Origin of the sequence: Chlorogloeopsis fritschii PCC 6912 (genome assembly GCF_000317285.1) — a bacterium.
Classification (GTDB): domain Bacteria; phylum Cyanobacteriota; class Cyanobacteriia; order Cyanobacteriales; family Nostocaceae; genus Chlorogloeopsis; species Chlorogloeopsis fritschii.
Window position 1 is genome coordinate 1 of record NZ_AJLN01000062.1, and the last position, 57,671, is coordinate 57,671.

55 protein-coding genes and 2 pseudogenes are annotated in these 57,671 nt (G+C 41.1%); 31 read left to right on the forward strand and 26 right to left on the reverse strand.

The genetic code is table 11. The features are described from left to right. Positions 1-816: 816 nt before the first annotated feature. Positions 817-1,959: a precorrin-8X methylmutase gene (locus tag UYC_RS0110060; RefSeq protein ID WP_016877066.1), complete on the forward strand. Its 1,143-nt coding sequence runs from the start codon at positions 817-819 to the stop codon at positions 1,957-1,959. Between the two features lie 18 nt (positions 1,960-1,977). Here UYC_RS0110060 and UYC_RS0110065 read toward each other — a convergent pair whose 3' ends face one another. Next, positions 1,978-2,637 carry a SanA/YdcF family protein gene (locus UYC_RS0110065; RefSeq protein WP_016877065.1) on the reverse strand — a complete coding sequence of 220 codons (660 nt, stop codon included), beginning with the start codon at positions 2,635-2,637 and terminating at the stop codon, positions 1,978-1,980. Positions 2,638-3,302: 665 nt separating this feature from the next. Between UYC_RS0110065 and tnpA the strand changes: the two genes are divergently transcribed. After that, the gene (gene tnpA, locus UYC_RS0110070) at positions 3,303-3,743 is read left to right on the forward strand and encodes an IS200/IS605 family transposase (protein ID WP_016877064.1); all 441 of its coding nucleotides are present in this window, start codon (positions 3,303-3,305) and stop codon (positions 3,741-3,743) included. A gap of 72 nt (positions 3,744-3,815) precedes the next feature. Here tnpA and UYC_RS0110075 read toward each other — a convergent pair whose 3' ends face one another. Then, the gene (locus tag UYC_RS0110075; protein WP_016877063.1) at positions 3,816-4,637 is read right to left on the reverse strand and encodes a type 1 glutamine amidotransferase; all 822 of its coding nucleotides are present in this window, start codon (positions 4,635-4,637) and stop codon (positions 3,816-3,818) included. 267 nt (positions 4,638-4,904) lie between these two features. Between UYC_RS0110075 and UYC_RS0110080 the strand changes: the two genes are divergently transcribed. After that, positions 4,905-5,306, forward strand: coding sequence for a hypothetical protein (locus tag UYC_RS0110080; RefSeq protein ID WP_016877062.1), 402 nt, complete (start codon positions 4,905-4,907; stop codon positions 5,304-5,306). 73 nt (positions 5,307-5,379) lie between these two features. Here the strand turns inward: UYC_RS0110080 and UYC_RS0110085 are convergent, their stop codons facing one another. After that, on the reverse strand, positions 5,380-6,720 hold the full coding sequence (locus tag UYC_RS0110085; protein WP_016877060.1) for a Mur ligase family protein: 1,341 nt from the start codon (positions 6,718-6,720) through the stop codon (positions 5,380-5,382). 427 nt (positions 6,721-7,147) lie between these two features. Between UYC_RS0110085 and UYC_RS0110090 the strand changes: the two genes are divergently transcribed. Continuing rightward, the gene (locus UYC_RS0110090; RefSeq protein WP_016879505.1) at positions 7,148-8,362 is read left to right on the forward strand and encodes an ABC transporter substrate-binding protein; all 1,215 of its coding nucleotides are present in this window, start codon (positions 7,148-7,150) and stop codon (positions 8,360-8,362) included. 7 nt (positions 8,363-8,369) lie between these two features. Continuing rightward, positions 8,370-9,320 carry a branched-chain amino acid ABC transporter permease gene (locus UYC_RS0110095; RefSeq protein WP_016877058.1) on the forward strand — a complete coding sequence of 317 codons (951 nt, stop codon included), beginning with the start codon at positions 8,370-8,372 and terminating at the stop codon, positions 9,318-9,320. Here the strand turns inward: UYC_RS0110095 and UYC_RS0110100 are convergent. The 3 genes from UYC_RS0110100 to UYC_RS0110110 all read right to left on the reverse strand — a co-directional run bounded on the left by UYC_RS0110100 (position 9,308) and on the right by UYC_RS0110110 (position 12,558). Further along, entirely contained in the window at positions 9,308-10,492 is a 1,185-nt protein-coding gene (locus UYC_RS0110100; protein ID WP_016877057.1) for an ATP-binding response regulator, read from the reverse strand. The two genes, UYC_RS0110095 and UYC_RS0110100, sit on opposite strands and share 13 nt — an antisense overlap. A gap of 611 nt (positions 10,493-11,103) precedes the next feature. Next, positions 11,104-11,955, reverse strand: a complete 852-nt coding sequence (locus tag UYC_RS0110105) for an FAD-binding domain-containing protein (RefSeq protein ID WP_016877056.1) — start codon at positions 11,953-11,955, stop codon at positions 11,104-11,106. A gap of 27 nt (positions 11,956-11,982) precedes the next feature. Further along, a complete protein-coding gene (locus UYC_RS0110110; protein WP_016877055.1) occupies positions 11,983-12,558 on the reverse strand; it encodes a Yip1 family protein in 576 nt (191 codons plus the stop codon). Positions 12,559-12,770: 212 nt separating this feature from the next. Between UYC_RS0110110 and UYC_RS0110115 the strand changes: the two genes are divergently transcribed. The 3 genes from UYC_RS0110115 (at position 12,771) to UYC_RS0110125 (ending at position 14,529) form a co-directional block, all read left to right on the forward strand. After that, entirely contained in the window at positions 12,771-13,781 is a 1,011-nt protein-coding gene (locus tag UYC_RS0110115) for a hypothetical protein (protein ID WP_016877054.1), read from the forward strand. 140 nt (positions 13,782-13,921) lie between these two features. After that, entirely contained in the window at positions 13,922-14,167 is a 246-nt protein-coding gene (locus UYC_RS0110120) for a UPF0175 family protein (RefSeq protein ID WP_016877053.1), read from the forward strand. Then, a complete protein-coding gene (locus tag UYC_RS0110125; RefSeq protein WP_016877052.1) occupies positions 14,164-14,529 on the forward strand; it encodes a PIN domain-containing protein in 366 nt (121 codons plus the stop codon). Before UYC_RS0110120 ends, UYC_RS0110125 begins: the two co-directional genes overlap by 4 nt. On the opposite strand, the gene UYC_RS0110130 is transcribed toward UYC_RS0110125, so the two are convergent. From UYC_RS0110130 to UYC_RS0110145, 4 genes are all read right to left on the reverse strand, one after another. Further along, positions 14,521-14,913 carry a type II toxin-antitoxin system VapC family toxin gene (locus UYC_RS0110130; protein ID WP_016877051.1) on the reverse strand — a complete coding sequence of 131 codons (393 nt, stop codon included), beginning with the start codon at positions 14,911-14,913 and terminating at the stop codon, positions 14,521-14,523. The two genes, UYC_RS0110125 and UYC_RS0110130, sit on opposite strands and share 9 nt — an antisense overlap. Then, complete coding sequence (locus tag UYC_RS0110135; RefSeq protein ID WP_016877050.1) at positions 14,913-15,200, reverse strand: hypothetical protein; 288 nt, start codon at positions 15,198-15,200, stop codon at positions 14,913-14,915. The genes UYC_RS0110130 and UYC_RS0110135 overlap by 1 nt, the downstream gene beginning before the upstream one ends. Before the next feature lie 217 nt (positions 15,201-15,417). Further along, positions 15,418-16,287: a class D beta-lactamase gene (blaOXA, locus tag UYC_RS0110140; RefSeq protein WP_016877049.1), complete on the reverse strand. Its 870-nt coding sequence runs from the start codon at positions 16,285-16,287 to the stop codon at positions 15,418-15,420. A 249-nt stretch (positions 16,288-16,536) separates the two neighbouring features. Continuing rightward, complete coding sequence (locus UYC_RS0110145; RefSeq protein ID WP_016877048.1) at positions 16,537-17,262, reverse strand: HNH endonuclease; 726 nt, start codon at positions 17,260-17,262, stop codon at positions 16,537-16,539. 367 nt (positions 17,263-17,629) lie between these two features. On the opposite strand from UYC_RS0110145, the gene UYC_RS37725 reads away from it, so the two are divergent. Beyond that, positions 17,630-17,947, forward strand: coding sequence for a hypothetical protein (locus UYC_RS37725; protein WP_127011414.1), 318 nt, complete (start codon positions 17,630-17,632; stop codon positions 17,945-17,947). Here UYC_RS37725 and UYC_RS0110150 read toward each other — a convergent pair. The 4 genes from UYC_RS0110150 to UYC_RS0110160 all read right to left on the reverse strand — a co-directional run bounded on the left by UYC_RS0110150 (position 17,916) and on the right by UYC_RS0110160 (position 20,813). Next, a complete protein-coding gene (locus UYC_RS0110150) occupies positions 17,916-19,028 on the reverse strand; it encodes an aldo/keto reductase (RefSeq protein ID WP_016877047.1) in 1,113 nt (370 codons plus the stop codon). The two genes, UYC_RS37725 and UYC_RS0110150, sit on opposite strands and share 32 nt — an antisense overlap. Positions 19,029-19,307: 279 nt before the next feature. Further along, positions 19,308-19,457, reverse strand: a complete 150-nt coding sequence (locus tag UYC_RS40325; RefSeq protein WP_081588159.1) for a helix-turn-helix domain-containing protein — start codon at positions 19,455-19,457, stop codon at positions 19,308-19,310. Further along, positions 19,409-20,149, reverse strand: a complete 741-nt coding sequence (locus UYC_RS37130; RefSeq protein WP_016877046.1) for an AraC family transcriptional regulator — start codon at positions 20,147-20,149, stop codon at positions 19,409-19,411. The genes UYC_RS40325 and UYC_RS37130 overlap by 49 nt, the downstream gene beginning before the upstream one ends. Before the next feature lie 85 nt (positions 20,150-20,234). Further along, on the reverse strand, positions 20,235-20,813 hold the full coding sequence (locus tag UYC_RS0110160) for a DUF3611 family protein (RefSeq protein ID WP_016877045.1): 579 nt from the start codon (positions 20,811-20,813) through the stop codon (positions 20,235-20,237). A 761-nt stretch (positions 20,814-21,574) separates the two neighbouring features. On the opposite strand from UYC_RS0110160, the gene mgtE reads away from it, so the two are divergent. Next, a complete protein-coding gene (gene mgtE / locus UYC_RS0110170) occupies positions 21,575-22,978 on the forward strand; it encodes a magnesium transporter (RefSeq protein WP_016877043.1) in 1,404 nt (467 codons plus the stop codon). A gap of 22 nt (positions 22,979-23,000) precedes the next feature. Next, a complete protein-coding gene (locus UYC_RS0110175) occupies positions 23,001-24,617 on the forward strand; it encodes a N,N-dimethylformamidase beta subunit family domain-containing protein (RefSeq protein WP_016877042.1) in 1,617 nt (538 codons plus the stop codon). A gap of 23 nt (positions 24,618-24,640) precedes the next feature. Here UYC_RS0110175 and UYC_RS0110180 read toward each other — a convergent pair whose 3' ends face one another. Beyond that, positions 24,641-24,898 (reverse strand): hypothetical protein, encoded by a 258-nt coding sequence (locus tag UYC_RS0110180; RefSeq protein WP_016877041.1) that lies wholly within the window; start codon positions 24,896-24,898, stop codon positions 24,641-24,643. A gap of 244 nt (positions 24,899-25,142) precedes the next feature. Next, the gene (locus tag UYC_RS0110185) at positions 25,143-26,003 is read right to left on the reverse strand and encodes an SDR family oxidoreductase (protein WP_016877040.1); all 861 of its coding nucleotides are present in this window, start codon (positions 26,001-26,003) and stop codon (positions 25,143-25,145) included. Positions 26,004-26,862: 859 nt separating this feature from the next. On the opposite strand from UYC_RS0110185, the gene UYC_RS0110195 reads away from it, so the two are divergent. The 4 genes from UYC_RS0110195 (at position 26,863) to UYC_RS0110210 (ending at position 33,157) form a co-directional block, all read left to right on the forward strand. Further along, the gene (locus UYC_RS0110195) at positions 26,863-28,473 is read left to right on the forward strand and encodes a peptide ligase PGM1-related protein (RefSeq protein ID WP_016877038.1); all 1,611 of its coding nucleotides are present in this window, start codon (positions 26,863-26,865) and stop codon (positions 28,471-28,473) included. A 197-nt stretch (positions 28,474-28,670) separates the two neighbouring features. Next, positions 28,671-30,422, forward strand: a complete 1,752-nt coding sequence (locus UYC_RS0110200) for a serine/threonine-protein kinase (RefSeq protein WP_016877037.1) — start codon at positions 28,671-28,673, stop codon at positions 30,420-30,422. A gap of 663 nt (positions 30,423-31,085) precedes the next feature. Beyond that, complete coding sequence (locus tag UYC_RS0110205) at positions 31,086-32,267, forward strand: M20 family metallopeptidase (protein ID WP_016877036.1); 1,182 nt, start codon at positions 31,086-31,088, stop codon at positions 32,265-32,267. Between the two features lie 230 nt (positions 32,268-32,497). Then, the gene (locus UYC_RS0110210) at positions 32,498-33,157 is read left to right on the forward strand and encodes a methyltransferase domain-containing protein (RefSeq protein WP_016877035.1); all 660 of its coding nucleotides are present in this window, start codon (positions 32,498-32,500) and stop codon (positions 33,155-33,157) included. 196 nt (positions 33,158-33,353) lie between these two features. Here UYC_RS0110210 and UYC_RS0110215 read toward each other — a convergent pair whose 3' ends face one another. Next, positions 33,354-34,406: a hemerythrin domain-containing protein gene (locus tag UYC_RS0110215; protein WP_016877034.1), complete on the reverse strand. Its 1,053-nt coding sequence runs from the start codon at positions 34,404-34,406 to the stop codon at positions 33,354-33,356. A 276-nt stretch (positions 34,407-34,682) separates the two neighbouring features. Here UYC_RS0110215 and UYC_RS35480 point away from each other — a divergent pair. Both UYC_RS35480 and UYC_RS0110225 read left to right on the forward strand, forming a co-directional pair. Continuing rightward, a pseudogene (locus tag UYC_RS35480) lies at positions 34,683-35,422 on the forward strand (LmeA family phospholipid-binding protein). Between the two features lie 90 nt (positions 35,423-35,512). Further along, the gene (locus UYC_RS0110225) at positions 35,513-36,055 is read left to right on the forward strand and encodes a DUF2231 domain-containing protein (RefSeq protein ID WP_016877032.1); all 543 of its coding nucleotides are present in this window, start codon (positions 35,513-35,515) and stop codon (positions 36,053-36,055) included. Between the two features lie 155 nt (positions 36,056-36,210). On the opposite strand, the gene UYC_RS38865 is transcribed toward UYC_RS0110225, so the two are convergent. Next, positions 36,211-36,348: a hypothetical protein gene (locus UYC_RS38865; protein WP_016877031.1), complete on the reverse strand. Its 138-nt coding sequence runs from the start codon at positions 36,346-36,348 to the stop codon at positions 36,211-36,213. A gap of 185 nt (positions 36,349-36,533) precedes the next feature. On the opposite strand from UYC_RS38865, the gene UYC_RS0110235 reads away from it, so the two are divergent. Next, on the forward strand, positions 36,534-36,755 hold the full coding sequence (locus UYC_RS0110235; RefSeq protein ID WP_016877030.1) for a DUF167 domain-containing protein: 222 nt from the start codon (positions 36,534-36,536) through the stop codon (positions 36,753-36,755). Positions 36,756-36,949: 194 nt separating this feature from the next. Here the strand turns inward: UYC_RS0110235 and UYC_RS0110240 are convergent, their stop codons facing one another. After that, positions 36,950-37,576, reverse strand: coding sequence for a glutathione S-transferase family protein (locus UYC_RS0110240; RefSeq protein WP_016877029.1), 627 nt, complete (start codon positions 37,574-37,576; stop codon positions 36,950-36,952). Positions 37,577-37,779: 203 nt separating this feature from the next. On the opposite strand from UYC_RS0110240, the gene UYC_RS0110245 reads away from it, so the two are divergent. From UYC_RS0110245 to UYC_RS0110265, 5 genes and pseudogenes are all read left to right on the forward strand, one after another. Then, on the forward strand, positions 37,780-38,481 hold the full coding sequence (locus tag UYC_RS0110245; RefSeq protein WP_016877028.1) for an SOS response-associated peptidase: 702 nt from the start codon (positions 37,780-37,782) through the stop codon (positions 38,479-38,481). 70 nt (positions 38,482-38,551) lie between these two features. Further along, positions 38,552-39,073 carry a photosystem I assembly protein Ycf3 gene (locus UYC_RS0110250; protein WP_016877027.1) on the forward strand — a complete coding sequence of 174 codons (522 nt, stop codon included), beginning with the start codon at positions 38,552-38,554 and terminating at the stop codon, positions 39,071-39,073. Positions 39,074-39,150: 77 nt separating this feature from the next. Continuing rightward, on the forward strand, positions 39,151-39,441 hold the full coding sequence (gatC, locus tag UYC_RS0110255) for an Asp-tRNA(Asn)/Glu-tRNA(Gln) amidotransferase subunit GatC (RefSeq protein WP_016877026.1): 291 nt from the start codon (positions 39,151-39,153) through the stop codon (positions 39,439-39,441). A gap of 310 nt (positions 39,442-39,751) precedes the next feature. Next, positions 39,752-40,723, forward strand: coding sequence for a glutathione S-transferase family protein (locus tag UYC_RS0110260; protein ID WP_016877025.1), 972 nt, complete (start codon positions 39,752-39,754; stop codon positions 40,721-40,723). 160 nt (positions 40,724-40,883) lie between these two features. Beyond that, positions 40,884-41,272: pseudogene (locus UYC_RS0110265) on the forward strand (CapA family protein); the annotation flags it as partial. An 86-nt stretch (positions 41,273-41,358) separates the two neighbouring features. Here the strand turns inward: UYC_RS0110265 and UYC_RS0110270 are convergent. From UYC_RS0110270 to UYC_RS0110285, 4 genes are all read right to left on the reverse strand, one after another. Then, positions 41,359-42,402 carry a glycoside hydrolase family 43 protein gene (locus UYC_RS0110270; RefSeq protein WP_235083024.1) on the reverse strand — a complete coding sequence of 348 codons (1,044 nt, stop codon included), beginning with the start codon at positions 42,400-42,402 and terminating at the stop codon, positions 41,359-41,361. 113 nt (positions 42,403-42,515) lie between these two features. After that, positions 42,516-43,325: a phytanoyl-CoA dioxygenase family protein gene (locus UYC_RS0110275; protein WP_016877022.1), complete on the reverse strand. Its 810-nt coding sequence runs from the start codon at positions 43,323-43,325 to the stop codon at positions 42,516-42,518. A 488-nt stretch (positions 43,326-43,813) separates the two neighbouring features. Then, on the reverse strand, positions 43,814-44,332 hold the full coding sequence (locus UYC_RS0110280) for a hypothetical protein (RefSeq protein WP_016877021.1): 519 nt from the start codon (positions 44,330-44,332) through the stop codon (positions 43,814-43,816). Next, the gene (locus UYC_RS0110285) at positions 44,316-45,278 is read right to left on the reverse strand and encodes a hypothetical protein (protein ID WP_016877020.1); all 963 of its coding nucleotides are present in this window, start codon (positions 45,276-45,278) and stop codon (positions 44,316-44,318) included. The genes UYC_RS0110280 and UYC_RS0110285 overlap by 17 nt, the downstream gene beginning before the upstream one ends. A 622-nt stretch (positions 45,279-45,900) precedes the next feature. On the opposite strand from UYC_RS0110285, the gene UYC_RS0110290 reads away from it, so the two are divergent. The 6 genes from UYC_RS0110290 (at position 45,901) to UYC_RS0110315 (ending at position 51,319) form a co-directional block, all read left to right on the forward strand. Beyond that, positions 45,901-46,215 carry a CTB family bacteriocin gene (locus UYC_RS0110290; RefSeq protein WP_016877019.1) on the forward strand — a complete coding sequence of 105 codons (315 nt, stop codon included), beginning with the start codon at positions 45,901-45,903 and terminating at the stop codon, positions 46,213-46,215. Between the two features lie 175 nt (positions 46,216-46,390). Continuing rightward, the gene (locus UYC_RS0110295) at positions 46,391-46,675 is read left to right on the forward strand and encodes a CTB family bacteriocin (protein WP_235083023.1); all 285 of its coding nucleotides are present in this window, start codon (positions 46,391-46,393) and stop codon (positions 46,673-46,675) included. Between the two features lie 169 nt (positions 46,676-46,844). After that, complete coding sequence (locus tag UYC_RS0110300) at positions 46,845-47,120, forward strand: hypothetical protein (RefSeq protein ID WP_016877017.1); 276 nt, start codon at positions 46,845-46,847, stop codon at positions 47,118-47,120. A 103-nt stretch (positions 47,121-47,223) separates the two neighbouring features. Beyond that, positions 47,224-47,508 carry a CTB family bacteriocin gene (locus tag UYC_RS0110305; protein ID WP_016877016.1) on the forward strand — a complete coding sequence of 95 codons (285 nt, stop codon included), beginning with the start codon at positions 47,224-47,226 and terminating at the stop codon, positions 47,506-47,508. Positions 47,509-47,622: 114 nt separating this feature from the next. Continuing rightward, positions 47,623-49,119: an HlyD family secretion protein gene (locus tag UYC_RS0110310; RefSeq protein ID WP_016877015.1), complete on the forward strand. Its 1,497-nt coding sequence runs from the start codon at positions 47,623-47,625 to the stop codon at positions 49,117-49,119. 31 nt (positions 49,120-49,150) lie between these two features. Next, complete coding sequence (locus tag UYC_RS0110315; RefSeq protein WP_016877014.1) at positions 49,151-51,319, forward strand: peptidase domain-containing ABC transporter; 2,169 nt, start codon at positions 49,151-49,153, stop codon at positions 51,317-51,319. Between the two features lie 64 nt (positions 51,320-51,383). Here the strand turns inward: UYC_RS0110315 and UYC_RS38870 are convergent, their stop codons facing one another. Beyond that, positions 51,384-51,530 carry a hypothetical protein gene (locus UYC_RS38870; protein ID WP_016877013.1) on the reverse strand — a complete coding sequence of 49 codons (147 nt, stop codon included), beginning with the start codon at positions 51,528-51,530 and terminating at the stop codon, positions 51,384-51,386. Between the two features lie 73 nt (positions 51,531-51,603). On the opposite strand from UYC_RS38870, the gene UYC_RS0110320 reads away from it, so the two are divergent. Further along, positions 51,604-52,533: an AraC family transcriptional regulator gene (locus UYC_RS0110320; protein ID WP_235083022.1), complete on the forward strand. Its 930-nt coding sequence runs from the start codon at positions 51,604-51,606 to the stop codon at positions 52,531-52,533. Positions 52,534-52,933: 400 nt separating this feature from the next. Further along, complete coding sequence (locus UYC_RS0110325; RefSeq protein WP_016877010.1) at positions 52,934-54,034, forward strand: aldo/keto reductase; 1,101 nt, start codon at positions 52,934-52,936, stop codon at positions 54,032-54,034. Here the strand turns inward: UYC_RS0110325 and UYC_RS0110330 are convergent. Continuing rightward, positions 54,031-55,536 carry a helix-turn-helix domain-containing protein gene (locus tag UYC_RS0110330; protein ID WP_016877009.1) on the reverse strand — a complete coding sequence of 502 codons (1,506 nt, stop codon included), beginning with the start codon at positions 55,534-55,536 and terminating at the stop codon, positions 54,031-54,033. The genes UYC_RS0110325 and UYC_RS0110330 overlap by 4 nt on opposite strands. Positions 55,537-56,654: 1,118 nt before the next feature. Continuing rightward, on the reverse strand, positions 56,655-57,485 hold the full coding sequence (gene larE / locus UYC_RS0110335; RefSeq protein WP_016877008.1) for an ATP-dependent sacrificial sulfur transferase LarE: 831 nt from the start codon (positions 57,483-57,485) through the stop codon (positions 56,655-56,657). Positions 57,486-57,671: the final 186 nt, after the last annotated feature.

Genomic DNA, 57,671 nt, shown 5'->3' on the forward strand with positions numbered 1-57,671 from the left:
GCATTAGGATAATCAACGTCAAAACAAAAGGTCATAATAATACTTGTCTCCTGAACGAACTGGATGGTCAGTAGGGAGAAAGTCCTGCTAGGAGCTAGTGTAGCCCTAGCTCCCTAGTGGGCTATTGGTGCTTGATACTATGACTCAGACTAAATTTCCTTTGCAATCTTTGGAGTAGAGCTAAGGTTGTTCAAAACTTACCTCACACACGCTGCTCCAGCTTCTAGAAAAACTTTTTCAAGATTGAACCGGAGAGTTATTTTCAGCTTAAACGATGTTATCTGGTTATATGTGTTTGGTTTAACCCCTCTTTCCAATCTAGACATTGTTGTGATTAGCAGTTAAAAAGTGCTCTAGCAAAGGCTTGCACTCAACTTTGCCAGTGCTGGAATTTAATTTTATTAAATTAAAAGGATGTCAAAATTAATTATAGCGGTTCTCGTATACATGAAGTACATATGAACGTAGGATAGAGTCTGTAACTAGAAGTCAGAACGTTTACCTATTTTACGTTCTGTTTTTGGAGTTTCCAGCAAAACCGATTATATTCAATTGAGACTTTCGCTCAAACACAAATGCAACATTTTTTGAGTGCAAAATAGCGACAACACTTTTTTTCATCACTTGATCATAACTTTTTAAGTGACTTTTGTAAAACCAGCAAATACATAAAAAAATTCAATTTTTGAAGAGAAAAATATTTTGTTTCATTTGAGTAACTCATTTAGATCAGTTGATTTGTTCAACGAATTCCCAACTAATTTCGATTGAAAAGTTGTTAATAATACAATTGATTAATCTTATAACTTGAGGAAGATGAAAGCTCGTTGCTTAACTATTAAAGAACTAACTGAGGCGGTTGGAGGTGGAATAACACCCCGGATGGTACGTCATTACCATCAATTAGGATTATTACCTCAACCAATGCGATCGCCTGGCAACTACCGCCTCTACACTCAAACAGATGTAAATCGATTGCAACGGATTGTAGCGCTCAAACAACAAGGCTTCCAACTGAACCATATTCGCCACATTCTAGCTGTGGAGCTAGAAGCAGACACAACTATAGAAACGCGATTAATTGCGTCTTTACAGCAGCAATATCGAGCAGTTATGCAACAAATGTCCCAACTACGGCAAACTGCTTCTGCACTAGAAAGTTTATTGGGGCGCGATCGCAATTGCCAACTTATACAAGCTGAAGTACTAGCACAACTCAAGTTACTGGAAGTAGAAACTAAGGTGGGAGTAGGGCAGTTAGAAAAACTCTGGAGTGGCTTGGATGCTAACGTTCACGCTCATCCAGAAGATTTTCATGAATCACTACAATATTTACTACCGGATCTGTGTGATCGCCCTGTCATCGAACAAGACTTAATATCAAAGCTGGTGTTGGCTTGTGGAGATGTGAGTTTAGCGTCTTTTGTCAGGTTGCATCCTGAGGCGATCGCTGCCAGCCGGGAAGCTTTTAAGTCAGGATGTCCAATTATTGCAGACATTTCTACAGTTGCAGGTGCCTTGGATCAAACACGATTAATTCATCTGGGATGCCGGATTGAAACTTTGATTGACAATCCGCATATCACCACAGCAAAAGAAGCAGAACTTGCTTTTTGGCAGGAGCGGAAATGGCGAGAAAAATTACAGCAACTCGAAAAAGGTTGCGTGCTGATAGTAGGCTATGCGCCTTCAGTGTTGCTGGCAATTTGTGAAGCGATCGCCGAGCAGCAAATTCAACCTGCATTGGTAATTGGTATGCCCATTGGCTTTAGTCATGCTCCCGCAGCCAAACGACAGCTGATGCAAACAAGTATTGCTTGGATTACAATTGAAGGAACTTTGGGAGGAGGTTTGTTAGCAGCTACAGCCTTGAATGCTCTGGTTGAGTCAGTAATTGATAAACCTGAGTGCCATTGTTATCTAAGTAAACTTCCTGGACAGCAAAATAAAGCAAAATAGTCTTTTACCTTCTGCCTTCTATTTAATTCCTTCAAAAGGCCCAAGAAAAGTTGGCAAGGGACGAGTAACATGAACTTCCCACAATGCCTTAAGAGTAGATATCACCTCACGCAGATTATAGTACATGATTGTTTGAGGACGATAACTTTCCCAGTCTGGTGTTCCGAGAGCGATCGCATCTACACCCAACTGACGGCAAGTGTAAACTGCACGAGGTAAATGAAAGCTCTGAGTAACTAAAACTGCTTGTTCAACACCAAAAATTTCTTTAGCGCGATAACAACTTTCATAGGTGCTAAAACCCGCATAATCAAGGGTAACATCTTCAACTGGTACACCTCGTTCTGTGGCGTAACGCTGCATCACCGTCACTTCATCGTAGTCATCGCTGCTATTGTCACCAGTCATCAATAGTTTTTGCACTCGCCCCAACTTGTAAAGTTCAACAGCAGCTGTGATGCGATCGCTTAACATTGGTGATGGCGTACCATCTGGGTAAACTCCTGCACCTAAGACAATAGCAACGCGCTGTACCGGAACTTCTGTTGGGTTTGTGTAGCGATGGCTACTAGTAACTGTCTTGACATAAAAGTTCAGCCCCAGGGTTGTTATGATTGCGCTTAATGGTAGTAACCACAATAGAAGTCGCCAGTGGAGCAAAAACCATTTAGGTAGCATATTTTTGTATTGTTAGGACAATTCTGTTTTAGCAATGGATGTGGTATTGATGGCAATGTTGTGGTGAAGTTTAATCTTTTTACAAAGTCTGTTATTCAAAATTAGTTTGAATCACATATTGCATCTAGGCTATTGTCCGCCAAGAAATAAATTTCTTGGCTAAAAGCTAAAGTCAGTTTTAACTGACTTGAACTATAAGCCTGGAAATTTATTTCCAGGCGTTTTAGGGGTAAGCTGGAAGATTTGATTTGACAAAAAAGAAGTGCAAAATAGTAATCTAAATTTTTGATTTAATATTCAGTACATTTCCCATAGTAGTTTTGACAATAAATCTCTATCTTAGTTTATAGATAGATACTAACTTATCTATAAAATGGTGGAATCAATAAATTTTGCAATCCCGTTATTTTTAAAGCAAGTAAATTTAATTGAAGAGGAAATTAAAGAAAAAGTTTAATATTTAATTTAAATCATATTGTCAATACGCCAGGAACTTTAAGTTCTTGGCTGATAGCTAAAGTCTATTAAAATGGACTAGGATGGTTTTCTATGTATGTTGTAGTCATTCATTTTAAAAGAGCTTTAACTAGAAAATAGATATTGTTAATACCTGATAGATAATATTTACAAAAAGCAAAAATCAATCTTCATTAAATCAAAAATTAATGGCACTTTGGCGAGTATACTATCATCTAGTTTGGGCTACAAAAGAACGTTTACCTTTAATAAAACTTGAATTAGAAGATTCTCTTTACCATTATATTATCGGTAAAGCCGACAGTAATAGTAGTATTGTTCATGCTATAGGTGGCATGGAAGATCATGTTCATCTAGTGGTTTCTATTCCTCCTCGTATATCTATTGCTGGTTTTGTCAAAAATATAAAAGGTAGTAGCTCCCATTATATAAATCACACTTTATTCCCTAATTATCATAAATTTGCATGGCAAGAGGGATATGGTGTATTTTCTTTGGGAAGTAAGCAACTAGATCAAGCGATCGCTTATGTACACAATCAAAAAACACATCACTTACAGCAAACAGCTATTCCATCTTTAGAAATCGTGAAACACCAAGATGATGCCCCGTCAGTTTACCAGAAGTAATTCTTATCATTACAACTAATTAAAATAGGATTTGTAGTCCGTTTTAACGGACTTCAGCTATGAGCCAGGGGTTTAAACCTTAGCCGCAGCAGGTGTTGCCACACTAACTTTCAATCGCTTAAACATTGCTTCCCGTCCTTGCATTGCCAAGGTATCATCTAAAGGTGACAGCGCGATCGCTTGTTGATACTTTAATCGCAATGCAGTTTGAATTAACCAATCTGCTACAAAAGGATTTTTTGGCAACAGCGGCCCGTGAGAATAGGTAGCAATGGCATTCTGATAAAATACCCCTTCTGTGCCATCTTCACCATTGTTGCCCAAGCCGTAAACCACACGTCCTAGTGCTTCTACTTTTCCTAATTTAGTACGTCCGCCGTGATTTTCAAATCCAATCAAGTAAGGTGTCGCACCGCCTAGCATTTTTTTCAAATCCTGCACTAGACGAGAAGCTGTCACTTCCACAACCAAATTCCCAATACAGCGCCGGACATTTTCCCCTGGATGCACTGATACAATATCCAATATTCCCAAGCCTTGAATGCGTTGTCCAAAGCCTGGTTCGTAATAGTGCCCTAGTAATTGGGGTGAGCCGCAAGTAAACACGCCAGGAGTACCATTTTCGATTTTCTCCCGCATTGCTTCTGCTTTTGCACCTTGCAAGTCGCGCATGACGATTTCTTGTTGACGATCTTGTGCGCCACCGCCGACGATTAAATCTACCGAACGTATATCATCTGCTGTCGCATTCCGATCTAGAGGCAGCACCTTAACATTGTACCCACGCCACAAACAACGGCGTTCTAAGACAATGACATTGCCGCGATCGCCATAGGTACTCATCAGGGTTGGATACAACCAACCAATAGTTAATTCAATTTGCTGATTACTCATAATTCCTCACTATTCATAAACTTTTCTAAACTAAAATTTCAAATCTGCTCTCGTTTTACATCATAAATAAAATAAACCTTATTTTTCTTAACTATTTTCTTTTAAATTTGTAATTAATTATCCATAGTTAAGTTTGATCAAAAATAAAGAAACCCTAATATTATAGTTTGTAATTTTGACAAAGTATGTCACTATGAGTAAAACGCTTTCTGTATATCTACAAACTACAGATAGCAGTAGATTGATTTCACGACCAGGGAATTTCACATGGATTGTAAAACTGCAACGTTAGTCTACCAAAGTGAGAATCATCTAGAAAAAATTCGGGAGATTTTTCCAGAAGCTTGGGCATTTTTAGAGGAAGTATCTTGGGCATACGTTCAGAACAAGTCAGATAAATTCGATGCTGCTGTTAAGGAATTAGTTGGTAAAACACCTTTTAAATTTAGAATGGTGCACCGTGACGATAGGGATCAACTTACAAAAGACCTTTCTGATTTATTAGGAGATATTACCTCAAGATTACTGCTAGAAAAATATTTTTCCAAATTAGTCGGTCAATCTGTATTTTTTAGTACAATTTGTTGTAACAGTCATCTCACTTCTGACCACGAATTAACCTTGGAAGAGGTTTTACCATTACAGCGAGCAGCAGTGAAATTGCAATAAGTAATAGCTAATAGTTAATGGTTAATTGTTAATGGTAAAAATAAGATTAGCCATTAGCTATTAGCCATTAGCCCTATCGAATTTTCTTACCTGTTAGTGCTTCTCGCACATCTAGCATGGCTGTGTAAGTAGGCAAGATATGTAAAGTTTCGTTATCTGGTGTATGTTCTAAGGCGATCGCTAGAGCTTGGCGTAAATCTTCTTCGACAATCAAATTGAAATTACTCTCGGCAGTCTTTTGGCTGTAATGCAGACGTAGCGCCATATCATAGACGCGATCGCCACTTACTACTAAAGTTCCTCCCCGTTCAACTAATTTTTCTGTATCTACATCCCAAATCCAGGATACGTCTTCTCCATCTTGAATGCGATCGTTTAATACTAAGAGTGTTGTTTTGTCGCTGCTTTGGGTAACGACTCTAATTGTTTCATTAGTACCCACAGGATTTTTTGATAATAAAATCCGTACCTGCTTACCGTTAATTTTCAACTCTTCAGCACGACCAAAAGCTGGTTGGAAGTTTGGTATAGTTTCACGGATAGTAGCTTCATTAATTCCCAATTCTATGGCAGCAGTAGCAGCTGCTAAAGTATTGTATTTGTTATACAAGCCAATCAGAATTTGCGGCCATGTGGCACTATTAAGAGTTGGTTCGCTTCTAGTAAAGCCACAACTTGGACAGGTATATTCACCCATATGAGATAAATAAACACCTTTGTAGTTTAAGGCGTGTCCGCATTTAGGACAGTAGATAGAATCGACAGCATGGGGAATTGCTTCTAGATAGTGTTCTGGTTCGTTTAAACCAAAAAACGAGACTCGCTGCTGGGATAACTGCTGCCCAAGATGGCAAATTGTCGGATCGTCTGCATTAGCAACGATGATAGTTTCAGGGGGAAGAGTTGCGATCGCACGTGCCCAGCGCTTGCTGATGGTGTCTACTTCTCCATACCTATCTAGTTGATCGCGAAATAAGTTTAAACAGAGAATGAGCTTGGGTTGAATTGGTGCCAACACCCTGGGCAGGATATTTTCATCAACTTCTAAAATGGCGTAATCTACATCCAACTTTCCTACAAGGTTGCTACTTTCCATTAACGCTGTCATCAAGCCATTTTCTAGATTCGCACCTGTGGCATTGTGAGCAACGCAATAGCCTTGGCGTTCCAATATCTCGCGCAAAAACAGCGATGTAGTAGTTTTACCATTAGTACCAGCAACGAGAATGATTCCGTTTTTAACTTGCTGACTCAATAATTGCAACAGACGCGGTTCTATGCGACGCGCGAGCGAACCAGGTAAAACTGACGCCGCACCCAAACGTAGCGATCGCACCATCAAAGTTACGCTTTTAGCTACTGACACAGCCAAGCCAAGCCGCAGTCTATTTATAAAATTAAATTTTTTTTCCACATCCGTATCCTAGTCTTTTGGTGGTTGCTAATTTATAGTTAACAGCTACTAATTTAATTTTGTGAGTTTAGCGAATCCTCACTAAAAAAGCCAGTCACCTACTGGCTATCAACAAAGGGAAAATTGAACAGGGGGTAGGGTGTAGAGATAATTTTTCCCCCACACTGTGCGATGTGTAAAGATGCACTCGTTAATGAACTACTGAGAAACGAATACCTAAAACACTGGTTGCGATCGTCTTGTGAACGGATGTGCCATATAAATTAACAAGTGCGTGCAACAAAACCGCTGCGATCGCTTGCTACACTACTGAGTTAATTCCACTAAAGTAAAACTGAAATATAAAAGATAAGAAAAGTCAAGTTCAGGCTAATGCATCTAATTTTTACCTATATATGGTCAAATAAATATGATTAAAGGAGCGTTTATGAAAAAAATTACTGCTTGCACAACCGCATTATTAGCTGCTTACGCTGTATTGCTATCAGCCTGTGGAGGTACTAATAGTAATACTAATACCAACACATCAACAAGCCAAGGTGTATCTGGCTCGATTCCCATCGGTATTGCCGTCGCACAGACTAGCAATGTAGCATTACTTGGTCAAGAACAAGTGAGTGGGGTAAAAATTGCTGAGAAATATTTCAACGCTCAAGGTGGTGTTAACGGTACACCGATTAAATTAGTGTTCCAAGATGCAGGTGGTGACGAAAACAGTGCCATTAATGCTTTTCAAACATTGATTAACAAAGATAAGGTTGTGGGAATTGTTGGGCCGACCTTATCACAACAAGCCTTTAGTGCCAATCCTATCGCCGATCGCGCTAAAGTACCAGTAGTTGGCCCCTCAAATACAGCTAATGGCGTTCCAGAAATTGGAGATTATGTTGCGCGTGTATCTGCACCCATTTCTGTGGTTGCTCCCAATGCTGTTAAGGCAGCGCTTAAACAGAACCCAAGCATTAAGAAAGTTGCGGTTTTCTATGCCCAAAATGATGCATACAGTAAATCTGAAACAGAGATTTTTCAGAAAACAGTTAAAGATTCAGGGCTGGATTTAGTCACAGTACAAAAGTTTCAAACTACGGATACAGATTTTCAAGCTCAAGCCACCAATGCATTAAATTTAAAACCAGATTTAGTGATTATTTCCGGTTTAGCTGCTGATGGTGGAAATTTAGTGCGGCAATTGCGAGAATTAGGTTATAAAGGCATAATTATTGGTGGTAATGGCTTGAATACTTCCAATGTCTTCAAAGTTTGTAAGAATTTTTGTGATGGCGTGATGATTGCCCAAGCCTATAGCCCCGAACAACCTGGGGAAATTAATAAAGCATTTCGCCAAGCTTATCTACAGCAATATAAAACAGAACCACCACAATTTAGTGCCCAAGCTTTTACAGCGGTGCAGGTGTATGTAGATGCTTTAAAATCTTTAGATAAAAAGACCAAAATTAGCACTATTCCTCTCAATCAAGTGCGCACAGAGTTAAACAAAGAGTTATTAGCAGGAAAATATAATACTCCCTTAGGTGAAATTGCATTTACACCAAAAGGTGAGGTGATTCAAAAAGAGTTTTATATTGCCCAAATTAAAATGCAGCAGAATGGCAATGATGGCAAATTTGCATATTTAAAATAGTTGCAATATGAATATATCTCTAATTTTGCAACAATTTTTAAATGGGTTATCTATTGGTAGCGTCTACGCTATTTTTGCTCTAGGATACACCCTGGTTTACTCAATTTTGGGCATCATTAATTTAGCTCACGGTGCAATTTTCACCTTGGGTGCGTATTTTACCTATGCACTGATGGGTGGTAGGTTTGGATTTAATGGCTTGTTAGCAAATGCTGTACTACCGATACAACTACCATTTCCCTTAGCTTTAATTGTGGGAAGCATCTTAGCAGGAATAGTTGGAGTAGCAGTAGAGCGAATTGCTTTTTTACCTTTGCGCCAGCGTGGTTCCGATCCCTTGCTAACGGTGGTTTCTAGCTTGGGTGTAGCAGTAGTGATTGTGAACTTAATACAGTATTTAGTAGGTGCAGAAAGTTATACCTATCCTGCGGATACTTACGGTAATTTACCACCTGCTATTAACTTTGGTAGTCCAGATAATCCGATTCCCATTCGCACTGTGCAGGTAGTAATTTTTGGTGTTTCAATGGTGTTTGTCGCCATTCTTACCTATTTTATTAGCCGCACTAAATACGGTAAAGCAATGCAGGCGATCGCCGAAGATGCAACTACCGCCAGTTTGTTAGGAATTAACAGCGATCGCTTTATTGTGCTGACATTTTTTATCAGCAGTTTTTTAGCAGGATTGGCAGGTACTTTAGTCGCCTCCAGTGTTAGCATAGCAGGGCCGTATTTCGGTATTGCTTTTGGGCTGCGGGGACTAGCAGTGATTGTCTTGGGTGGTTTAGGCAGCATTCCCGGTGCTGTATTGGGAGGTTTACTAATTGGATTGGTGGAAGCATTTGTTCCAGCCGAATACTCCGGTTACAAAGATGCCGTTGCCTTCGGTATTTTGTTTATTATGCTCTTAGTTAGACCGCAGGGTTTATTGGGAAGACGATTGATTCAGAAGGTGTAATGTAATGGCAGGGTAACTGTTACCGTTGTGCCAATACCTTCTTCACTTTCTACTTGAATGTAACCCCGATGTAGATCAACACACCTTTTTACAATTGCAAGTCCTAACCCTGTACCTGGTATTTTACCTACATTGCTACCACGAAAGAAAGTTTCAAATAGATGGATTTGGTCTTTTTTTGGAATACCTATTCCTTTATCTTTAATTTGAAAAATTGCCTGATTGTCTTGGCAATTTAAATGAAAATGTATGGTACTTCCAGAAGGAGAATATTTAATAGCATTAGAAATTAAGTTGGTTAAAATAGAATCTAATAATTCTTCATCCATCTCCGCTTCAAAACGTTCTCCAGATGAAGTAAATTCAATATTATAATTCTTGCTTTCACGAAATTTTATACTTTCTAAAATTTGGCAGCAGAAAGTCATTAAATTTAAATGCACCAATTGTAATTGAAATTGGCTTACTTCATTTTTACTCAGAAATAACACTTCATCTAAAAGTGTCAGCATTTGTTTTAACGCACTTTCTATGCGTCTAAAAAATTGCTCTCTCCATTCTTGTGTTAGTTTATCGCTAGCTTGAAGTAAATCTAAAGATGTGCAAATAGTGCTCATGGGAGTACGAAACTCGTGAGAAATCATTGCCACAAAATCTGATTTGAGTTTGTTAAGTTCCTGTTCTTTTAATAATGCCTCACGGGTACGCTGCTCACTTTCCCTTAGCTGTTTGAGAATTTCTGCTCGTTCGATGGCATAACGAATCGCACGCGGTAAACTTTGTATCGTAATCTCATCTTTAACAAGATAATCCTGCGCACCTTCTGCCATTGCTTGCAGTGCCATCTTCTCATCATTCAACCCTGTTAGCACCACAACTGCAATATCCGGTACAGCCATCCGAAATTCTTTTAACGTGTCTAGACCCATAGAATCAGGTAAACTCAAATCTAACAATACTACGTCAATACTGTCAGGATCTAACGTCAGTGGAGAAGAATTATCGCAGCTGTAAATAGGTTTTCCAGTACAAGCATCGATCGCCTCACTAAGTTGCTCTACATTTACTATTTCCCATTCTTGTTTGTGGGCGCGAATAAATAATTGTTGTAATAGTTCAGCATCAAAGGGGTTGTCTTCAACGAGAAGAACTTTAATTTTTATCTTTTCCATAGAAAAGAATTGACAGGTTAATCCTGTTATCTGAACAAAAATCTATAACTTTCTGGTATTTTTGCTATAAGTTATAACAATTGTGAGCGTAAGTAGTCTGATCCTATAGACACAGCTATTACTTAAAAATTGTACCTCACTCTATAACCTTGACAATTTTTAAGAATCTACCAATAGGATGTTTTTAAATTAACGCTTAGAGTCTGAATGTATATTATTTTTTACTCTTGGCAGAGTATTTTCATACATAAAAAATATAAATGTAATTGCTAATTTTCTTCAGAAGTATTTGTACAATGTAGGCAAACTAAAACAGGCTCTATGCCTGATACCGTTTCACTTTAGGGTTGATTAGTAGTCGTGCAAAATAAATTATCTATTTAGGCAAGGGAACAGTCAATGAATACAGCGATTTCAGTCGTGTTGCAAAATGGTTAAATATTTATACATAGGTACTTATCTCTCATTTAGTGAAATGGTATGAGATATTGCACCCTTCTCAATAACAGTAAGGTAGGCACTATCCACAACGTCAAAAGAAGGGTTTGAGGAAAGTGAAGCAGTGCCCACCCTACAAGCGATCGCATGGGTTACAGAATTTTAAACTGCCTTTAACGCCGTTTCTTTCCCTTTTGCCAGCTTTGGCTATTGGGCTTTTTAGCAAATTCACCTTTGGGAAATAGCCGCTGTTCTAATTGTTCATAGCTGCCTTCAAAATCACAATCACCGTAGAGAGGGCATTGCTTACAGTAGACACTGGCAGTATAGCGCTCTAAATTCTCGCGGTTGAAGTAATAGGGTTTGTGACTAAAGGTGCTAGCTACCCATTGCCATGAAAGATTATTACTCGCAGGATCGCCATCTAAAAGATGCTCAAGAAACCATTTAGCTCCGGCTTGCCAGCGAATGCGTCGCCAATGGATGATATAAGCTGCCAGCCACATCCGGGCATGGTTGTGAAGATAGCCCGTTTCTTTTAGTTGCTTGCTAAAACTGTCGATGCAAACTCTGCCTGTTATACCTTGTTTGATATCGTCTGATAATTCAGGTGTATATTCGTTGACAGTATAACCTGTTTTATATTCTTCTTGATCTTGCCAAATATCATCTCCCATCTTGGCATATAGCCGTTGCCAGTAATCGCGCCAACCTAACTCGTTAATTAGTTTGGTGGCATCCTCTAGATTTTGGACGCGATCAAGGGCATACTCTCGAATTTCTCGCAAACTGAGAACGCCATAGCGAATGTAAGGGGAAAGCCGGGTTACCGCACCCGTGAAAAAATTACGTGTTTTCCCGTAACGTTCTGGATCTACTTTTTGCAGTGCTTTCTGAGCAGCTTTGCGCCCACCCACAGTTTCGCTAATGCGATCGCTACGTTCAGCAGCTTGGGGAAATTGTTTGCGGAGATAGGCTACCAACTCATCGCGGTTGGCAAACTCGCGTTGCATATCTTTACTCATGTTGCACCGAATAAGTTGGACAAACCTTTAACTTGACAATCTTACCAATTCTTGCTGCAAAATTTGCACAGAACCGATCGCAATTTGAATCAATGGCCAACCCACTAAACAAATAAACATAGCTCGACGAGTGCTAATATCTAATCCTTGACGCACTGCTATAATTACCGCCAAAAGACTCCACACTGCTAATATTAACTCTATAGGTCTTCCCAACAAAGGAATTAAAGTCAAAAAATTTAGTACTTGCGGTGCATAGGCAAAGCCAATCGGACTTAATAAATCGCCGTAGGTTGGATCGATGGGCTTGAGCCACTGTCCGATTTTCCAAATTGTCAACGTCCAAAAATAGTATCCCGCCACAACAGCGATCGCATCAATTAATAGCCCCACCATCAAGATCAAAATACTAGCCCGATTGATTAATAAAATCACACCAGTACCTATGGCATGAGAAACAGCAGCCAAAATTACAATAGTCAAAGCCAATCTACGATTGTGCTCAGTATTGTGAGCATTTTCGTAGAAGTCGGCATTCAGAACTAAAGCGTACTTGAGAGTGCTGCACAACCCTTGCTTTGACTTTTTGTGATTTCCGCTCATTTTTCTAGCTAGACTCCCACGGACAATTGCCCACAACGCTCGTCATGAAAACCTCTCTTCCCTAGCCTCTAGTTCCTAGTCCCTAGCCTAAGCGCCTCTAGCTAAAGAGAGTTGAAGAACTCAAAAAAAGGAAGTTTAATAAGCTACAACAAGCTAACATATACTTCCTTAAAAGTATTTTATTTGTTGAAAATGTAAAAAATTTATTTCAAATGCTAAAGTTCATAGGATGGATACTGCTAAAGCTGCAAGGTGAAACTTTAAAACTGTTGATTTTAGCAGGAGTAATACTTCTAGTTTGGGGAACCTTTGCTCCTGTTGGAACCTTAGTGTGGTGGTTGAGTCAAAGCGCTGAAAGTTTGGGGTTAAAGAGTAGCCAGAACAAGAAATTACTATCAGGCGATCGCTCAAACAGAGTTGCTAAATCTGCAAATATAGATTGTTATATTATTTACTTATCTGGAGTGGGAGATTTTTCTGCCAATCAACTCACTCCGGGTGAGGAAATTTTTCTGAATAGGTTGGTGCAACTTCATCCTAATTGTGTTGCCGTTTCGGATGTGTTTCCCTATTCTGCTGCAAATGAGAGTTTAGGCGGACAAAGGTTACTGGCTCCTTTATGGCGTGCTGCCGAAAATGCTGATGGTTGGCTCGCCAATGCAGATATTATCATTAAAATTCGCAATCTTTGGCGATTTGCGATTTCTGCCGACGATCGCTATGGCGAGGTTTATAACTTGGGAATTGCCAACGCAATTATCGATCGCATGAATGCCGCCCATCCCATCCCCAAATACCCAAAAGAACGCTTGAAGGTAATTTTGATTGGCACTAGCGGTGGAGTACAAGTTGCTCTGGGCGCAGCCTCCTATTTGGATCAATGGCTAAATGCGCGATTGATTGTAGTATCTGTTGGTGGTAGCTTTGATGGCGAAACTGGCTTTGAGTCTGTTGATCATGTTTACCATCTCCAAGGCAGTCGAGACTGGGTTGAGGACATAACCAGTATTGTATTTGCTTCACGCTGGCCTGTAACAGTAGCCTCACCTTTCAACCAAGCTCGTCAGCAGGGACGTTATACTGTTGTAAATACAGGGCCTCATGCTCACGATGGTACTGGAGGTTACTTCGGTACAGCATTGGTAAGGGAAAGTCAAACCAAGTACGTAGAGCTAACTTTAAAAAAAGTGAATCAACTGCCAATTTGGTCTGAGCAAAGTTAAAGATAGTAGTGATAGAAAATTTACTGCTATATTTTAAGAGCTTAAAAAAAGCATATTATCTCTTATTCAGAGCTAGACTTGGCTACAGTACAATTGTCTATTCTGAAATAAAAAAACTTATCATTTCGGACTAATCCCTCATGAGCGTTGTAATCCCTGATGATATCCTTCAAGCCTCTGGACTATCCGAAGAGGAACTACTACAGGAAATCGTGCTCATGCTGTTTGAGAAAAAGAGAATCAGCATTGGCAAAGCTAGCAATTTACTGGGAATGAATCTGATCCAGTTTCAACATCTAATTGCCAGCCGTGATATCCACATTCACTACGATATTGAAGATCTCAAAGCTGATGTTGCCACCCTCAAACGCCTAAAGCGGCTATGACTATTGTTTGTAATACCTCACCCATCAGCAATCTAGCTGCTATCGGTCAACTGTTGGTGCTTCAGCAAGTATATGGCAATATCACTATTCCACAGGCTGTTGCTGATGAGATAGCAAAAGTGGCAACAATCTATGCTCAAGCAGCATTAGTACCCTCTCAACCCTGGATTAATGTTCAATCTGTTGGCGATCCGACAACTGTGCAGCGGCTACGCGGGCGGAAGTTGGATGGTGGCGAATCTGAAGCGATCGCTCTAGCTCTCGAATTAGATCCAGAACTGTTAATTATCGACGAACAATTAGGAAGAGAAATTGCTGTTAATGAAGGATTAAAGAAACCATTGATTTTTGCCCTACACTAGAAGGCGACTAAAACCCTCTTGTTCAAAGTGGCGATCGCTAGTTAGTGCCTCAGTAATTCCCCGCTGGCGCATTAACACAAAGCTAACTGAATCACACAGAGAATAAGTTTTGTCTTGCCTCACTAGAAGTAGCTCTACTGCGGCTCGGTGCAATGGCTCATCAACCCAAACCGTTTCTATATCAGGGTTATCCAACAAGTCAACAATAAAATCAAGGACAAATGAACGCGGAAAACGCCTTGCATTTGCTAGGGCAACATATTCAGCGATGATATAGCTGTGAGTCAGTAGAACTGTAGCTTTCTTGTACACAGCACGAGCCTGAGTATGAAAAGGCTCGGTTTGATAATGCAAACAAAGCAACCCAGAAGTATCGAGGAGCATTAATCCTCCTCGTGCGTATTGGCATACTCTCTAGCTAAATCTGCATCAATGCTCTCGTTATCTACATCTGTCGCATAACCAAGGTTGATTTCCCCGAAATGACGCTCAAATTTTGCTCGTGCTACCTCCTTTTCTGCTTCAGTTAGAAGCAATTTGAAAACTTGATCAAACTGCTGCTCTAGCAAAATTGCAGCTAGGCGTTCTGGAGAGATACCAATCTTTTTAGCTTGTTGTTGAATGGAACTAAAAACTCGATCGCTCAGTTCTAGAGTCAGAATTTGGCTCATAGGGGTATTGCAAAACAGCTAGAGGCTACCGCAATTATAGCTTTGGCTAAAACAGGAGCGTTTTATAGTCCTTCTATTGTGTTCGGCATATATCATGAGTCAATGATATAAAGCTTACAACAGTCCATTGCACCACGGTTATTATGCAGCACTACGGCGTCCTACGACGATTGGTTGGTGAAGTATTCCGTCCAAACGTTGGACATCCGTATTGGACTTATAACAATCTCAGATCCTTAAAACAACGGCGTGTTATCTCCATTCGAGCAGAAGCGTCTTTATCCTTACGAATCTCTATATTTGTGGCAAAAAAGTAAACATTTTTTCCTCTTTCCAAGTACCCAACCAACCACCCGATTTGGGGTTTTACGCCATCGTCAAATCCAACCCAACCTGTTTTTCCTGTAATTGTGTAGTCTGGAGTTTTCTCCAGAATCATAATCTTTTTGACAAGGTCGAGCGATCGCTTAGAGAAAGGTAAATCATTATTGTAAAAACGACGGAGAAACTGAATTTGCTGTTCAGGGGTGATTCGCAACTCTCCTCGCAACCAGAATTTGTCAATATCCTCTTTACTGCCAATTTTTTGATTGCCGTATCCGACTTGAGTCACCCATTTTTGCATCCGCTCGTGTCCGACTCGACGGGCTAAAACTTGATAAAACCAAATGGCAGAAAGATTGATTGCTTCTCTCATGTTCAAGTCCCGATTCCATTCAGGCTGCTTTCTTTGAATGCCGTCCCACGTTAAAACCGCAATTTCATCTGAAATGACTCCCGTTTCCAACGCAATCAGGGAATTCAGAATTTTGAAGGTGGAACCAGGTAAAAAAGCTGTTGCATTCCGGGATGGATTGTGTTGAAAGCTGCGATTGTTGTTTGAGTCGTAAATTAGAATTGAACCTTCAACCCCTAGCTCTCGAAAGTGCTTTGCAAAATCGATGTTTTGAGCTACCTCTAAATGATTTGGAGATTTAATCGCTGAATTAGATGTTGTTGCAACTGATTCGACGCTCTGAGATAGGATAGTGGCAATGCAAGACAACGCAACAAAAATGATCGTAACCAAGCGAACTATTCGATTCATCGACTTTCCCCGGTTAGCGAGATGATGAGCAGCTTTGAACTACACTGACAGATTCTCGAATTTCGGAATCTCAGATGCATTGCTCACTAATATCCTGCATACATACAGACAAACCCCAAACCACTGACTCAACCAATATTTTTGCGGCACAACGTTCCCGTTCACCCGCCGCCGATTACCCTCCCTCCCCCACTGGTCGCCCCTTTCGGTCGGTGTGCAACGGGATTGCTAGACCTCTTCCAACTAAGATTATTCAAATGTCATCAATTTGTCTTTATCTGCGACCCAAATACTAGATACACCCTTATCGATTGCCTCATTAATAGATTTTTGATCTAAATTTTCAATAATCTCTATTCCATCTGAAAGGTCATTGTTCTGCACCTTCTTATTTTTGACGACTCCTAAAGGCATATGAATTTCAGTGAGGTATGGAGCTAGAAAACCCAACAGAAAGTGCCGTTGAAGCTCATACATATCGTGATCAAACCCACCATTCTCATTTCTGTGACCATCTATATCGAGAAAGAGAAATCTTTTCTGATTAGGATGATTATCCTGAGCACTTTTGACCAATCTATAAATATGTTCAATGCTATCCTCAAAACCCTCTTCTTCAAACACTACATGATAGAGCGCAATTCCTTTTGAGTGAAGTACACCCTCCCAGTTTTCATCTGTTGAGATTTCACAGAATTTGTCTAGGTCGAGCGATTCTGTGAGATTCTTGCGTCTTTTTTCGATTACATCCCACCAGTAATCCCTCATCTGTCGAATTGTCTTCCTCTTTTCTGGATTGCCTCCATACAGATCATGGCAAGAAGAACATAAAGGTGCAGCATTATCTAGTTCGTCTGCTCCACCCTCTGCTTGAGGAACTATGTGGTGTATCTCGACAAAAGGCTTATGGCAGAGACAGCATCTAAATGCTGACTTCTGTTTTGCAAGCAGTTTTGTCTTTTCACTAAAAGCCATAAAAACTACGATTTAAAAAACTATTTTGCTGCTAGAGGTCTAACTAGTTATTATACGGAAATTTTCTGTATATCTCTCCATAACAGGATAAAAAGCCGATTTTTTCTAGATAACATCCTATATTCAGTACGACTACCCTTAAAGCTGCACTGGAGTGGAAGTATTTGACAAAATACCGAATATAAAAGCTGCATTAGCGAAGCATTCACACTAAGAAATATGAATGCAATTACCAGTATAATTCCCTACAATAAATTCATGACCATTGAATAGTGTATTTCATCAATTATCGTATAGATAATCTTGTATTCAATAAGCAAGATGATTACAAATTTAGCCAAGATTATAGTTTGGAAGGAGAGCGCTTTTGTCTTCAAGAAAGCAGTCAAAAGGAACTTGTGCTTACTGTAGTAAAGAAATGGCTAAGGGTGGAATCACTAAACACCTTGCTACTTGTCCGCAACGCCAAGAGGCGATCGCAAAGCTGAACAGAAGAAAACGCTCGCGAAACACTTTATCATCTCCGAGTTCAAGATGCTTTTTGCAGCGAGATGATAATTACGGTGAACCAATTCCCCTTGTAAATTCCCCCCGTTTAAGTCTATGTGGCTACGACGGCCCAGCAGAGCCGCCTTACTTTAAATTATTCCGATTTAAGACACTCCTGCACCAGCCGCTCGAATAATTACATCAGGGTAATATCCCTTTGGCTTCAAACCGACTGGCTTACCACCATGAATCATGCCTTGAATCTCTGGCTCGAAGAAACTATAGGGAAATTGAGGCTCAAGACGACTAATTGCCTCAAGGCGATCGCTCAATTCAGCAGGAATTTCAAAATCTAATGCTTTAACATTGTCCTCCAGTTGCGATCGCTTCGTCGCTCCCACAATTACTGAAGCAATACCCGGTTGGTTTGCTGTCCAGTTCACAGCAACCTGAGCCATACTGCGATTTAATTCTTTCGCCACATTTTCCAATTCTGCAACAATTTTCCAGTTCCGCTCCGTGAATTTTTGAAATGCTGGATTTTGGCTATCTTTGAGGGTATCCAGCCGCCCCTCTCCAGTGAATGCACCCTCACTCGGCTTATATTTGCCGCTCAGTAAACCGCTTGCCAGAGGACTCCACACCATTACACCCATGCCAAGTTCCAGCCCTAGCGGAATAAACTCACGTTCAATGTTTCGCTCAACCAGAGAATACTCCAGTTGCAGAGTACTTAGTGGCTCATAACCATGCCACTCGGCAAGCGTTTGTGCCCGTGCTGCATACCAAGCTGGCGTGTCGCTCAACCCTACATGACGTACTTTGCCCGCTCGCACCAAATCATCAAGTGTTCGCATCACCTCTTCGGCGGGTGTAATTTTATCCCATGTGTGCAGAATGTATAGATCTATGTAATCGGTTCCTAGCCGTTTTAGGGAACCTTCCACAGCCCGCAGAATATTCTTGCGTCCGTTACCGCCTGCATTTGGGTTTCCTGGTTCGGCATTGTAGCTAAATTTGGTCGTAATCACAACGCGATCGCGCAATCCCCGCTCTGCCACAAATTTTCCAATCCACAACTCGCTTGTCCCGTTTGTATACAAGTCTGCGGTGTCAATGAAATTTCCACCTGCATCAATATAAGTGTTGAATAATTGCCGCGCCGTTTCCTCATCGGCTCCCCAACCCCATTCAGTCCCAAAAGTCATTGCACCTAATGCTAGCCGACTAACTTTTAGTCCAGAACGTCCTAATGTGTAATATGTATCGAGAGACATGATTGTTGCTCCTCAATAGTTTACATTCACAAGCATAAATTGAAGTAGCTGTTATAGCCTTGAACGATCTGAGCAACTTTTTGTACAAAATGACTCTTTAACTAGGGGTTAGAGGCTAGGGACTAGAGACTAGGAAGAGGACAAGGGGAGGGGGAGAGTGAGGGAGCGAGGGAGCGTGGGAGCGTGGGAATAAGAGTAAATACCCTCGTACCTTCCCTCTTTCATACCCTCACTCCTTCTGGGTGTCCCCATGTCCTCTTATTCCCAATCCCCGATCCCCTACTTTGCAAGAACTGCCTTTGGTGTCACTCCAAAAATCCGCTTAAAATGACGATGCAGGTGACTTTGATTGGCAAAACCAACTTCAGCCGCAACTTCATTTACCGAAAAGCCACGAGTGAGCAGCAGTTCCTTTGCCCGATTAAGTATTGATGGGGAGCCATACCTGTTGCCTGCTTAAACAGCCGACGCAGATGGGATGGACTGAGATTCACTGTTTGAGCCAACACCTCTAGTGAAATATCTTGGCCGAGGTGGGAGTGCATATAATCGATCACACGAGCAATTTGTTGATGAGTTAGGCTACTAGGCGATCGCGCTTCACGAAATTGGGTACTATAGTTTCTCAACAAGTGAACGCTCAACACATTGAGCAGCGAGTCAACGTAAAGCTTACCACCAGCACTACCATTGTTTTGCTCGTCTAAAAGCCACTGACTGATTTGCAGAATTTTGGCATCGTGAGTATGAGCAGTATTAATTAGTTCATAGGAGCTACGAGAGTTGGTGTCTGCCTGCTGTGCAACTTGTTCAATTAATTTAGGCGCTACATCAAGTCGAATAAATGAAATTGCTTCGCTCCATTGGCAAGAAGCCATGCTGCCTGCTGAGTTAATGTTAATACTACCTGCTTGAGCTAGCCCTTTAAATCGCAGGCTATCAGCTCGCTCTATAACTTCGACTGGTTGGGGAGTTGTATGAATAACAATGAGATGACTGGGAAGTGAATCAACTACAAGCTCTTGGGGTGCGACATTGTGAGCTTGGAAAACTTCGAGAGTTTGGCAATTAGACTGTGCATGGGTTAATGATGGTTCAGCGATCGCTTGATTTTGTTGCATTTTCCCTCACAGTACCTTGTGTTTCATCAGAGCAAACAGGCAGTTTCCGCCCTGATGTGCGTTGAACAGATGGAGAATAGCTAACTTAATGATGATGATAGCTAATACGACTAATTAGCCAAGCCGAGGATATAATCCCCACAAATTGAGCCACGATTGTATTAATATTCGCCTGCACCACAAACATATCGAGTGGTTCAATCAACTGACTGGCGTTATAAATAGCTAATCCTTCCACTTGAGTAAGTGATTTTGCGACAAGAGTCCCAACAATTACCTCAACACCAAATAAAGTCAATATCATACCAGCAGCATTTAAAGCCAATCCCCGCCAAAGAAGACTAATCACATCTGCTTTTTTGGGGTGTAATGCCGGATTTGGGTTCTGTAAATCTTTGCCAATACGAGTATAGTTCCAATCCCAATAAACGCTTAATCCAAGTACCAAAAGTCCACCTACTCCACAAAATAAACCCAGTCCAGACATGGCATCTTGAGCCTTGAGGTTGAAATTGGGATCGGCGATCGCAAACAATACAATTAATCCTGAAACTACCAGCAGTCCTAGCTGCACACCAAAGTTAATCCAACCTGCTAGGCGAAAATTCGTAGCGATTTCCTGGATTGTTGGTAAAGAAGAGTGGGAGTCTAACTTGTTTAACATATATTTATCCTCATCCACTATAAATAATTGTCACAGCCACTGCCTGTTGTAGCTACTGTGTAGGCTGTCTTTTTGCAGATAAATTTATACGTAGCGATCGCTATTAGTTTTTGTAGGGTGGGCACTGCCTAAGTTCCTCAAACCCGTATTTTTACGTTGTGGACAGTGCCCACCTTACGATTGAAGCTTGATAAATCAGTATCAGAACTTCGTTAAAGAGTATTTGAGCTTGATTAACGAGTATCAGAACTTCGTTAAAGAGTATTTGAGCTTGATTAACGAGTATCAGAACTTCGTTAAAGAGTATTGGAGCTTGATTAATGAGTATCAGAACCTCGTTGACGAGTATTGGAGCTTGATTAATGAGTATCAGAACCTCGTTGACGAGTATTGGAGCTTGATTGCTGAGTATCAGAACCTCGTTGACGAGTCAATAGACTTCTTCAATCTGAATATATAACTTAAAATTTACAGAAATATTTATGCGTAGCTCAGACATAGGGATTGACGCTAGTTGTCAAACCTGAAAATATTCAAGTTGAATCTACATGAATCTAAAAAAGAGAAAAATTTGATACTAAATGCTAGTACTAGCCTTAAGAAAAAGAATATGCCTATCCTCTCACAACCCTGCTTTCCTTTAGACTAAGGGCAGTAACCTTATTAAACTTCATTCCCTGATCAGCAATAATACAAAATTGCTTTTACCCCAAAATTATTGGGCAAATTATCAACTTTCGCATCATCCTAGTTAGTATGTTATGCAAACGCCAAACAATACAACCTCGACCCTCCAAGATTTTTCACGCAGAGAGTTGCGAGATTTAGTACGAGCGCAACTGCAAAGTTTGCTGGAAGCCGGGGATTTACGGGGAGCAAAAGCCATTTTGGTGCCCGTACAACCTGTGGATATTGCCGAAGCAATAGAAGGTTTGCCAGAGGCAATGCACGCTATCGCTTTTCGCTTGCTTTCTAAGGATGAGGCGATCGAAGTTTATGAATATCTTGACTACAGCATTCAAGAACGACTGATTGAAGAACTTAGAAGTCAGGAAGTTCGCGATATTGTCGATCAAATGTCACCAGACGATCGCGCTAGGTTATTTGATGAATTACCAGCCAAAGTCGTCAATCGTCTCTTAGAACAACTCAGCCCAGCCGAGCGAACAGCCACAGCCCAACTTTTAGGTTACGAAGCTGGCACTGCCGGAAGAATCATGACGCCGGAGTTAATTTCTTTAAAAGAAAATTTTACGGTAGCTGAAACTCTGGAGCGAATTCGCCGCGTGGCTAACGCCAGTGAAATGATTTACTATCTCTACGTTACAGATACAGCTAGGCGCTTAACCGGAATTGTATCGTTGCGTGAATTGGTAACATCTCAACCGGAACAAACAATTGGCGATATCATGACCCGTGATGTAGTGTTTGTTCACACGGATACAGACCAAGAAACAGTAGCTAGATTGATCCAAAGATACGATTTTCTGGCTGTGCCTGTAGTAGATCGAGAACAACGTTTAGTGGGAATTGTTACAGTTGATGATGTAATTGACATCATCCAAGAGGAAACCACTGAGGATATTTATGCTGTAGGTGGTGGTGTGCAATCTGGTGGTGACAGCTATTTTGAGTCAGATTTATTTACAGTTGCCCGCAAGCGGGTTGTCTGGTTACTTGTCTTACTTGTAACCAATACTGTGACAGGAACAATTATTAAGTCACAAGAGGATATTTTAGAAAAAGTGGTGGTGTTGGCGGCGTTTATCCCTCTGCTAGTCGGTACGGGTGGTAATGTTGGCGCTCAATCTTCCACGGTGGTAATTCGTGGCATGAATACTGAAGAAATTCGCGCTCTCGGTGGCCCGTTACACGTAATTGCCAGGGAGGCTGTGGCTGGTGCTTTGTTAGGAGTAATGTTAGGCTTCATCGCAACTGTGTGGGCTTTCTTTCTACAAAAGAATTTAGAAGTAGCATTCGCAGTTGGCAGCAGTCTCGTGGCTATTTCTGTTTTAGCTTCTGTTTCTGGTTCTGCCCTACCATTTTTGTTCCGCTTGCTGCGTTTAGATCCGGCATTAATGTCAGCGCCTTTTATTACTACAGCAGTAGATGTCGTAGGTGTTTTAATTTACTTCAATCTAGCACGAGCAATATTAAGGATATAAGTTCGCAACAGAATTTAGTTCAATGTTATTTAAAAATTTAATCAGCATTATCATAAAAGTGCTATTGCCAGCACTATTAATTCTGATTTTAACTCTGGTTAATTTCGCTAATATTAACCAAGCAGTAGATATCAAAATACCTAAAATTAATCAAAGTAATCCTATAGTCGTTGAAAATATTAAACCCGGTACAACCAATTGGCAGCTAACCAATCCTGCCACTCGAAGAGAAATAGAAGGTTATGCTTCGCTCACCAGTATTAATCGCGGTGAAAAAATAAAGTTTTTTGTCAACACAAAAGAGCCAAGTTACACCATTGAAATTTACCGTATGGGTTGGTATGGCGGTGCTGGAGGACGGCAAATGGCACCCGCGATCGCACGTAAAGCAATCAGACAACCACCACCAATTGTAGACAAAGCAACTGGATTAATAGAATGTAATTGGCTAGATCCATATGTATTAAAAATTCCTGCTTCCCAAACCGATCCTACAATTTGGGCAAGTGGTATTTATTTAGCAAAACTTACTGCCAGCATTAGTGGCAAGCAAAGTTATATTATTTTTGTTGTCCGCGATGACAACCGCCCTTCTGACATCCTCTTTCAATCGAGCGTCACGACTTATCAGGCATATAACAATTGGGGTGGAATGTCTCTTTATCGCTGGAACAGTCGTGGCAAACAAGCATCTAAAGTTTCTTTCAATCGTCCTTATGCCATCAGCCCTAATCGCGCTGCCGCCTATGGAGTAGGTGCTGGGGAGTTTCTCACTAATTTTCAACCAAAACGAAGAACTTATAGTGCAGGGTGGGAATACAATATGTTGCGATGGCTGGAACGAGAGGGCTACGATGTCACCTACAGCACCAACATTGATACCCACGAAAATCATTTAGATCTATACACTGGCAAACCGATGCTGTTACTGCACAAAGCCTTTTTGTCTGTAGGGCATGATGAGTATTGGTCGTGGCAGATGCGGCAAAATGTTGAAGCAGCTAGAGATGCTGGTGTTAGTCTGGGCTTTTTTTCTGCTAATACTTGTTACTGGCAAATTCGCTTTGAACCAAGCCGGATTACAAGAGATAGCAACCGCACAATTGTGGCTTACAAAGAAAATGTTGCTCTAGATCCCTATGCTAGAGACAAAGATCCAACCAACGATTATCTGATTACAACCCTTTGGCGAAGAAAGCCTGTAAATTTTCCAGAAGATGCTTTAATTGGAGTGATGTATGAGACATTTCAGGTAAACGCCGACATAGTTATCAATCAAACAGCACCAGACTGGTTACTTGCGAATACGCCATTAGAACAAAGAGATGCTCAAAGAGAGTCTAAAAAGGAAATACGCTTAGTAGGGCTTTTAGGCTACGAAGTTGATCGGATGTTTGGTAATGCCCCTGTAAATACAATTCGCGTTGCTCATTCGCCCTATCGTTACGGACGTGGTATTCGATATGCAGATATGACAGTTTATACTACAGAATCTGGTGCAACAGTGTTTTCTACTGGCTCGATGCAATGGAGTTGGGGACTAGATGATTACAATGTACCAAAATTACGCCCCTCGGTTTTAAATAGTGATGCCCAAGCGATCGCAGGCAACGTTTTAGCCAAGATGTTAAGAAAGTAATATAGTTGAGTGATTTTTAGTTTTTACAACTCTGAGGCCGTATCTGGAGCAATGATTTCACCAGTACCCAAATTTAAGATCATGTCCTGGTCGGTAATCAATTCGCTGAGTTCTTTTACTTGTAAATTCATTTGCTCACAAGCTTTACGCAGTTCTCGTGCAAAGGTATTCAAATCATCACCATAACCACATTGGTGAGCAGCAGTTTCGATTCCCTGCTTGGCATTTGCTCTTGCACAATCTACTAGTTCTCTACCCTGTAATGGTGTTTGAGATGACATATCCGCATTTATAATTCTTTAGGTTTTCTCTGAATAGATTATCAGGCATTCAATATATGCTCATCCCTCTAATGAAGGGTAAAAAGCAGAAGGAAATCAGCTATTAGGGTAGATTTTTGGGGACAGGGGACAAGGAGATAAGGGGGTAATTGTACAGACGCGAAGAACCGAAGCGTCTCTACCCAATCCCCGATACCCAGTACCCAGTCACCTATCCCTAATACCTAATCCCCTATCTTGGCTTCTAACCGTTAACTACTACACCACCATTCGGATGTAATACTTGTCCGGACATATAAGAAGCATCATCTGATGCTAAAAATACATAACTGGGTGCAATTTCTTCTGGTTGTCCTGCTCGTTGCATTGGCACTTGTTTGCCGAAATTTGCAACTTTATCTTCTGGAAAAGTAGCGGGTATTAAAGGAGTCCAAATTGGCCCAGGAGCTACAGCATTAACGCGAATCCCCTTTTCTACTAAACTTTCTGATAAGGAACGAGTAAAGGCAACGATCGCTCCTTTTGTGGAAGAGTAGTCAAGCAATTGTGGGCTACCTTTATAAGCTGTGACTGAGGTGGTGTTAATGATAGCGCTACCTTCTTTGAGGTGCTTGATTGCTGCTTTTGTCAAGAAAAACATTGAGAAAATATTAGTACGAAAAGTTCGCTCTAGTTGGTCTTTACTAATATCTTCGATACTTTTTTGGGGATGTTGTTCGGCAGCATTATTAACAAGAATGTCGAGTTTACCAAACTCATCGACTGTTTGTTGCACTAGCTGCTGACAAAAGGTTTCATCGCCAATATCACCGGCTACAGTTACCGCACGTCGCCCTTGTGCTTCCACTAAATGTTTAGTTTCTTTAGCATCATCGTGTTCATTTAGGTATGCGATCGCTACATCCGCCCCTTCTTTAGCAAAAGCGATCGCCACAGCACGACCAATACCACTATCTCCACCAGTAATCAATGCTACTTTATTTTTTAACTTGCCACTTCCCTGATACTGTGAATCTTCAGCTTTGGGTTTTGGCGTCATTTCTGATTCAATACCCGGTTGCTGTGCTTGTTGCTGTGGAGGTTGTAGAGTTTGTTCTTCTGGCATATATCATTCCTGATAAATTGACAAAGTAGTTATTAGTTAGTGGTTCGTAGGGGCGGGTTTTACTGACTATCTTTGGGTTGAAACAGACAATTTATCTTTTAAACCCGCCCGACTTGGTGGTTAGTGGGTAGTGGGTAGTGGATAATAGGTAATAAACTACTAACTACTGTACGGGCGGGTTTTGTTGATTATATGAAGGTTCAAACCGACGATTTATCTTCATAAACCCGCTCCTACTAACTACTAACCAATTACACTTTCACAACTAAACCTTGGATCGAAAATTCAATCCAAGGTTTAGATTTTGCGTTCGCACCCGACTGCCGTTTTTGAGTTAGATTTTTAGCCCCAAATATAGGGTTGTGTGTACCAATTGCTTTCAAAGCAAAAGTACTCCCTAACAGAAGTGCTCCCCACACCTAAGCACGTTATTTATATGACAAGGGAACATTACAACACAACTCTACCGCGATGAAGGATTTCTCCTTTCCATCTTTTTACAAATTAACTCCAATTTTGTTGTAATTTATCACTCCAAAGTTGTAATTAAACACAAGTTATGTCAATCTTAAGTAGTAATTTAATTCATTAAATATTTGTTCTACTCAGTATTAACTTAGCAATAAAAATAACTTTAAAACTATGAGTGTTATGATTAAATCGTGTAAATAAAAAGTAATTTTAAAGACATAGTATTTAAGTATAGACAATATGGCATATTTCTTAATGTGGAGTAGTAATTAAAAATTTGCAAAATATTAAGTCAAAGAAGTATTGCATATCGTCAGCATCTAATTATTTATTGAGATATATCTAAGATTAATAAAATTTACTTCAAGAGCAAAGCAGGGGTAGTGTGATGCAAATTGTGAACATTTCTGACGGGAAAGAAACTGACCCATTTCGACTTCTTCAGTCAACTTTGCGCGATCGCTGGCAAAATATTGAAGGCTCTACAAATAGCGATGTCGATATTTTAGTCGTTCCTTCCCTGAGCATCGACCAGCGAGAACTCAGAAAGGTTGAAGGATACGAACACTATGAAGAGCGCTTGTTATTTTCCTTGATCCGTTTGTGGAACCCACGCAATAGGCTGATTTATGTCACTTCTGTACCACTTCATCCCAGCATCATCGATTATTATTTACAACTGTTGCCTGGAATTCCCTTTTCTCATGCTCGCAATCGCCTGCTGCTCCTTTCCACTTATGATTCATCTCTCAAACCTTTGAGCCAAAAAATTTTAGAACGCCCCCGCTTGCTCAATCGTATTCGTCAAGCCTTAAGATTAGACAAATCATTTATGATATGCTATAATACAACATCTTTAGAATCAGAATTATCTTTAAAATTAGGTGTACCCCTGTACGCTGCCGATCCAAAATTGCAAATTTGGGGAACTAAAAGTGGCAGTAGAGAAATCTTTGCAGAAAGTGGGGTACCGCATCCAGATGGTAGCCAGAGAGTTTGGAGTGCAGAGGATTTAGCACAAGCAGCTGCCGAGTTATGGGAACGCCAACCAACCTTAAAAAGGATGGTGGTAAAGCTCAATGAAGGCATTTCGGGAGAAGGAAACGCACTGTTGGATTTAAGACCAATTGCCGAGTTTGCACCTGATGGTAATAGTTCTCATGCCCAAAGGGTAGCAGCAATTAGCGATTGTTTCCCCAAGCTACGTTTTCAAGCCAAACAAGAAACTTGGGAGAACTTTTCAGAACGAATTACCGAATTAGGAGCAATTGTTGAAGCATTTGTGGAAGGAGAAATTAAGCGATCGCCCAGCGTGCAAGGACGGATCACACCCTTAGGAGAAGTAGAAATCCTCTCCACCCACGACCAAATTCTCGGAGGGCCAGACGGACAAATTTATCTTGGCTGTCGTTTTCCTGCTGACAAAGCTTATCGGATACAATTACAACAATTAGGGTTGAAAGTTGGCAGAAAGCTGGCGGAAAAAGGCGCACTAGAAAGATTTGGCGTAGATTTTATTGCCGTTGATCGGGGTAATGGAGAGTGGGATTTTCAGGCAATAGAAATTAATCTGCGCAAAGGCGGCACCACCCATCCCTTTATGACCCTAAAGTTATTAACTAACGGGCGCTATGACCTTTCCACTGGCTTATTTTACTCTCAACAAGGGCGTCCCAAATATTACATTGCTACCGACAACCTGCACAAAGAACGCTATCAAGGGCTTTTACCCAACGACTTAATGGACATTATTGCCCAACATCGATTGCACTTTGACACTGGCACTGAAACAGGCACAGTATTCCACTTGATGGGTTGTCTTTCTCAATTTGGCAAGTTGGGATTAACCAGCATTGGCGACTCCCCCCAACAAGCAGAAGAAATTTATAATAAAGTCGTGAAAGTCCTAGATGAAGAAACCAGCGGCAATAATAGCAGCAATTTTCCCAGTTTCTCAGAATACACTTTTCCCACTATTTGGGATGGATTTAGTTGTTAGTTAGTGGATAGTGGATAGTGGATAGTGGTTAATAACCAACTCTACCTACCAACTACTAACTACTGTACGGGCGGGTTTGGGTAATTATCTTTCGGCTAAAACTGATGATTTATCTTCTAAACCCGCCCCTACTAACTACTAACTACTAACCAATCCCCAATTTCCAATCCCCGATCCTCATTTGTGTATTAGCGGTTGTGTCTAACAAGAGCGCGGTTCACTGCATAAATCCAAACTGTCTACGTCCCTATCCCCAACCTTGGGGAAACAAGTTTTGCAACAGCTGTGGTGCGCCCTTAGAGCTGATAGATCGCTATGTGCCTACGGCGCGTTTAGGATCGGGAGGTTTTGCCCAAATTTATACTGTATGGGATCAAAAAACGCAAACAGAAAAGGTGCTAAAGGTGTTGGTAGAAGATTCACCTAAGGCGTTAGAATTATTTGCCCAAGAAGCAGCGGTTTTAAGCTGTTTGCGACATCCAGGTGTTCCCAAAATAGATCCTGATGGTTATTTTCAACGCTATTGGTCTGATTCTCAAAGACAGCTAAATCTGCCTTGTTTGGTAATGGAAAAAATTAACGGGCAGACGCTGGAAAACATCTTACAAACCTATTATCCTCAAGGATGTCCCCAAGAACTGGTATTTGATTGGTTAACCCAAGCCACAGACATCTTACAGCACTTACACCAGCGCAATATCATTCATCGTGACATCAAACCTTCTAACTTAATGCTGCGTCATTCGGCGTCGGTGGCAGGGGAACAGTTAGTATTAATCGATTTTGGTGGGGCAAAACAATTTGAAAGGGCAAATCTTGGTTCGGAAGCCCGATCTACAAAATTGTTTTCTTCTGGCTACAGTCCACCAGAACAAATTGCTGGTATTAATATTGGACCTGCGGCTGATTTTTATGCCCTCGGCCGGACAATGATTGAATTATTGACGGGCAAACATCCGGCAGATTTAGAAGATCCGCTCACAGGAGAATTTAGTTGGCGCAGGCAAGCCAATGTTCATCCGCTGTTTGCAGACTTGCTGGATGAAATGGTAAAGGAGGATGCGCGATCGCGTCCAGCAAATACGGCTATTGTGCAAAGACGCTTGGCACAAATTTCTGGTGCATTATCCAGCAATGTTGGGCACCCTAGCCGCCAATTTACTCCTTCTGTACGCACAACTGCACCAGCTCCGATTTCAACATTTTTCTTAAAGCTCGAAAAAACTCTTCAACGAGCAGTTAATAATTCTACTAATACAGTAAGAAAAATTATAGTTTTTATATTTCAGGCGATCGTCCAGGTAATCCGAGCCTGTCTAGATACGATTTGGTCAATGCTTGTAACTTGTATTGGTGCTGGCATAGGTACAATTACTGGCTATTTCTTAGCATATAGGACAACATGGGGAGCAGAAGTTGGCGAACTTTTGTCTAAGCAACTAACTGTGTTACTGGCGAATAATCAACCTGTATTGGGTTCAGAAATTCTGGTATTTGCAGGTGCTGGTTTCGGAACTGCATGGGGATTGACAGTAGCGGGAGGTTACGGGCAAAGACGGCGGCTTTTAGTTGCATCACTAATGGGCATAATTAGCTATAGCTTCGGTTGGTTTATTTTGCAATTATTCACACCCAAAGATAGTGGTGAGGGTTTGGTAGGATTAATTTTGGCTGCCGTTTCCCTGTTCACTTTGGGATTAGGTCTTCGTAGCCATCAAATAGTTCACGCTGTTATTGCCGCCTTTGGTACTGCTATTCCATTTGCACTTTTGATGAGTTTGGGGATTTCATCAAGTTTGTTCGACTTGTTTCGCCCTACTGATAATTGGCAAGAGTTGTGGCTAAAGATTGCCTTTTTTGGCTTTATTGGTATTTTTATTAGTTTCTGGCTGGGAGTGAGTTACTACCTAATTGTCCCTGGTTTGCGTTTATTGGGCTGGCGTAAATAAATCAATATGCCAATCAATATCCCCCTCGTCGCTGGTTCACCGACTTGGGGGATATCATAATTAGCTGTCTATATAGTTTCGGTATAATTCGTTCTCGATGACTCTATTTTAAGAACTACTACTAATTTTGACTAGCTAAAATATTGATGTATAAGGTACTTTTACAGTTTCTTTATTGCGACTTCATACTTTATGATTCTAAATCTAAGTAATCCTAAATTATCTTTTGTATGGACTAATTTTGGCAAGATTTTACTTTGAGGAAATGGAATTTATTTATAATTTTTTAATCTTTTTATCATAAAAGCTTTGTGTAATTTTGCCTAGCCTGCAAATTATAATTTACATTATTTTTACTTTTTCTTTAATAATAATTTATACTGACTAATTTTCTAACGAGTCTGATTATGCTATCCAAACGTAATTTACCTTTGAGTGTTCACTGCTTAACTGAGTCTTCTCAAATCACAGAGTTCAGTAAGCTGAAAAACATTTAGGCTTGATGTTGTAATCAGCCTAAACTCTTGTGGGGTAGGCTGTTCAGCCCGCTCATGCTATACCGCTTAAATGTAGAACAGCTTACGCTCTGCTGTAGTGGATTAAGAGCGATCTATTCCTTAACATTTCTTTATCATTAAACAAAGTGCGTCATTGAATTGAAAAATGCTTAACCGTATTAAAGATTTAGCAATAACACTCGCTCCCCGCTTAATAGAAATTCGCCGTCATATCCACTCTCACCCAGAACTCAGCGGGCAGGAGTACCAAACAGCTGCCTTCGTAGCTGGTGTGTTATCTTCTAACGCTCTTCATGTACGGGAGGGAGTAGGTAAAACTGGTGTGATTGGAGAATTGCAAGGTACTGGTAAAGACGATCGCATTTTGGCAATTCGTACTGATATGGATGCTCTACCAATTCAAGAGCGCACTGGTTTGGAGTTTGCTTCTCGTGTCCAAGGTTTGATGCACGCTTGCGGTCATGATGTTCATACCACAGTGGGCTTGGGAACCGCAATGGTACTATCTCAACTTGCAGAGGAGTTGCCTGGGAAAATACGATTTTTATTTCAGCCAGCAGAGGAAATTGCTCAAGGTGCCAACTGGATGGTAACTGATGGAGCAATGGAGGGAGTGAGTGGAGTATTGGGTATTCATGTTTTCCCCTCTATCCCTGCTGGTTCAATTGGCGTGCGTTACGGCGCACTGACAGCCGCAGCTGACGATCTAGAAATTATTATCTTGGGAGAATCGGGACATGGTGCTCGTCCCCATGAGGCAATTGATGCAATTTGGATTGCTGCGCAAGTCATCACTACACTCCAACAAGCAATTAGCCGGACACAGAACCCTTTACGTCCTGTAGTGTTGAGTATAGGGCAGATTAGTGGAGGCAGAGCGCCAAATGTGATTGCCGATCGAGTGCAGTTGTTGGGAACCGTGCGATCGCTCCATCCCGAAACTCGTGCTAATTTACCAAATTGGATTGAAAAAATTGTTGCTAGCGTCTGCAATTCCTACGGTGCCAAATACCAAGTGAATTATCGCCAGGGTGTACCCAGCGTTCAAAATGATTACTTTCTTACCCAATTGTTGCAATCAGGAGCAGAAGAAGCTTGGGGAAGCGATCGCGTGCAAGTCTTACCAGAGCCTTCCCTTGGTGCTGAAGATTTTTCCGTTTATTTAGAAAAAGCTCCCGGTTCTATGTTCCGCCTGGGTGTAGGTTTCACAGATAGAGTCATTAACTACCCATTACATCATCCTCAATTTGAAGTTGATGAATCTGCTATCATCACTGGTGTTGTGACTATGGCATACACAGCTTACAAATATTGGCAGGCAAACTAAACTTTAGTCTGTAAAATTTTAATCTAAAATTTATTCTTTGTTGACTCGTCATTTAAGAGGGAAAAGCACAGTTTTTCCTCTTCTAGCGGGTTTTTAACCATGAGTTAAATTAGGTAAAGTAAGATGAATTTTACCAGTAATTTCTATAACATAGACTACTAGAACTACACTGAAAAAATAAACAAAAGGTTTTTCATATCCAAGACTTTTAAATGATGGAGGATGTGAGCATGAGTGCAACAACCAAATTAAAAGATGTAGTGAAAGGAATTCTTCCAGAACGCATTGTTTGGCAAATACAAAGTCTTCTACATGAGATGGCAACTCGAAAGTTGCGCGGATTAGAGTTTCATTTAAACCATCCGGATCGGTTGGTACTTGAAGATAACATCATTCCTTACTTTGTTGCTCATAGTGAGTTCAATAAAATTCTTTTTGTAGGCTGTGAATGGTTCACAAAACCATACGAAAAATACTTTAAAAATAAAGAGTACTGGACAATAGAAATTGATCCTGGTAAAGCTAAATATGGTTCAAGAAAGCATCATATTATAGACCCACTCCAAAATCTCAGCCATCATGTTGAAGATAATTATTTTGATTTAATCTTTTACAATGGAGTATTTGGATTTGGAATCAATACGAAAGAGGATACAGAAGAATCATTTTGGCAGTGTTTTCAATGTTTGCGTCCCGGTGGAGTTTTAGTGTTTGGTTGGAATGATAAGCCTGAGTATAAACCTTTTCCTGTGATTGAAGAGTGTGAGAATTTAAAAAGGTTTCAACCTTATATCTTCCCTCCTTTTGCAGCTACAGAATATACAGTTGAGGACGATCGCTTTGAATATGGGCACAGATTTAACTTTTACACTAAACCCGTGACAGCGTAGGTACAGATAATAAGTGATGATACAAAAACTCCCAACACTGTGTGTCGGGAGTTACAATACAAACCCAGCAAGTGGCATTCAGCACTAAAATCACATTCGGATATTAAGATTCAGTAAATGAGGAAAAAAGCAAAGTATTTTTACCTTTTTCCTTTTCTAGCTGTGATTGCTTTCCGATGAGGAAAACAAAGCTCTATTACTTAGACGCTGCACCCTGTTTACCCAGTCTCTCTTGAATTTTCTGTTTGGCAGCTTTGAATTGAGTAGCTAGTTGTTCGCTTTGATCACTGCTTAAGTTATTGCGAATAGCAGCGAACATTGTGCTTTCTTCTTGACGAATATGATCGCCTACAGCATCCATTAGCTGTCTAACTTTATCTTTGAATTGAGATGAAGAGGGATCGTTAGCCTTAATTTCCTCTAACATCCGCTTCATTTCAGCTTGCTCGTCATACAATTCTTGAGTGTCACCTTCACCGTAGAAAGGACGTACTCTTGGGTATACGACTTCTTCTTCAGCTTCAGCGTGAGCAGTTAGATCCTTATAAATTTGACCGAAGTATTCTTGGATCTTTTGTGGATCGTTGCTTGCCAACAGCTCGGTGAACAGGGTATTTACCTTGTTGTGATCCAGGCGGATAACATCCTGGACATTCATATCACTTTTATCAGAGGTTTGGGTAACAGCACTACCGAATACACCGCTCAATGCTGCCATTGCATCTTGCACACGTCCCCAGATACCTTGATCTGCTTCTTGTCCTGTTAATTCACGAACACCCAAAACCTCTAAAATACCTTTGAGTTGCTCTTGGTGAGCACGGTTTTCAAAGTTAACAGTATTTAAAGGCCCGATCGCCATCATGACGTCAGCACCGACTTTTTGAGCCGCCTTATGAACTGTTAAGCCGGACATTACTTGTTGGTGCTTCAGCAATTCATGCTGAAATACTTTTTCGTATGTGTTTAATTCAGAGCCTTGCATCAATTGCTGAACTTTTTTAACCATCTCAGAAATGGTTTTGTCAGGCTCGGCTTGAATACCGTACTGCACATTCACAGTTTCCAGAATGCCCATATTTTTATTGTCATCATCGAGCATTTTCTGGATGCGATTGCGAATTTCGTTATCAGAAATCTCTTTCAAAAATTGTTGCTCATTGTTGATAATCAACTTTTGAATTTCTTTCATATCTGCCAACTTTTTGGCAATAGCAGTACGTTTAGTATCGTCTAAAGTTGTTACCATCTTTAGTTCTCCTCTAACAAACTTTAATTGTTTGTATTTTCAACACTTTCAAGGTTGACATATTGTTTCAGAGCACTCCATCTTTCTTTTGAGCGATAACCCCGAAACCAAGGATATAAAAATTTCAATTTTCAGGATAATTTTTACAAGCGAATCGCATTTATACTTTTAGATAGATAACTGCTAAAACGACACTCCACCGTCGGGTAGATAAATTTTTATTTTTGCTTTTCTAGATTGGCTTCAGGATATTTAAAGAGAGGAGATCCGATCATAATGTCAGAAAATCCTGGGCTAGGAGAGCAGGCGCTAAATAAAGCCGCAGAGTAGGCTTATCTAGCCAATTAGATGAAGTAGAAAATTTAGATGTAAATATCCAAGCTGAACCTTTAAATCTAGTTCAGGGGCAGGTAGAGGCAGTTTCTATTGAAGGTGAAGGTTTGGTAATGCAGCAGGATCTGCGCATGGAAGAACTAGATATGGATATTGATAGTGTTGCTATCAATCCTCTCAGTGCAGCTTTTGGCAAAATTGAACTAACCAAACCTACCCAAGGTAAGGCACGGGTAGTTTTAACCGAAGCAGATATCAACCGTGCTTTCAACTCCGAGTATGTCCGTTCTCAACTGCAAACTCAGAAAATTCATGTTAATGGCAAATTAACAACATTTGTCCCTCAAAATGTAGAATTTCGCCTACCTGGAGAAGATAAAGTAGCATTGGACGCTACCTTACTTTTACAAGAAAGCCAAGAAACGCAAAAAGTCGCATTTTCAGCAGTACCGCGTGTTAATGACAGTGGGCAAACAGTGACTTTAGAAAATGTCGAATATGGTGAAAATCAGGAAACATCTCCAGAACTGACAAAAGCTTTGGTAGATGCTACCAGCGAAATTTTGGATTTGAGAAACTTCGATTTAGAAGGCATGACTTTACGGGTTAAAAATTTAGAGGTGGAAGTAGGCAAACTCATACTGCAAGCCGAAGCTTATGTTGAGCAAATCCCTACGGCATAATGTACAGATTTGTTTACTTTGGTGCAATTAGTGACACCAATTTACGGATAAATTTTTGAAGTCCTTTATTACTCGGAGTCTAGAGAAATTATGGAAACTCAAGAAAGAAATACTACACCTTATCCCAATATTCCTGCTTTTTTAGAAAGTGATGATAGAGAATTTCGTGATACTGGTGTACCTAGTACTGTTGCGATCGCAGGGCATCCTATCCACCCCATTCTTGTTCAATTCCCAATAGCATTCCTTGTTGGAGCGCTGTTAAGCGATGTTGCCTTCTGGTTAACTGATGACACTTTCTGGGCACGAGCCTCTTATTGGCTTATACTCGGCGGCTTGGTAGGCGGTATCGCAGCAGCTCTAACTGGTATTCTCGACTTTTTGAGAATAGGAAGAGTTCGCAAACGCACTGCTGGCTGGGCACACTTAATTTTAAACGTAAGTGCCCTAGTGCTGACAATTATTAACTTGGTATTGCGCTGGGATAATCCAGTTATGCCCATCCTACCTTGGGGACTTGTACTCTCAGTTATCGTAGCCTCGCTTCTCGGTGTATCTGGATGGTATGGTGGCGAATTGGTTTATAGGCATAAAATTTCTGTCATTGGCAACGGTAGACCAGATAGTCCTTAAAGACAAGGGGACACGGAGACAAGGAGGCAAGGAGAGAAGACGTGAGTCGCGATCCTTCCCCTTGTCCCCCTATCCTCTTTCTTTGCGTCACCCTCCGGGTACTCTACGAGAAGACGCCCTCTGGGCGTCTACACCAGTCGCCCCAAGTCTAAGTTCTACCCCTTCAGGGAAGGCTTCGCCAGCGGATATGCTTTGCGAACGCCGCAAAGCGGTTCAACCCAAGGTGCTGGTTCACCGCATTTCAATGTCTCCGCGTCTTCCTCTCCTTGTAGTCTGGGTAGTTTATATGCCATCTTGTACCTACTACCTCATCTCTTTTCTATTACCATGCTGGTGTTAAAGAAAACACAAAATGTATTTATATTCTCCTCTCCCTGCTCATCGTTGTCACGATGGGCTTTTTCTTCAGGTACTACAATGGCCCAGCCAATCACTGGTTTAATGATTACGGAGCCGCTGTATTTTACACAAAGAAGTTATGCACAAAAAAGTCAAAGTTAAGCCAAATTCCAGAATTCAAAAAATCGAGGAGGAAGCCGACGGCAGTTTGACTGTACATCTAAAATCTCCCCCTATAGATGGTAAGGCTAATCAAGAGTTAATTAAAGTTTTGGCAGAGAAATTTAATGTGCCAAAAAATAGCATCATAATTAAATCTGGTTTTAATTCCCGGCAAAAGTTAATTGAAATTAATCCATAAATATTGTAACTCTAAAAGATTCATTAGCCAAAATCTCTAGGAGTTAATGGTTAATGACTAATGGTTAATTGTCTTTGACCACTTAATCAAATTCTCCGCTAGAACCTAGAGTATATATTAATTACTATCTCCTACTTCAACAAAAACTCGTTTCCTTACATAATCAGGAAACGAGTTTTTTATATTTATATGTGTTAAATACAATACTTAGATTCTTCAGTAATGCTAATATATTCCGGTTGTGCTTTTACTCTTTCAATCCAAGCTTGAATAGCAGGAAATTGTGTCAAATCAAACCCGCCTTCATCCGCTACATGAGTATACGCAAATAAGGCAATGTCTGCGATTGTATAACGTTCTCCAACAAAAAAATTATGAGTCTGCAAATAGCTTTCCATCAAGCTAAGTGCTGCATAACCAGATTTATGTTTTTGCTCTATTGCTTCTTTATATTGATCGCCTTTACCTAGTATACTGATCAAGAATCTGGATGTAGCAATAAAAGGCTCATGGCTGTTCTGTTCAAAGAATAACCACTGCAGCACTTGTGCTCGTAACAAGCGGTCATAAGGTAAAAATTCTGTCCCTTCACTTAGATAAATTAAGATGGCATTGGATTCTGCCAAGTATTTACCTGGTTCAATTTCTAACAACGGAATTTTTCCAGCTGGATTTTTGCTTAAAAATTCAGGCGTTCTAGACTCGCCTTTTAAGATATTAACCTCTACCCTCTCAAATGGCATACCAATTTGCGATAATAAAAGACGTATCTTGTAGCCATTACCTGAAGGTAAAAAATCGTACAAACGCAGCGTTTCCATGCCTATAAATTTTGAGGTTAAGGTTGAAATTAAACATAATGAATTAACATACAATAGATTTACAAAAAAACAAATAAAGAGAAGAAAAATTTTAGAAATGCTGTTTTTAACTGCACTAATAAAATCTCTAAAAAGTAAATTGATGAAAGTATTATTTTTAGCATTGATAAGTTTAATATCGCAATTGGTAGAGTATAAAAATCATGTGTGGAAGATTTACTTTAAGCGTTATTCCAGAGGTTTTAGCCCAAGCTTTCCAGATTGAACACGTTCCAGACATAGAGCCGCAATATAACATTGCACCTACGCAAATGGTGTGGACAGTTATATATAACTCCCAGAGTCACAAGCGTGAATTTGAGCGATCGCGTTGGGGATTGATTCCTTCATGGGCAAAAGATTCAAGTATGGGAGCTAAACTAATTAACGCCAGAGCAGAAACCGTAGCAGAAAAACCTGCTTTTCGCTCTGCTTTCAAGCGCCGACGTTGTTTGGTGGTGGCAGATGGCTTTTATGAATGGCAAAAGCAAGATGGTAAAAAACAGCCATACTATTTTCGCCTCCGAAATGGACAACCCTTTGGCTTTGCTGGATTATGGGAAGAGTGGGAATCTCCCCAAAAGCAACAGATTAAATCCTGTACAATTTTGACAACACAAGCCAACGATTTACTGCAACCGCTCCACGAGCGTATGCCAGTCATTCTTACCGAGCAGGATTACGATATGTGGCTAAATTGCCAAGTACAAGAACTAGAAGCATTACAGCAGCTATTACAGCCCTACCGATCCGAGGAAATGATTGGCTACCCCGTTAGCACCTTGGTTAACAATCCCAAGCACAACAGTTCGGAATGTATCATTGGGCTTAACACGGAGAATGCTCCTGCAAATCAGTTAAATTAGCTATTGAGCCATAAAGCACTAATCCAACAGCACTTTTAGTCATTAGCCGAACATCTATAGAGAGGCACCTATGCCAAGAACTCAGAAAAACGATAACTTTATCGATAAATCTTTTACAGTCATGGCGGATCTAATCTTGAAGCTCCTGCCAACGAATCAAAAAGCAAAAGAAGCCTTTGCTTATTACCGAGATGGGATGTCAGCGCAGTCAGAAGGTGAATATGCTGAAGCTCTAGACAACTACAGAGAAGCTTTAAAACTAGAGGAAGATTCGCAAGATCGGAGTTTTATTCTTTACAATATGGGTCTAATTCATGCTAGTAATGGCGAGCATGAACAGGCTTTAGAGTTATATCATCAAGCACTTGAATCTAATCCTCGTTTACCTCAAGCCTTGAACAACATCGCCGTCATTTATCACTACATGGGAGAAAAAGCCAAGGAAGCAGGAGACGAAGACGGAGGCGAAGCTTTGTTTGATAAAGCTGCTGATTATTGGATTAGAGCCATTCGCATGGCTCCCAATAACTACATCGAAGCCCAAAACTGGCTGAAAACTACAGGGCGGATGCAAATAGACGTATTCTTTTAGTCATTAGTCATTAGTCATTAGTTTATTCACTAGTGGCTATTGACTATTAGCCATTAACTATTAGCCATTTATAAACTATGATTGACCGTGAACAAGTACGTAAAGTAGCTCATTTGGCTCGTTTAGAGTTGACACCAGAAGAAGAAGAAAAATTCACCACTCAATTGGGAAGCATTCTCGATTATTTTGAGCAGTTGAGCGAACTGGATGTTAGCAATGTGCCACCGACAACACGGGCAATAGATGTCAGCAACGTAACACGCCCTGACAATTTACAACCTTACCCCGATCGCGAAGCTATTCTCCAAAGTTCACCACAACAAGAAGGCGAATTTTTCAAAGTGCCAAAAATCCTCAACGAAGAATAGTTAGTAGTTAGTAGTTAGTAGGGGAGCCAGTGCGATGGGGAGGCAGCGTGGTGGACGGGTTTCCCGGCATAAAGCGACTGCCGTCGGCTCCGCCGACTTGTAGCACCTGGCGTGCGGGTTTTGTTGATTAACTTTGGGTTAAAACCGACAATTTATCTTTTAAACCCGCCCGTATAGTAGTTAGTAGTTGGTAGTCTATTATCCACTATCCACTAATTACTCCTAAGATTGATGATTTCTCAACCAAAATGTAACTTAATGATTTAAATGGGCAATTGTCCCTCATTACCACATTAAAAGGACGCTCATTATGGGTTTGGGAATTCTCAAGGATGGTAAGTGGATATCCGAGCGGGAGCAAGAAGACTCAGAAGGTAAATTTATCCGCCCTTCAACCACTTTCCGCAACAAGATTACAGCTGATGGTTCAAGTGGGTTTAAAGCTGAACCGGGGCGCTATCACCTATATATATCTTGGGCTTGCCCTTGGGCGTGTCGTACTGCGATTTTGCGCCAGTTAAAAGGATTGCAAGAAGCGATCGCTCTATCGGTAGTTGCCCCAGAAATTCACGACAACGGTTGGGAATTCTCAGATGAACCAGGATCTATCCCCGATCCAGTAAATGGAGCAAATTATCTCTGGCAAATTTATTTGCAAGCCGATCCGAACTACAGTGGACGAGTAACTGTCCCAGTTTTATGGGATATACAAACTGGTACAATTGTCAATAATGAATCCCGCGAAATTATGCGGATGTTTGATACTGAATTCAATCATATTGCCACCCATGATATAGATTTTTACCCAGAAAAGTTGCAAAAAGTTGTTGATGAGACAATAGATGCCATTTATCAACCGATTAATAACGGTGTGTATCGAGCAGGGTTTGCAACTAAGCAATCGGCGTATGATGAAGCAGTAACAGAATTATTTGCAGCTCTCGATGATTGGGAAAAAGTATTGGGCAAGCAGCGCTATTTGTGTGGCAATCAAATTACTGAAGCGGATTGGTGTATGTTTACTACCCTATTCCGCTTCGATAGTGTTTATTATGTACACTTCAAATGCAACTTACGCCGTATAGTAGATTACCCCAACTTGTGGAATTACCTCAAAGACTTGTACCAACAACCAGGAGTCAAGGAAACTTGCAACCTGGATCACATTAAAAGACATTATTATCGTAGCCATCCTAAAGTTAATCCCACTCGCATTGTTCCGAAAGGGCCATTGATTGATTTTGATGCTCCACACAATCGCGATCGAGTTTTTGCACAATAAATGTTACACCCTAGCTGATGAAGTGCGTGATTTGAGAGTGTAGTTGTGCAAGTAAATTTTTAACACTACTTCAGCAGTTATGCCCAGACTATGCCATAATTGCTACATTTCCCGCGGCTTTGTGGGATAGATTATATTTGATGGTGTCAGGAATGGAAATATGGCAAATCCACGACTAGGGGGGAAGCTACTCTCATTTGCTTTTATTGGTTTTTGTTTTTGTGTAGGTATCGGTATAGGAGTTGTGATTCGCTATGGGCGATCGCAAGCAACAAACACACCTGACGTACCCAGCAATACTGCACCAGAACCTTACTATTTGCCAGATTCCAATTCACTGCCATATATCAAAGAGCCAACTTATACAGACTCCATCACCATCCAAGCAGTTGGGGATATTATTCCCGGTAAAAATTTTCCTGAGCAAAGACTGCCAAGCGATCGCACCAACCACTTCCAAAACCAGTAAGTATATACTTACAAAGAGCTAATATTTTCTTCGGTAACTTTGAAAGTAGCTTAACTAAATACCGATACACAGTGGATGATTTTAGAAGTCAAGCTAAACCCTAAGGGAGATTTAGTAGCAAGTAAAATTACTCCCGTGCATATAGAAAAATAATTCTTCATCAAATTTATTTGCTGGCGATAGTTTGTGGTGTCCAAGTGGGGCCGTCGCAACGTGGCCCATCTGGTGTCCAGATTAGCTTATCTAGACACATTTGCCGCGCAGCCATTGTCATTCCCCAAGCATGGTAGATGATATACTCGGTTTGACCATCTGGGCCAATAACGATTGAGTTATGTCCAGGCCCAAGAACACGACCAGGAATTGATCGCAGTACGCGCGGCCCCGCTTCGTTGCCCTCATCAGAGTAAGGCCCCATCACACTATCGGCAACTCCATAATCCACACCATAATTCTCACTTTCCCAACGTCCGCCGCTATAAAAACAGTAGTACCGACCTTCATGTTTGCGAACACAGGGGCCTTCCAAAGTATGCCAATCAAAAATTTCACCGTACATCAAACGGTCGGCTAGAAACCGCTGCCAATCCGAACGCGCACGCAAAACGACTTTGCCAACCCCAGAAAGCTTTGTCATACCTTGAAGTCGGTCTACGAAAAGCGCAGTACCAGCACGCACACTGCCCTCAGTGTCTAAAAAATCGCGGGCGTAGAACAGATACCACTGTCCATCATCATCGCGAAATGGGTGCGGGTCAATAGCAAAGGAACAAGACTTCGGATCTACTAACGGTTCTCCAACATCCTGATAAGGGCCTAATGGAGTATCGCTGGTAGCAACACGCAACTGATGATTCTTGTCCTCGTGCCCTACAGAGTAGTAGAGATAGAATTTGCCGTCGCAGTAAGCAACTTCGGGTGCCCAAAAATTATCACCAAGGGTAGGATCTGGTCGTAACAGAGCGTTACCAACAAAATGCCAACTTACAAAGTCGAGAGAGCGTAAAAGGGGAAAGACACGCTGTTTTTTAGTTGAGTCGGCGGTTTCGTCTACCTCTCCTTGAGCCTCAGCTGCACCAGTTCCAATCGCATAGTATACGCCTTGGTACTTCCAGACAAAGGGGTCGGCAAAATAACCTTCGTAGACTGGATTAGTGTAGGTGCGCGTCTGGATGACTGTTTCGGGTGTTGGCTCGATATGAGACATCATGAATTCTGTAGGTAATTCAACTGCAAAAGACAGTGCGATCGCGAGAAGGAGGATAAAGATAACAAATCTTCCTCGATTTTTCTTTCTTAATCCTCTATCTCTGTGTTTGCATCTTAGTACTTGAAGTTCACGTAAGTTTCAACTTTTTCCTTTGGCAATCGCTCCACCACCTGACATCGCAGCAACTGCTTTATCTTCTCTGGCAGGCTCTCATAGTAATCTCGCGGGAGAGTCAAATCCACTTTCGCCGTGTGCAACCAATGCATAACGTAGCCCATGACTATCATTGGTCTTGGCTGGGAAGTCCTATTTGGTGAACCTCGGTGCAGGGCCAAAGGTGTTCGGATCATCACATCACCTGGTTGCATATAAAAAGATTCCATCGGAATTTCGCCACTGGCAATCTTTGCTAGGCCCTGATCACGCGGTAAGACGTGGGTGCCACGGGCCATCTGGAATGGCCCATTCTCTGCTGTTACTTCAACTAGTGGAAAGTTGACCGCTAGGGCGTAGAGTGGGGTTACTACTCGATCCGAGAACAAGGGGCGAAAATCACGGTGGATTTCCTGATAGTCCGAGCCTTGCACTGGTATATCAGCTCCTAACTGAGCCATCACGTATTCTTGGGGGAAAATGCGATCAAGAATACCCAGAATTACTGGATTGGCGAAAACCTCTGTATTGGCAAACGGAGTAACCCAAGGCAACGTCAGATAATAGCGGGCAATTTCACGAGGAGCTAGCCCCCCTGGTTGGTTCTGACGCTCTCGCAATAACAAATCAAAAGCTTTTGCCCACTCATCAATCAGATTTCTCTCAAAAAGGCCACGAATTACACAAATTCCGTCTCGATTCAGCTCTTGCGCGAATCGATCTAGGTCGGTAGCTGTATAGTTAGCTATACCTCCCATACTTTGAAGCATTTTGTCATCCTTTCCAATTCATGATGTTAAAGTCGAATTTAAATCGGACTTACAACAGCATACTTTTACCATTGCTTGTTGATAATAGCGTATCAAACTTAAAATGAGCTTTTCGATTATGTTTCTTATTGGATAACTTCTCTGAAGCATCTACTCAGTATTGTCAGATTGATTCGCTTGTTCAAAGAAAACCTATGCTTTTATACCCTCACCCCAGTTTTGAAGGCTGAATCGTTATTATTATGGAAGCGTTTTATAAATATGATCCGAAAATATAGCCCAAACCTTCTAGGATTTGGGCTATAAGAACGAAGCCCGCCTGTGTGGGCTATATTAAGAAGTTCCTTAATAGATAAATGGGATTATGCCTTTGCTAGTCCAGCAATTTAGGCAAAGTATCACCGCCGCGATCGCACGCGTAAATTCTTCTGAAAACACTTCAAATCCTAACAAGATTAGCTAATACTAAACACTATAGATAATGCGTTTCAACTTTTAACGAAAATAATATCACACGTACTGCAATACCATAATTTTCGCCAATTCTTGAGTCGTTTCGGGTAAATTAGAAGGTTGTAAAATTCGACTACAAGCAATGTAGCAATGAAGACGATTGCAAAACTTGTGAGCAATGTTTTCAAATTCAGATTTGCCAAAAAAGGTATATTCAAGTAACTTCCTACAGGATAAACAAGTAAGAAAGAAATCACTAGCAGTAAAAGCCAACTGATTTTTTTATTCTGTGGTGGTGCTAGCTTGTCAGCTGAAAAAGAGCTACACATACCTTTAACAAAGAAACGATGAGTGCCTTGAAAATATATGTTATGTCTTAGCTCATCCCAGACTTTTGCTAAAGGACAAATTTTTTCAGATAAACAATTTGGACACAAATGATTGATATCCTCAGCACCCTGCGCTGAAAAGAAAGATTCAGAATGCTGTAAATACTTTTCGTCTTTAGTTGCAGATTTAATCTGTTTTCTGGAAATATTAATTTGTGATTTCATTTCCATTTTCCAATTTTTTAAGCTGTTGTTTTAACTTGGTTTTAAGTTCTTTAACTTGTACTTCCAGCTGCAATTTTAATGTTTCAATTTTAGGAGTAAGTATAGCTTTTGTTTGGTCATATGAATTTTTAGCTGTTTTTTTAACTTTCTTTTCAACTGAAACTACCCAGTTTTGAAGCTGAGAGTTTTTCAGCGTGTAACTAGGACAATTAATAATAATTTCCAACCCTTGTTTTAGTAGCTCGATTTTTTCTTTTTGTTGCTCAAATTTTTGTTTCATATTGCCAATATCAAAGCATAAATTTAGAGTCACTTCACCTGCTTGTTGAATATTTAAAGCATAAATTATTTTCTGCTGCTGTTGAAGTTTTTGTTCTAAAGCATCTAATTCCTGTTGCCAAGACTCTACACTAGTATTAAATTCAGGAAATTTCTGAGAGGCTTCAACTTGATTGAATTCAGGATGAATATTAATTGATATTGAGGAAACCTTTCGAGGTGAGGAAATTTTCCTATCTCTTGGATGAGAGACTTTATTCTCATCTTTGAACACTGAGTTAAATAATGTAGATGGCTCAACAACGACATCAGGTAAAACTACCCCACTTAATTTATTGAGAATTTCTCTCCCTTCAACTTCAATGTAAGCCCACCTACCATCAATCTGAACTGCTATTGATTGAATATTACTATCAAAATTATGTATTTGATAATCTTTCAATTGTCCATTAAGAATACATATATCAGAGCCATTAGAGCGAATTGTATTCCCGTAATATATTTCGATTAATTCTGGAATATAATTCTCAGGAAAATTAGGATTACCCCAAAAGTTAGCAGTATTAAAGATATCAGTTGATTGTTGTTCTGCAAAAACTGCTATCTCTGCTGGAAGCTGTGCAACCTGCTGTAAATCAAAATTTGAGAACCGATTTTTTTCATCCATTGGGAAACTCCTAAGAGGATGCCAGATTCAGTAAGAAGCTCTCACAAAAGTAGCCTGTCACAGTAGAACTCACAAATCGATTGGTCAATTACCTTGATTAGGTTTAATGATGACAAGATGACTTTATCTTGTCAGTCGGAAAAGTTCAGAAGTTAAGGTTGGAAAAAGTCGGATACCACGAGCTAATTCACTTCAATATATTCTCACAGCAGCCAAACTTCCTGTAAATACAAAGGGATTTGTTTTCTTACTAAATGAGTCGGGCGATCGCTTCATATGCTTTTGATGCGATATCTATTTTGAAAAAATCTGAACAGACGCGATTTATCGCGTCTCTACTCACATTCATAAATAATATATAGTGTATTTTCAGCCAATTTAAATGCTTTCACCCTCATTACTTGATAAATAAGTAAACAAGCCGACGTTTTCCAACTGCAACTCCCGACTTTATCCGACTGACAAGTCAAAACCAGATTGTCATGATTAGAGGAAAGAAAAGTCAACGAATATATTCAAGGCGGTAGTGAAATTCCGTCTAGCTAACTATAGCTAGCCCAGCTAGACAGGCTCTTGCAAATGACTTTTCTTAATTGCGTCTACTGTAATGGAGTTCAATATTATGGAATCCAAGTTGTTTACAGAACTATGCGATCGGCAACAAGAACTTATCTGTGGTGGTGGGCAACTCATAGCTGCTGATGAGTTTGACTACACAGATTTTGAATATCAAAATGTAAATCTTGCCAAGGTTATTGCTTCAGGTATTAATGGCTCCTTCATCACTAAGGAATTGTCAACTAACTTTGTCTTCACTAGTGCCTATGAAGAGCTGATGCTGGACTTTGAGCCTGCTGCTAATGGTGACAACGGCAATGGTAATGGCAATGGCAATGGCAATGGCAATGGTGGTTTTCCTCCCCTACCTACTCTCTAGCTTTCAGTCTTTCTGAAGATGCTCTTAGGAAGAGTTGTGAGGTTGGTGAAATTTGTTAAGCAACTGTACAAATTTCTCCTAAATGGATTCCAGAGCGTCTGATCGCGGAGTAAGTCTCTGGAGTTCCTGCCAGCTAATGTTTGCGTTTTATAAAATCTATCAACGAGGTAGAACAATGGAAACTAAACTTTTTGTAGAACTATCTGATAATCAACAAGAGCTTATCTGTGGTGGTGGTCAGCTTTTAAATCTTGACGAGTTTGACTATACAGATTTTGAGTATCAAACTCTGGATCTTTCCAAGACTATTGCTTCAGGTATTAATGGTTCCTTCATTACTAAGGAACTGTCAACTAACTTTGTCTTCACTAGTGCCTACGAAGACTTAATGTTAGATTTTGAGCCTACTGCTGTTGGCGGTAATGGCAATGGCAATGGTAATGGAAATGGTGATGAATAGATAGTCAAAATTTCTCACAAATCGATTCTAGAGCATCTTAATAAAAGAGTAAGTCTCTAGAATCTTTCCTGATAATATTTGCATTTTGCCAACATATCAATAAGATTTAGACTGTAGAAATTGTCGCTCGTTTGCAAGCGTACTTAATTAGTTCTGCAGGAGAAAAAAAATGAATTTAAAAGATATTCCTCTGTCATTAGAAGAACTTACAGATGAGACTGCCACTACTATATCGGGCGGAGTTGGGGTATTTGAGGGAGCGATTGTAATTCCTTGGGCACCGCCTAAGAATAAAGCAAAAGTTCCATTTGACTTATTCTCAAATGGTTCGGGCAAATCGAATCAAGCTGATGAGTCAGAGAATCCAGAAGAAACTATTCAGCAGGCAAGTGAGGATATAGAGCTTGGTCGAAATTGGGTTAAAACTGTCAAGAATGCATTCTAAAGATAAGATGCAACCTTTGAGTTTACGAAAACAAAAATAATTATTTAGGCAACTAGTTAAGTTATCTAAAAAAGCCAATTATTATCTGTTTTGAGGTATCAATATGTCTCTTTCAATAATTCTTTACCCAGAGTTATTAATGGAGTTGTCTGAAGAACAACAGGAAATTATAGCTGGTGGTGAAGTCGTGATTGTCAAGGAATATAATGAAGAACGTACATACGAAGATTCATCACAAACAGATTCATCTTCAACACCAACAGCTACAGCCACAGCAGAAGAAGAAGAAGAAAGCTGCTCCTGCTTTCCCTTTAACAATTTTCCCACCTTAATGTCACCTTTTAGAGCTAATGGTCGTGTTGCTCCTAGAAGAAGGTCGCTATTTTGATAGGTTGCCTTTTATTTCCCCAGATTATTTTTTGAATTCAATGTTTATGTGAGCAGCAAAAGAGAAAAGTAAGGGAGTAAATCTTTAGTCTTCCCAAACATTTTTTAGTTCACAATGACTAACATTTATTATCCAAACCAGCCTTCTGTTCTCAATCCAGACCAACTCCAACTTCCTCCAGTTCAAGGAGATGAGTTTCTTCCCCGGATTGGTTTCTGGGCAATCATCGGGGGGCTTTTTATGGTTGGTACTTTTGGAGCAGCTGTTTCAGTATCGGCTGTTCTTAATTACAATGTAGCTGTTAAAGTTCCGGCAACCATTCGTTTTGCTGGAGAACTGCGTCTAATTCAGTCTGCGATCGAAGGAAGCGTTGACAAAATAGAGGTTGGAGAAAATCAGATTGTTGAACAAGGGGAAGCCATTGCTCGTCTGAATGACTCCGAACTCCAGATTAAAAAAAGCCAACTGCAAGAGAGTATTCGGCAGATGTGGCTGCAGTTAGACCGTGTAGATGCTCAGATTGGAAGTTTAGATGCCCAGCTTGTAGCTCAATCCCATTTCTTGAAACGAACCCTCGCTTCTGCTCAAGCAGATTTGGCGAATAGCCAACGCAACTATCGAGATTTGCAAGTGACGACAGAAGCCGATCTAGCAGAAGCTGAAGTTGCTTTAAAGGTTGCTACGGCACAGTGGAGACGATTGCATCAGGAAAATGAATTAGAGGCAACCTTGCATGAAGCTGAGGCTAATTTAAAGATTGCCAAGACCCAGCGAGACCGATTAAAGCAGATATTAGCATCGGGGGCTATTTCTCAAAATTTATTTGAAGAAAAAGAACAGGCTGTGAAGGCTGCAGAGGCGAAACTTTCACAGACTAAAGCCTCTGTGAAAAAGCTTTTTGAGGAAAAAGAACAGGCTGTTGAGATTGCAAAAGCAAGGTTAACAAAAGCAAAAACGTCACTCAACCCCAGCAATGCAATTGTAGTCGTGGCGATGGAACGAATTGGTTTAGAGTGGGCTAAAGGTCAGGCAACTTTAGCAGCCTTAAACAAGGAGCGAGAGAACCTGATTGAAGGGCGCATTGAGTTACAAAAGCATTTAGGCCAAATTCAGAAAGAACTAATACAAATAGAAACTAACTTAAAACAGACGATTATTCGAGCACCAATAGCAGGCACACTACTGCAACTAAAGCTTCGCAACCCAGAGCAAGTTGTCCAACCAGGGGAAGCGATCGCCTATATCGCTCCTATAAATACCCCATTACTTATTGAAGCTCAAGTCCCAGCTCAAGATATTGACAACGTCAAACCCGGACAAAAAGTCAAAATGCAAGTCTCCGCTTGTCCTTACACTGACTTTGGCACGCTCCAAGGCACCGTCAAAACAGTCGCTCCAGATGCTTTACCCTCCACTAGTACTAAAAATGATGTACCTGCTACACCCACTGCCTATAAAGTGACTATTCAACCCCAAACTAACTTTGTTGGAGATGCAAAACGCCAATGTCTGTTGCAAGCGGGTATGGAGGGGAGAGCCGACATTATTTCCCGTCAGGAGACAGTTTTGAAGTTCCTTCTCAGAAAAACCAGATTGATGGTAGATCTGTAACGCCAATTCTGAGTTTGTTGAGGTAAGCTTTATGATTCAGTTGCTTAACTCTCGCAACGGTTATAAATGTGTCTTACAGGCTAGTGAGGAAGACTGTGGGGCAGCGTGCGTAGCTTCGATTGCAAAATATTATGGACAAACGATCGCTCTCAACCGCAGTCGGGAAGCTGTTGGCACAGGGCAATTGGGAACTACTCTCCTTGGCTTGAAGCGAGGTATGGAAAGCCTGGGTTTCAATGCTCGCTCTGTCAAAGCTGTTCCAGAATTTGTCGATCGCGTTCAAGAAGTACCTTTGCCGGCGATCGTCCACTGGCGGGGGAATCACTGGGTTGTGCTGTACGGCAAGCGGGGCAAAAAGTACGCGATCGCCGATCCAGCAGTGGGCATCCGCTATCTCAAACGCCAGGAGTTTATTGCCTCGTGGAATGGAATTATGCTTCTGGTAGAACCAGATCCAGAGCGCTTTTTCGTTCAACCTCAAGATGAACAAAAAAGTGGTTTTGGCAGGTTTCTAAGGCGAGTCTGGCCTTACCGAGGACTACTGGCAGAGGCATTGCTGATCAATATTGTTTTGGGACTCCTTGCCTTAGGAAACCCAGTCTTGATCCAACTTCTGACTGACGATGTTTTGGTGCGCCAAGATACTCAACTACTGACTGTGGTGATAGTAGCTGTCATTCTCATGACTCTCTTTAGCAGTACCTTGCGACTGTTACAAGCTACGATGATTTCTCACTTTGGTCAGCGGTTACAGCTAGGATTGGTCTTAGAGTTTGGTCGCAAGCTCCTCCAACTGCCCTTGACTTTCTACGAAACCCGTCGCAGCGGCGAGATTACCAGCCGCTTGCGTGATATCAATGAAATTAATCAGTTAGTTTCCCAAGTCGTAATCTTGCTACCCAGCCAGTTTTTTGTGGCGGTGGTGTCTTTTGGTTTCATGCTGTTCTACAGTTGGAAACTCACCCTTGCGGTAATCACAATCGCAGGAGTGATGGCTCTCACCAACCTGCCATTTCTGCCCGTGCTGCGGCAAAAGACCCGTCAACTGTTGGTTTTAGCAGCAGAAAATCAAGGGGTTTTGGTTGAAACTTTTAAAGGCGCTCAGGTTGTCAAAACCACAAATGCTGCTCCTCAATTTTGGGACGAATTCCAAAGCCGCTTTGGTCGTCTGGCAAATGTTACATATAGTACTATACAAATCAGTATTATTAATGGGACATTTTCACAATTTGTCGGTGGCATTGGTGGTGTGATTTTACTCGGATTGGGAAGCACACTAGTCATTTCTAAGGAATTTAGTATCGGGCAGTTACTAGCTTTTAATGTTTTACAGGGTAATGTTTTGGTATTTTTAGGCACTATACTAGGCTTAACAGACGAGTATTTTCGCGCCCAAACAGCCGTCAATCGACTAGTAGAAGTTATAGATGCTACTCCTGAAACTTTAGGGGAGATTCAAAAGCCTTTTGCCATCATCCCAGGAGATGCCGACATCTGCTGTACCAATATTAACTTTCATCATGCGGGTCGAGTCGATCTGCTCAATGATTTTTCCCTTACACTTCCTGGTGGGAAAGTGATCGCCTTAATTGGCAAGTCTGGCTGTGGCAAAAGTACCTTGGCAAAGCTAATTGCCGGTCTTTATCAGCCCCAATCTGGCAATATTAGGATTGGCTTTTACAATATGCAGGATCTTGCTCTGGAATGCCTGCGACAACAAATTGTCTACGTGCCCCAAGAACCGCATTTTTGGAGTCGTTCAATTCTGGAGAACTTCCGCTTGGGAAGTCCCTATATTTCCTTTGAAGAGATTGTCAAAGCCTGCCAAATTGCCGATGCTGATAGCTTTATCAGTCAATTGCCCAACAACTATCAAACTGTTCTCGGAGAGTTTGGGGCGAATCTTTCTGGAGGACAACGCCAAAGATTAGCGATCGCCAGAGCCATTGTCAGTGATCCGCCCATCCTCATCATGGATGAATCAACGGCGAGTTTAGATCCTGTCAGTGAAGCTCAAATCCTAGAGCGGCTCTTAGCCCATCGCCAAGGTAAAACCACAATTTTAATTACACACCGACCTAGAGTCATCAATTACTGTGATTGGGTTGTTCTCCTAGAGCAGGGGCGATTGAAACTACAAGGCGCGCGACTGGAACTACAATCTGTTCCAGGTGATCATTTAAAATTCTTAACTCCTTAAATGTTGAGAAATTATGTTCAATTCTGTATTGTTCAAGTCCTAAGGTACGATCAAGATATTGCTCTCATGTCGCAATTATTTTGCTAGCATCCGCTGTCTTTGCGTCGATAAATTTTTGTATACCTAAAATGGCAGCGTTAAGGCGATGGTGCGACGTACCCGCCAGAGGCGATCGCTGCTGTCTTTCTATATCTTTAATTAAGGTAACCACCGTTTCCTGAGAGCGGTTATAGCTTACTCGCTACAGACGCCAAGGAAAGCGTCTGCAAAGCACCAGAGAAAACATGATGATGTCAGAGAGCAACTCCTTAATCACCTTTGAGCCTACTTCAGATGATAGCTGTAGGGAGGTTTTTTCTCGGTCTCCTATTCTATCAAGTTCTGACGTAGGCTGGAACAGCATCGATCTTAGTTACCATCTTTTGCCTGCTGCTCATGAAACTCCTGAATTTTTTAATACCCGGCATATGGTGGTGATTCAAACCCCAGTTTTGTCTTTAGTAAAATTAGAACGGAAACTTAACAATCGCTGGAGAAACGAATCTTTTAAGCAAGGCGACTCAATTGTCTACCCAGCCAACGTTCCTCGCCTCGAACGTTGGCATCACAAAGCAAGAAAGGAATGGGGTTCGATTAATTTGTGTTTTGAACCCAATCTTGTGGCAACAATTGCTCGTGAAGTAGTCGATCCGGATCGCGTCGAACTGATTTCCCCAGCGCCCCAGCCCGATCCTCTGATCGAGCATATTGGCTTAACCCTGAAAACCGAATTAGAATCAGATGCGGCTGGCAGTTATCTTTATGCTGAATCAGCGGCTACACTTTTGAGCGTGCATCTGCTCAAAAAGTATTCTACCCTTCAACCCAATTTGCCAGAGTACCAAGATGGATTGCCTCAGCACTATCTCAAGCAAGTAATCGACTACATTCATGCCCACCTTGACGAGAATATCAGGTTGGCTGAATTGGCAAATCTCGCGAATATGAGCCAGTATTACTTCTGCCGCCTGTTCAAGCAATCAATGGGTATTTCTCCCCACCATTATTTGATTCAACAACGGGTGGAGCGGGCAAAGCAGTTATTGAAATTGCAAGGGTGGACAATAGCTGACATTGCTCTAGAATGTGGATTTTACAATCAAACTCACCTGACTAAACACTTCCGACAAATGACTGGAACCACTCCTAAAGCTTATGCGATCGCTTGTCGTTAAAGGTAACGGAGAATGGGGACAGGGGACAGGGAACAGGGGACAGGGAACAGGGGACAGGGAACAGGGGATAGGGGATAGGGAACAGGGAATAGGGAATAGGGGATAGGGGACAGGGAACAGGAGACGGTATAAAGAATGTATAATTAATTTTGTTGAAGTACTTATGTAGTAAAAATTAGAATTCCCTTCGGGTATCTATACATACACCCGGAGGACTGTAAAACTGATTTAGCAACGTTTTGTAGACTTAATTTATCAAGAAAGAATATTCTGGATTCTGGCTCCTGGCTTGTGGATTCTTCTTCAATTTTTATTTTTTTGCTGAAACGTCAGGCTAAACGCCAACTAACTCCGATTACACTACTCACACGCCATGAATGGCTATCCATCAAGGGCACTAATGTCTTTTGAAAGGCTCAATCAAATCAACGACTATCGACAGTTGGGTAACACTAATTTATACGTTTCGCCATTCTGTTTGGGTACCATGAGCTTTGGTACTGATTGGGGCTGGGGAGCCGACAGAGCCGAGAGCTATAGAATGTTTAGCCTCTACGTCGAACGAGGGGGAAACTTTATCGACACTGCCAACCACTATACTAATGGCACCAGCGAAACCTTTTTGGGAGAATTCATCGGCAATCTTCGAGATCGGTTAATTGTTGGTACCCACTATAGTGTTTTCACCCAGCGTGGAGATGCCAATTCTAGTGAAGATCGCCTCAGAAAAATGGTTCAGTCACTGGAAACGAGCCTCAGACGCCTGCGAACTGATTACATCGACATCTACTGGATTCACCACTGGGTATTTGGAACCCCAATTGAAGATGTGATGCGAGTACTGGATCAGGTAGTGCGATCAGGCAAAATTCTCTATGTGGGCGTGTCGAATACTCCTGCCTGGAAAATTGCTCAAGGGAATGCGATCGCTCAACTGCGTGGTTGGAGTCCTTTTATTGGCGTGCAAGTGGAATACAACTTAATTAACCGCATGGCAGAACGAGACATTATTCCCATGGCTAATGATTTACAGATGGGTTTTGTGGCAACCTCTCCCTTAGCTGGGGGTATCCTAACTGGAAAATACAACCAACTCGCCCTCGCCAGACAAATCTCTGTTTCTGAAATGCTTGCGCGTATTGATTGTACAACTGCTCGCGCATCATTGAATCAAGAAATTGGACGACTAAATCTGCATAACTTAGCAATTTCGCTCGAATTGATGGAAATTGCTCGTCAAATCGACCGTTCACCTGCTCAAGTTGCTTTGAACTGGCTTTTGCAACAGTCCGACATTACTAGCACTATCTTGGGCGCTCGTACCAGTCAGCAACTAGAAGAAAACTTAGGTTCCGTGGAGTTTCAACTGGATATGACACAAATTGCTGATGTAGATGCAATTAATCCGACTGATTCAGGTATGCTCTATGGTGATACTGTATACTCAGAAGTTCAAGACATCCTCTTAGAATCAGCCCGTGTTGTTGACTTGAATCATTAACGCGCTAAAATTCGTTTTGTCATATACTCCATAACCATTGGCTGGAGTGTAAAGCCGTCTGAAGTATTTTCAATTAGCGATCGCTGCCTTAGAGTTCTCAGAGCTTCTGGCAAGTTAGCTCCTGAGCCGGAGAGGAAGATTTTCTCTTGCAACTGGGGAATGCCAACAGGTTTACCGTTCCTTGATAGCCAACACATAATTTCTCGCTCTAAAGTTGGCAAGCGATTAAATTGTTGGTCTAATAAATTCCAAAGCTCATCAAAAACCAAAATTCCTTGCCTTAAATATTCTAAAAATTCCGAGAGATTCCCATCAAATAACTCTTGAATTCCTGCCGCCACAATCTTGAGAGCAAGAGGATTGCCTCCATAATAATCAATTAAGGCTCTCCATTCTTCGTCAGTTCCACAAAAAGTTCCCTTGGCTCTCAAAATTTCCCGTGCTGCTTCAAATTGCATCCCCTTCAATTGTAAGCAGCGTACAGGCAGGGTTTCTCCCTCTTCAGCCGCTAATCCTTCGGGTTTTTCGCGAGTCGTGAGCAGCAAGCAGCTCTGATGATTGCTCTTTCCTATACATAGGAATAACTGACTATAGCCTTCATATCCCTCTCGATAACAACCAGTGCGTTCACCACTTTGCAGAATTGATTCGGCACCATCTAGAACTAACAAGCAGCGGGAGGCACGCAACCATTCTAGTAAAAGTAAAATTCTGCGATCGCAAGAACTTGGTAAATGATCACTAGGTTCGCTGCTGAGAGATTGGAGAAGGGTAGGCAAAGTTTCTTCTAAGAAAGGAGCATTGTGGAGACTGCGCCAAATAAGTCCCTCAAATTTGTCTTGAACCAACTCAGCCAGCTTTGCTGCTAGAGCCGTTTTACCTATCCCACCCATGCCCTGAAGTGTCACTAAGCGACAGCGATCTTGAACAATCCATTGCTCAAGAGTGGTTAGTTCTTGATTGCGCCCATAGAAAGTTGAAACATCAGGAGCATCGCCCCAATCGAGATGTTGCTTTGTTGGTTCTGTTTTCTGTTTTTCTCTCCAGTGGGGAGGTAAATCTTCAGCGTTCTGCATACGTCGTTCTAGTACTGCCTTAAAGTTTTTTTTCCCTACTCTTTCCCCTAATTCCTCAGAAAGTTGCTGCCATAAACTTGCTGCTACATCCTTAATATGTCCCTCAGAACAGTGAATAGCTTCAGCTATGTCTTCATATTTCCTGTCTTCCCAAGCACCCTTCAAGATATCTCTTTGTAAACTATTTAGAGTCTTACCTTGCTTTGCTGAAATTATCGATTCGGCAAATTTCAATGCTGGAGAACTATAAATAACCTCGGCAATATCTTCATATTTTTGATCTTCCCAAGCATTCTTCAACATTTGCCTTTGTAAAATGTTCAAAGGTTTGCCCTGTCTAGCTAAGGTTGTTGACTCAAAAAGGGTTAAATCCCGATCTGGTTGGTGTGGGCGATTTTTATCGAGTGAATTGTGCTGAACATACATAAATTCAATCAGCTTTGATTAAGATTGAACACAATATTATTTCTTAAATAGCGGTCAAGAGCACTATTTAAGTCTGGATGTGCTGTCATAGTTAGTGACCAATCTCAAAAAAGTCACAAACTACTGACTATTCCAGGTTGAATTTTTAGTAGCAATGTTAATAAAGCGACAATAAATTGCAACGGTTGTTTTTACACTTTGACTTTTGGAATTTGAATACACCACAGGGAAATCCACTACCCAAATTTTTTATTATTGTTGGGTTCCACTTCGTACTACTTTGTAAAAGCAAGATATAATCAAATCTATAATCAAGATGGCATCCGCATTTGTGCCATTTTAACTTTCTTGCGAGCGCAAAACATCAAAAAATGATAGAGATGTTTCTCTAGCAAAAATCATCAACACCTAATAGTCAATAGAAGGAAAATCTCACAACCAAAGATGAAATTACCTCTTTCTGCTCTCCTTGCCTGTTATTTATTTTCAGCGAGAAAAAAAGTTGTAAAACAAAGGGTTTAGAGTTTAAAATTTGTACATTATAGGCAAAGTTTTTTATTAGCTCAGAGTACAGCAGTTCACAGTTTGCAACAGTCTGTAAGCAGCAGCCCTGTAACAACAACAAAAGCCTCTGGCTAACCCACTGGAATGGGACAAGATATCGGATTAGGGTAAAGGTAATAGAAGCAGTGAGAATTTCTAGATTTTTCTGAGATAGAGATTAAAAGCCAATTTTTATGGTCTAAACTCAAGATTAAATACTTATCCAACAAATTTCTCAGAGATTCTTGCTATTTTTACTACCTTCTTTACGATATTCTTGCGATTGGCAGTGAATGAATTTTTCTTTTCCCCTATTCTCACCCAGCAGTAAACAAGAGTTTCCGATTCAACTTGCAAAAAGCTGGGCTAGAACGCGTTTGCTTGAGACCCTGAGTGAATATTAACACTCATTTTTCGGCAGTATATATAGAAAATTGGCAGAAATTGTCACTAGATTTGGTCGTATCCTGTTACCTAGTTCCCATCCTCCCAGCTTACCTAGTAGTCTGGCAAGGCAACTTTCCCAGCCTCTCAGTTAACCTAGTTCCCAGCCTCTAGGCTGGAAACTAGTGAATTTATGCTTTCACGCTCAAGGTTTGTGGATTTAAAACCCGATTTAATTTACCACTGCTATAACCTTCTAAATCTAGAGTGACGTACATAAAACCAAACTCTTGAAATGCAGACACCACTGTTTGTAAGTCTGTATTCAACACAAAATCTTTAATTTGTTCTGGCGGCAATTCAATCCGAGCCGTATCACCTTGCGATCGCACGCGCAAATTCTGCCAACCTAACTTACGCAAGTAAATTTCTGCTCTGCCCACACGTTGCAATTTAGCAACAGTAATCTCTTCTCCGTAGGGAAAACGGGAACTCAGACAAGGTTGAGCGGGTTTATCCCACCAAGATAAACCCAGTTGCAAAGAAAGCTCGCGAACTTCCATTTTGCTAATGCCAACTTCTGCTAGAGGCGATCGCGCACCTCTTTCTTTTGCTGCCTGAATTCCGGGACGATAATCGTGCATATCATCAGCATTGACGCCATCTACCACATAGGGATAGCCCATCTTCTGCGCCAAGGGTTTGAGAGTATCGTGTAATTCGCTCTTACAGAAATAGCAACGGTTAACAGGGTTGGCAGTGTAATTGGGATTTTCCATCTCGTGTGTCTCAATAATTTGATGAGGAATCCCAATTGTTGCTGCTTGCAGGGAGGCATCTTCTAATTCTTCCGGCAACAGGCTTGGTGAAACAGCTGTCACAGCCAAAGCGCGATCGCCCAACACATCATAAGCAATCTTGGCAACCAAAGTACTATCCACACCGCCAGAATAGGCAATTAGAGCTTGCTCCATTTCTGCAAATATGGCTTTTAGTTGCTCAAGTTTTTCTGTTAGCATCATTTTCCCATCCAGCCAAATCTTGCACCCTACAAATTAAATTTTAGTGGTTAGTCATTGGTCATTGGTTAGTAGTTAGTGGATAGTGGTTAGTGGTTAGTAGTATTATCCCCCCCTGCTCCCCTGCTCCTGGTGCTTCTTTCCTAATCCCTTGTCCCCTAGCCCCTAGCCTCTAGTCTCTAGCCCCTA

Coding starts and splice junctions, on each gene's coding strand:
- UYC_RS0110240 (WP_016877029.1), bottom strand. CDS start 37,576: ATGGAAACGCTGCGTTTGTACGATTTTTTACCTTCAGGTAATGGCTAC.
- UYC_RS0110235 (WP_016877030.1), top strand. CDS start 36,534: ATGCACAAAAAAGTCAAAGTTAAGCCAAATTCCAGAATTCAAAAAATC.
- UYC_RS0110215 (WP_016877034.1), bottom strand. CDS start 34,406: ATGGTAACAACTTTAGACGATACTAAACGTACTGCTATTGCCAAAAAG.
- UYC_RS0110205 (WP_016877036.1), top strand. CDS start 31,086: ATGCTTAACCGTATTAAAGATTTAGCAATAACACTCGCTCCCCGCTTA.
- UYC_RS0110105 (WP_016877056.1), bottom strand. CDS start 11,955: ATGAGTAAAGATATGCAACGCGAGTTTGCCAACCGCGATGAGTTGGTA.
- UYC_RS0110185 (WP_016877040.1), bottom strand. CDS start 26,003: ATGCCAGAAGAACAAACTCTACAACCTCCACAGCAACAAGCACAGCAA.
- UYC_RS0110305 (WP_016877016.1), top strand. CDS start 47,224: ATGTCTCTTTCAATAATTCTTTACCCAGAGTTATTAATGGAGTTGTCT.
- UYC_RS0110120 (WP_016877053.1), top strand. CDS start 13,922: ATGAGCGTTGTAATCCCTGATGATATCCTTCAAGCCTCTGGACTATCC.
- tnpA (WP_016877064.1), top strand. CDS start 3,303: ATGGCACTTTGGCGAGTATACTATCATCTAGTTTGGGCTACAAAAGAA.
- UYC_RS0110245 (WP_016877028.1), top strand. CDS start 37,780: ATGTGTGGAAGATTTACTTTAAGCGTTATTCCAGAGGTTTTAGCCCAA.
- UYC_RS0110295 (WP_235083023.1), top strand. CDS start 46,391: ATGGAAACTAAACTTTTTGTAGAACTATCTGATAATCAACAAGAGCTT.
- UYC_RS0110325 (WP_016877010.1), top strand. CDS start 52,934: ATGTCTTTTGAAAGGCTCAATCAAATCAACGACTATCGACAGTTGGGT.
- UYC_RS0110160 (WP_016877045.1), bottom strand. CDS start 20,813: ATGTTAAACAAGTTAGACTCCCACTCTTCTTTACCAACAATCCAGGAA.
- UYC_RS0110135 (WP_016877050.1), bottom strand. CDS start 15,200: ATGAGCCAAATTCTGACTCTAGAACTGAGCGATCGAGTTTTTAGTTCC.
- UYC_RS0110320 (WP_235083022.1), top strand. CDS start 51,604: ATGATGATGTCAGAGAGCAACTCCTTAATCACCTTTGAGCCTACTTCA.
- UYC_RS0110285 (WP_016877020.1), bottom strand. CDS start 45,278: ATGGATGAAAAAAATCGGTTCTCAAATTTTGATTTACAGCAGGTTGCA.
- UYC_RS0110110 (WP_016877055.1), bottom strand. CDS start 12,558: ATGAGCGGAAATCACAAAAAGTCAAAGCAAGGGTTGTGCAGCACTCTC.
- UYC_RS0110210 (WP_016877035.1), top strand. CDS start 32,498: ATGAGTGCAACAACCAAATTAAAAGATGTAGTGAAAGGAATTCTTCCA.
- UYC_RS0110100 (WP_016877057.1), bottom strand. CDS start 10,492: ATGGAAAAGATAAAAATTAAAGTTCTTCTCGTTGAAGACAACCCCTTT.
- UYC_RS0110330 (WP_016877009.1), bottom strand. CDS start 55,536: ATGTATGTTCAGCACAATTCACTCGATAAAAATCGCCCACACCAACCA.
- UYC_RS0110315 (WP_016877014.1), top strand. CDS start 49,151: ATGATTCAGTTGCTTAACTCTCGCAACGGTTATAAATGTGTCTTACAG.
- UYC_RS0110195 (WP_016877038.1), top strand. CDS start 26,863: ATGCAAATTGTGAACATTTCTGACGGGAAAGAAACTGACCCATTTCGA.
- UYC_RS0110130 (WP_016877051.1), bottom strand. CDS start 14,913: ATGCTCCTCGATACTTCTGGGTTGCTTTGTTTGCATTATCAAACCGAG.
- UYC_RS0110290 (WP_016877019.1), top strand. CDS start 45,901: ATGGAATCCAAGTTGTTTACAGAACTATGCGATCGGCAACAAGAACTT.
- UYC_RS0110300 (WP_016877017.1), top strand. CDS start 46,845: ATGAATTTAAAAGATATTCCTCTGTCATTAGAAGAACTTACAGATGAG.
- UYC_RS0110095 (WP_016877058.1), top strand. CDS start 8,370: ATGAATATATCTCTAATTTTGCAACAATTTTTAAATGGGTTATCTATT.
- mgtE (WP_016877043.1), top strand. CDS start 21,575: ATGCAAACGCCAAACAATACAACCTCGACCCTCCAAGATTTTTCACGC.
- UYC_RS0110125 (WP_016877052.1), top strand. CDS start 14,164: ATGACTATTGTTTGTAATACCTCACCCATCAGCAATCTAGCTGCTATC.
- UYC_RS0110060 (WP_016877066.1), top strand. CDS start 817: ATGAAAGCTCGTTGCTTAACTATTAAAGAACTAACTGAGGCGGTTGGA.
- UYC_RS0110065 (WP_016877065.1), bottom strand. CDS start 2,637: ATGCTACCTAAATGGTTTTTGCTCCACTGGCGACTTCTATTGTGGTTA.
- UYC_RS0110080 (WP_016877062.1), top strand. CDS start 4,905: ATGGATTGTAAAACTGCAACGTTAGTCTACCAAAGTGAGAATCATCTA.
- UYC_RS0110090 (WP_016879505.1), top strand. CDS start 7,148: ATGAAAAAAATTACTGCTTGCACAACCGCATTATTAGCTGCTTACGCT.
- UYC_RS38865 (WP_016877031.1), bottom strand. CDS start 36,348: ATGGCATATAAACTACCCAGACTACAAGGAGAGGAAGACGCGGAGACA.
- UYC_RS0110180 (WP_016877041.1), bottom strand. CDS start 24,898: ATGTCATCTCAAACACCATTACAGGGTAGAGAACTAGTAGATTGTGCA.
- UYC_RS0110260 (WP_016877025.1), top strand. CDS start 39,752: ATGGGTTTGGGAATTCTCAAGGATGGTAAGTGGATATCCGAGCGGGAG.
- blaOXA (WP_016877049.1), bottom strand. CDS start 16,287: ATGAATCGAATAGTTCGCTTGGTTACGATCATTTTTGTTGCGTTGTCT.
- UYC_RS0110075 (WP_016877063.1), bottom strand. CDS start 4,637: ATGAGTAATCAGCAAATTGAATTAACTATTGGTTGGTTGTATCCAACC.
- UYC_RS0110150 (WP_016877047.1), bottom strand. CDS start 19,028: ATGTCTCTCGATACATATTACACATTAGGACGTTCTGGACTAAAAGTT.
- UYC_RS0110115 (WP_016877054.1), top strand. CDS start 12,771: ATGCTAAAGTTCATAGGATGGATACTGCTAAAGCTGCAAGGTGAAACT.
- UYC_RS0110145 (WP_016877048.1), bottom strand. CDS start 17,262: ATGGCTTTTAGTGAAAAGACAAAACTGCTTGCAAAACAGAAGTCAGCA.
- UYC_RS0110280 (WP_016877021.1), bottom strand. CDS start 44,332: ATGAAATCACAAATTAATATTTCCAGAAAACAGATTAAATCTGCAACT.
- UYC_RS37130 (WP_016877046.1), bottom strand. CDS start 20,149: ATGCAACAAAATCAAGCGATCGCTGAACCATCATTAACCCATGCACAG.
- larE (WP_016877008.1), bottom strand. CDS start 57,485: ATGATGCTAACAGAAAAACTTGAGCAACTAAAAGCCATATTTGCAGAA.
- UYC_RS0110270 (WP_235083024.1), bottom strand. CDS start 42,402: ATGATGTCTCATATCGAGCCAACACCCGAAACAGTCATCCAGACGCGC.
- UYC_RS0110225 (WP_016877032.1), top strand. CDS start 35,513: ATGGAAACTCAAGAAAGAAATACTACACCTTATCCCAATATTCCTGCT.
- gatC (WP_016877026.1), top strand. CDS start 39,151: ATGATTGACCGTGAACAAGTACGTAAAGTAGCTCATTTGGCTCGTTTA.
- UYC_RS0110175 (WP_016877042.1), top strand. CDS start 23,001: ATGTTATTTAAAAATTTAATCAGCATTATCATAAAAGTGCTATTGCCA.
- UYC_RS0110250 (WP_016877027.1), top strand. CDS start 38,552: ATGCCAAGAACTCAGAAAAACGATAACTTTATCGATAAATCTTTTACA.
- UYC_RS0110275 (WP_016877022.1), bottom strand. CDS start 43,325: ATGCTTCAAAGTATGGGAGGTATAGCTAACTATACAGCTACCGACCTA.
- UYC_RS0110310 (WP_016877015.1), top strand. CDS start 47,623: ATGACTAACATTTATTATCCAAACCAGCCTTCTGTTCTCAATCCAGAC.